Genomic DNA, 57671 nt, shown 5'->3' on the forward strand with positions numbered 1-57671 from the left:
CAAAAGCCCATATGCTCCGCCTAAATTGCGGAATGAGAAGGCCACAGGCATGACTGACGAACCCCTCGTTGTGTTTACCCCCTCCGGCAAGCGCGGGCGTTTCCCCGTGGGCACGCCGATCCTGACAGCCGCGCGGCAGCTTGGGGTCGATCTCGACTCGGTCTGCGGCGGCCGCGGCATCTGCTCCAAGTGCCAGATCACCCCCTCCTACGGCGAATTCCCCAAACACGGCGTGACCGTGGCGGAGGGCGCGCTGAGCGAGTGGAATAAGGTCGAGCAGCGCTACAAGGACAAGCGCGGCCTGATCGACGGCCGCCGCCTGGGCTGCCAGGCCATTGTGCAGGGCGACATCGTGATTGACGTGCCGCCGGAAAGCCAGGTCCACCGCCAGGTGGTGCGCAAACGCGCAGAGGCCCGCGACATCACCATGAACCCTTCCACCCGGCTGTATTATGTCGAGGTGGAAGAGCCCGACATGCACAAGCCCACCGGCGACATGGAGCGTCTGATCGAGGCTCTGGACGCCCAGTGGAACGTGAAAGGTGTAAAGACCGATCTGCACATCCTGCACGTGCTGCAGCCCGCCCTGCGCAAAGGCGGCTGGAAGGTGACCGTCGCCGTCCATCTGGGTGACGAAAACCACCCGCCCAAGATTATGCACATCTGGCCTGGCTTCTATGAGGGCTCGATCTACGGCCTGGCGGTCGACCTTGGCTCCACCACCATCGCTGCACACCTCTGCGATCTGAAAACCGGTGAGGTCGTTGCCTCCTCCGGCATCATGAACCCGCAGATCCGCTTTGGCGAAGACCTGATGAGCCGGGTGTCCTATTCGATGATGAACAAAGGCGGCGACCAGGAGATGACCCGCGCCGTGCGCGAGGGCATGAATGCGCTGTTCACCCAGATCGCGGCAGAAGCGGAGATCGACAAAGCGCTGATCGTGGACGCAGTCTTTGTCTGCAACCCGGTGATGCACCACCTGTTCCTGGGCATCGACCCGTTTGAGCTGGGCCAGGCACCGTTTGCCCTGGCGACCTCCAATGCACTGGCGCTGCGCGCAGTGGAACTGGACCTGAACATCCATCCCGCCGCCCGCGTCTACCTGCTGCCCTGTATCGCCGGCCATGTGGGCGCCGACGCTGCTGCGGTGGCGCTGTCGGAAGCGCCCGACAAATCCGAAGACCTGGTGCTGGTCGTGGATGTGGGCACCAACGCCGAGATCCTGCTTGGAAACAAAGAGAAGGTCCTCGCCTGCTCCTCCCCCACCGGTCCGGCGTTTGAAGGCGCACAGATCTCCAGCGGCCAGCGCGCGGCCCCCGGCGCAATTGAACGTGTCGAAATCAACCCGGAAACCAAGGAACCCCGCTTCCGCGTGATCGGCTCCGACGTCTGGTCGGACGAGGACGGTTTTGCCGAATCCATTGCCACCACCGGCATCACCGGCATTTGCGGCTCCGGCATCATCGAGGCGATTGCCGAAATGCGCCTGGCAGGCGTGCTGGATGCCTCCGGCCTGATCGGCTCGGCGGAGCAGACCGGCTCCGCCCGCTGCATCCAGGACGGGCGCACCAATGCCTACTTGCTGTGGGACGGCTCTGCCGAGGGCGGCCCGACCATCACCGTCACCAACCCGGACATCCGCGCCATCCAGATGGCCAAGGCGGCGCTCTACTCCGGTGCGCGCCTCCTGATGGACAAATTCGGCGTCGACACCGTGGACCGCGTGGTTTTGGCCGGTGCCTTTGGCGCGCATATCTCTGCCAAACACGCGATGGTGCTGGGCATGATCCCTGATTGCGTGTTGGAGAAGGTCACCTCGGCCGGCAACGCTGCAGGCACCGGCGCCCGCATCGCGTTGCTGAACACTGAGGCGCGCGGCGAGATTGAGGAAACCGTCCGCCGGATCGAGAAGATCGAAACCGCCGTCGAACCCCGCTTCCAGGAGCATTTCGTGAACGCCTCGGCGATCCCGAACTCGGCGGAACCCTTCCCGATCCTGGAAACCGTTGTGACCCTGCCGCAGGTGAATTTCAACACCGGCGGCGGTGATGGCGAAGGCGCTGGCGGCGGCCGCCGGCGGCGCCGCCGCGGCTAAGCCGGAACCGGAAATAATTTCGCGGCGGCGCCCTTGACCTTGGCGCCGCCGCGTCATACTCCTGCCCTCACAAGCGGGTATGGTGAAATGGTATCATGCGAGCTTCCCAAGCTTAAGGCGCGGGTTCGATTCCCGCTACCCGCTCCAGCCTCCCATGTTTTCAGACACTTGCCGCGCGTATTGCCGCTGCATCCGCTTGAGCGTTCCAGCCGCGCTTGCGCCGGCGGTTTGTGTTAAACTGTATGGGCACGCCCGCTGTTTTTGGGCTGTTAGTTTGGGAGGGTACCAGTATGACACGCCACTATTTCACCGCCGCACTCCTGTGCGCCTTCAGCGCCGGAACCGCGATTGCAGGCACAACCTGGGAACAGGGCGGCACCGGGACCGGCACCGCAAGCAACTCACCCACTGAAATTGCCGACGGCCACATGGTGATCCAAACCAGCAGTTCCTACGAGAACGTCGAGATGGAAGACGCCGGACACCCTATGAACGGTGCCGCAGGACCGTGTTTTGGCGCGGTTGAGGCCGCTCCGTCCGGGGTCACTGGCGGCGGCATCTGCGCCTTTACCGACAAGGCCGGAGATAAAGTGGTGCTGCACTGGCACGCAGAAGGCATGGATGCCACGGGGGCCCTGACCGGCAGCTGGAAGCTGAGCGGCGGAACAGGCCCCTGGGCCGGAGCGGAAGGCGGCGGTACATTCTCGTCGCTGACGGACCCGGCAAGCGGAAATTTCGTCAACACAATCACCAGCAGCGTCACGCTGCCCTGAACAGACACGCGGGGCGCAATCCCGCCCCGCCGCTTTCGAAGCCGGGTTCAGCCGCCAGCCCCGCGCACGAAATCCAGCAAGGCGCGGGTGGAACCATCCTTGCCCTCTGCGCTTTTCTCACCTGCCAGCAAAGGTGCCAGCGTGTTGGCCAGTTCCTTGCCCAGTTCCACGCCCCATTGGTCAAAGGAGTTAATCCCCAGGATCACGCCCTCAACAAACACCCGGTGTTCATAAAGGGCGATGATCTGCCCCAGCACATGCGGTGTCAGCTTCGGATAAACCAGTGTGGTCGAAGGCCGGTTGCCCGGGAACACACGGTGCCGCGCCTGACGCTCCAGTTCGGCACCCTCAAACCCCTTGGCCCGCATCAGCGCGCAGGCTTCCTCCAGGCTGCGGCCAAGCATCAATGCCTCGGACTGGGCCAGACAGTTTGCCACCAGCAGCTTGTGGTGATGCGCCAGGTCCGGCTCATGTCCCTGGGCAGCCACCAGAAACTCGGCCGGAATGACCGACGTGCCCTGGTGCAGCAGCTGATAGAACGCGTGCTGGCCATTGGTTCCGGGCTCACCCCAGACCACCGGACCCGACGGATACGGCAGCGCCGAGCCATCCATCGCCACTGACTTGCCGTTTGATTCCATTTCCAGCTGCTGCAGGTAGGCCGGCAGCCGCCGCAGCCGCTGGTCATAGGGCAGCACCGCCCGGGTCGGATAGCCGCAGACCTGATTGTGCCAGATGCCGGTCAGCGCCAGCATCACCGGCATGTTCTGCTCCCACGGTGCACTGCGGAAATGGTCATCCATCGCCTTGCCGCCCGCCAGAAAGGCACGGAAATCTTCCGGCCCCACAGCCAGCATCAGGCTCAGCCCGATTGGCCCCCAGACCGAATAGCGCCCGCCAACCCAGTCCTCAAAGCCGAACACATGCTTGTGCGGAATACCAAAAGCCGCCGTTTCCTCCTCGGAGGTCGACAGGGCCAGAAACTGCTGCGCCGGATCGCCGCCGCCTGCCTCGACCCAGCTCCTCGCGGTTGCCGCGTTTGTCATGGTTTCAATGGTGGTGAAGGTCTTGGACGCGACAATCACCAAGGTCGTCTTCGGGTCGAGCCGTTGCAAGATGTCGTGAATATGCGCGCCATCCACGTTGGACACAAAATGGCAGCGCGGCCCGTCGTGATAAGGCGCCAGCGCGAGGGTCGCCATCACCGGCCCGAGATCCGACCCGCCTATGCCGATATTGACCACATCAGTAAAGGCGCCGCCCGGCCCCTGCATTTCAGCTGAGCGGACCCGGCGCGCCAGATCCTCCATCCGCTCCAGCGTCTTGCGCATCGGTCCGCGGATATCCTCGCCATCGACCAGCAACTCCGGCCCGTCCGGGTCGCGCAGGGCAGTGTGCAGAACTGCCCGCTGTTCCGTTTCGTTGATCCGTCCGCCCTCGAACATCGCCTCACGTTTGGCGCCGACATTCCGTTCACCGCACAAAGCCGTCAGAGCGTCCCGGACCTCACCGGTTATCAGGGTTTTGGAGTAATCAAACAGAAGGTCCCCGAACCGGGCGCTGAAAGCGTCTGCGCGGCCCGGATCCTTATCAAACAGACTGATAATGTCTTCGCTGCAAACTTCGGATTGCAGCGTCTTCAAAGCAGTAAACATTTCTACCTTTCCAGTATTCAAGGCGCCCAATGGACTGACGCCTCGGACAGAACAGCTTGAATCGGGGCATCTTCAGGCGGCAGCGACATCGCCTGCTCCAGGGCCTTTCGCTTGGCTTCGCCGAAGATCACCAGATGCTTGGCGATCGCCTCATCCAGCACTCTGGCTGTCAGGCTGATCCGCGCCTCAGGCTGGCTGTCAGGCCGCATCACCGCCAGCGGCGGCGCGTCTGATGCCAGCGCCGCCTCGATGCCGGCCGCGCCGGGAAACAGCGAGGCCGTGTGCATATCCTCACCCATGCCCAGGAGCAGCACAGACAACGGCAACTCCGGCACCACCCGGCTTTCAAGCTCCGCCAGCACGTCCTCGGGTTCCCGCTCCGGCACATGGAACGACAGGAACTGCGCGCTCGCAGCGCGGTTCTGCAGCAGCCGCTTGCGGATCATCGCCGCGTTGGAGCGGGCATGCTCCTGCGGCACCCAGCGTTCGTCCGTCGCCATGACGTGCACCCGGTCCCATTCGATGTCCGCGGCGCAGAGATCGTCAAAGATCAGCCCCGGCGAGGTGCCGCCCGCAACCGCAAAGGACACCGTATCGTGATGCAGCAGATGGGTTTTCAGATCCCCGGCGATTTCGTTTGCGACTTCGATCGCCAGCATGTCCTGATCAGGGTATTCGTTGAATTTCATGGGTTGATCCCCCTCCATTCACGCCCGTCGCGGCGCATCAGCAAATTGGCATCCTCCGGACCGGTGGTACCGCTAACGTAGGGTTTAGGCACATCGCCGCGGGATTTCCAGCCCTCAATTACCGGATCGGTCCAGGCCCAGGCCGCTTCCACCTCATCGCCCCTCATAAACAACGTCTGGTTGCCGCGCACAACATCCATAATCAACCGCTCATAGGCATCCGGCGGATCGCCGCCCTCCGGCCCCAATGCCTCGGCAAAACTCATGTCCAGCGGCACGTCAATCAGCCGCATCCCGCCCTGCCCTGGCTCCTTGATGGTCACGCTGAGCGTTATGCCTTCATTCGGCTGCAGGCGGATCTTCAGGTGGTTGGCGTGACGTCCGGCTTCCGCCCCGAAGATCGAATGCGGCGCATCCTTGAACATCACGTTGATGACGGAGGACCGGTTCACCAGCCGCTTGCCCGTGCGCAGATAAAACGGCGTGCCCGCCCACCGCCAATTGCTGATATGCGCCTTCAGCGCGACATAGCTCTCCGTGGTGCTGCGCGGGTTGCCGACCAGCCCGCGGTAGGACGGATGCGGCGCCTCCGGGTCCAGGCTGGCCTGGTACTGGCCGCGCACGATATGGTGCGGCTCTACCGGCTCCATCGCCCGGATCACCTTCAGCTTCTCATCCCGCACGGCATCAGGGTCGAATTTGGCCGGCGGCTCCATCGCAATCAGGCACAGAAGCTGCATCAGGTGGTTCTGCATCATGTCGCGCATGGCGCCCGCGCGCTCGTAATATTCCTCGCGCCCCTCAACGCCGACAGTTTCCGCCACGGTGATCTGGATGTGATCCACGTACTGGCTGTTCCACAAGGGCTCAAACAGCATGTTGCCGAACCGGACCGCCATCAGATTCTGCACCGTCTCCTTGCCCAGGTAATGGTCGATGCGGTAAATCTGGCCTTCGTCGAAATGGCTCGCCAGCGTCCGGTTCAGCTCTCTGGCTGTCTCCAGATCGTGGCCAAAGGGTTTTTCCACCACGATCCGCGTATCCGCATTGGCCAGCCCGTGCCGGTGCAGGCGCTCTGCCAGCGGCCCGAACAGGCCCGGTCCGACCGAGAAATAGAAAACACGAACCGGCACATCGGCCGCCGGGCGCAGCTGGCGGCTCAGCTCCGGCCAGCCCTCTTCGCCCAGGGCATCCAGCGCCACATAGCTCACCCGTTCCAGAAACGCCTCCAGCGCGCCGCCGCCGCAAGCCTTGGGCCCTGCGTGGGCGCGCAGCGCTTCGGCCACAACGGTCCGGTACTCTTCGCTGCTCAGGCTGGTGCGCGCAGCACCGATGATCCGCTCATCGCCGGACAGCTGGCCGGCGCAATGACGCCGGAACAGCGCCGGCAGGATCTTGCGCTGCGCCAGATCGCCCGTGCCGCCGAAAATCACCAGGTCAAACGGATCGACCGGTATTACACGCGAAACCATGTTGTTCTTCCTGTCTCCGCCGGTGCAGGCGCGGCACACCGCCGCTCACATCCCTGTCATGTGCCTGCCCGGCCGCTTTCATTTCCCGCCCAGTATAAGGTAGCTTCCGGCGAAAGGAACTGCCCCGAAGGACATCCGCATGAAAGACCTGCAAAAATCTGCCGCCAACCTAGGCAAGTTCCAAGACGCCTTTGTGACGGCAGACGGTCAAAAGCGCGCCTCTGTGCCGCTCAGCCATCCGGAAACCCTTTGGTTCAATACCGGCACCCTGTGCAACATCGAATGCAGCAACTGCTACATCCTCAGTTCGCCCACAAATGACGCGCTGGTTTACCTGACCGAGGGTGAAGTGCAGGACTATCTGAACCAGATTGCCGACCGCAACTGGCCGATCCGGGAAATCGGTTTCACCGGCGGTGAGCCGTTCATGAACCCAGAGATGATCGCTATGGCCCGCGCCGCGCTGGAACGGGGTTTCGAGGTGCTGATCCTCACCAACGCCATGCGCCCGATGATGCGCAAGACGGTCAAGGCGGGCCTGATGGCCCTGCTGGAAGACTTCGGGGACAAACTGACTCTGCGCATATCGGTCGACCACCACAGCGCCGATCTGCACGACAAGGAACGCGGCGCAGGCAGCTTTGCCAAGACCTTCGAAGGCATGGAATGGCTGCGCGACAACGGCTTTGCAATGACCGTCGCAGGCCGCACCGTCTGGGGCGAGAGCGAAGCCGAGGCCCGTGCGGGATATGCCGCCCTGTTTGCAAAACACGGCTTTGCCATCGACGCCCAGAACCCGGGCCAGACCGTTCTGTTCCCGGAGATGGACGAGACTGTCGAAGTCCCGGAAATCACAACCGCGTGCTGGGGCATCTTGAACAAGTCGCCCGATAGCGTGATGTGCTCCTCCTCCCGCATGGTGGTCAAGCGAAAGGGCGCGGACAATCCCGCAGTTCTGGCCTGCACCCTGCTGCCCTACGCGCCGGAGTTCGAGATGGGTGCCACATTGGCTGAGGCTGAGCGCCCTGTGCAGCTGAACCACCCCCATTGCGCCAAATTCTGCGTCCTCGGCGGCGCCAGCTGTTCGGCCTGAGCGCTCAAGACGCTTTGACCTGTGCGCGGCAGGATGGCACCATGGGCCATATTGTCTGCCAGGTGTTGTGTCATGCGTTTTCTGATTGCTCTGCTTTTGTGTCTTATCCCTATCGCTGCAGCCGCGCAGAACCGGATGGCTCTGGTTATTGGCAACAACAGCTATTCCGAAGTCCCGGTTCTCGCAAAAGCCCGTGCAGACGCGCAGTCCATCGGCACCAAGCTGAATGAGCTGGGATTCACCGTCACCACAGCGCTGGATCAGGACCGCCGCGGGCTGAACAAGAAAATCTCAGAATTCACCGCCCGGCTGGAACCCGGCGATGCGGCCTTTGTCTTCTTTGCCGGCCATGGCGTGGAAATCGGCGGTGAAAACTACCTGCTGCCCACTGACATCGCCGCACCCAGCGCGGGCGGCAGCGACTTTGTGAAGTCCGAGTCCATCGCCCTGTCGGATCTTCTGGACCGCGTCCGCAAGACCGGCGCCCGCTCTGCCGTGGTGGTGATCGACGCCTGCCGCAACAACCCGTTCGAACTGGTCGAGGGCCGCAGCATCGGCACCACCCGCGGCCTTGGCCGGATTGCAGCTCCTCAAGGCACGTTCGTGATCTTCTCCGCCGGTGCAGGCCAGCTGGCATTGGACCGGCTGAACGAGGACGACACGGCTGAAAACTCCGTCTTCACCCGCGCGCTGCTGCCGCTGTTGTCCGAACCGGGGCTGGAGTTGCGCACGCTGGTTGCGGGCCTCCGGCGCGAGGTGCGCGACCTGGCGCTGACAGTGCAGCACCGCCAGGTGCCCGCCTATTATGATGAAATGCTTGGCGATTTCTATTTCACCCAGGCCGCCCTGCCCGCTGAACCTGCTCCCTTGCCTATAAGCACAATGCAGACGGATTTTGAGGTCGCCCGCTCGATAGGAACCCCGCAGGCCCTCGATACCTTTCTGGAGCGCTACACGGGCCGCGAGGATGAATATACCTACACAGTTGCTTTGCAGCTAAGGCAGGGGCTGGAAACCGAACAGGCGCTGGTGGAGCCACCTGCCCCGCAAACACCCGAAACACCTGACATTCCGGTCATCCCGGACTCCAAGTCGGTGATGCGCGACACACAGGCAGCGCTGAACGAAATCGGCTGCCAGGCCGGCCGGACGGACGGGATTGCCGGCCCGCGCACCCGCAGCGCCTTTGCGGCCTATCTGGCGGCGTCGGACAGCAATCTCGGCGCTGATGATCTGGGCACCGCTCACGCGCTGGAAGAACTGCGCCAAAAGTCGGGGGAAATCTGCAAACCTGCGCCCAGAACTGCCTCCGCACCGGCCCCGGCAAGCTCAGCGGCAGCGGCTCCGCTGGCAGGCGCCTGGAAGTTCAAGGCCACCTGCGCCCTGGTGGTCAAGGTCACTGGAAACGTCCATTACACCCATGCGGGCGGCAACAAATACCATGGGCGGCTCAGCGACTCCCTGGGCCAGAATGCCAACACAGAGGTCTATCTGAACGGCCAGCAGATCAGCGGCACGGATTACTTTCCCGGCATCACCGTCACCTGGCGCGGCCGCCTGGCTGCGGACGGGCGCAGTTTCACCTCCAGCGGCTCCACCGGTTGCGCGGTCTATGCTTGGCGCTGACCCGTTTCAGTGGATCTGGAACTCTCCAACCACATTGCGCCACTCGCCGGGGCCGATCATCTTGCGGTGATTGAACCGCACAGAATGCAGCGGCCCCTCAATCTCGCGCTGCCAGAATTCAATGAACTCGAACAGCCGCGGGTGGTCCGGTGCAAGGTCGTACTGCTGCCAGACAAAGGTGTTCAAAACATGGATATGATCCGGCATGTGATAGGTGAATTCTGCCGTGGTCAGCCCGTATCCCTTGAGCATCAGCTCGGTTTCGCTGGTCTCCATCTCTAGCCTCCAATTCTTACCCCCTCTGTTTGATGCTAGGGTGCAATTGGTTAATTTCCTCAAAAACAGTGCGTTACCGATGCGTGAACGGCTGGTTTCCGGCTTTCGGGGGCTGTGTGCTTGCGCCCCATATACGGTCTCTGATAGGGTGCGAACACAATATATAGACCCAGAAGAAAGAGCGGGCAGCCAACGTGAGCGATACGCCGGAAACTCCTGAAAACATGGACGAAAACCTGCCGGAACGCCCGGCCTATGACGGGCCGACCGTTTCCATCGAAGCCGAGATGCGCAATTCGTATCTCGACTATGCGATGTCGGTCATCGTCAGCCGTGCAATTCCGGACCTGCGGGACGGTCTGAAACCGGTTCACCGCCGCATTCTCTATGCGATGCACGAATCCGGCAACACCCACGACAAGGCCTACCGCAAGTCGGCCCGCCCGGTCGGCGACGTGATGGGTAAATACCACCCGCACGGCGACAGCGCGATCTATGACGCGCTGGTGCGGATGGCGCAGGACTTCTCGATGTCGCTTCCGCTGCTGGACGGCCAGGGCAACTTCGGTTCGATGGACGGCGACAACCCGGCGGCCATGCGTTACACCGAGGTCCGCATGGACAAGCCCGCCGCGGCAATCCTGGCGGATATCGAGAAAGAGACCGTCGATTTCCAGGACAACTACGACGGCAAGGACCGCGAACCGACCGTGCTCCCGGCCCGCTTCCCGAACATGCTGGTCAACGGCGCCGGCGGTATTGCGGTCGGCATGGCCACCAACATCCCGCCGCACAACCTGGGCGAAGTGGTCGACGCAACGCTGGCGCTTATCGAGGATCCGGACCTGACCAGCGAACAGCTGATCGACTACATCCCCGGCCCCGACTTCCCGACCGGCGGCGTGATGCTGGGCCGCTCCGGCGCCCGTAAGGCATACCTCGAGGGCCGCGGCAGCGTGATCATCCGCTCGAAAACCCGCGTCGAGGAGATCCGCAAGGACCGCTATGCCATTGTCGTGGACGAGATTCCCTATCAGGTGAACAAGGCCGCGATGATCGAGAAGATCGCCGAACAGGTCCGCGAAAAGCGGATCGAGGGCGTTGCCCATGTTCAGGACGAATCCGACCGCAACGGCGTGCGGGTGGTGGTCGAGCTGAAACGAGACGCAACGCCCGAGGTGGTGCTGAACCAGCTGTTCCGCTTCACCCCGATGCAGACCTCCTTCGGCTGCAACATGTTGGCGCTGAACGGCGGCCGTCCGGAACAGCTGACCCTGCGCCGGTTCCTGACCTCCTTCATCGACTTCCGCGAGGACGTCGTCGCCCGCCGCACAGCTTACGAACTGCGCAAGGCCCGCGAACGCAGCCATATCCTCTGCGGTCTGGCCGTGGCCGTCTCCAACGTCGATGAAATCGTCGCCACCATCCGCTCCTCTGCGGACGCGGCTGAAGCGCGCGAGAAGCTGATGACCCGCCGCTGGCCGGCCGCCGACATCGCGGATTATATCCGCCTGATCGACGACCCGACCCACACCATGAACGACGACGGGACCTATAACCTTTCGGAGACCCAGGCCCGCGCCATCCTGGAGCTGCGCCTGCAGCGTCTGACCCAGATCGGCGTGAAAGAGGTCACCGACGAGCTGGAAGAACTGGCCCGCAAGATCAAGGAATACCTTGAGATCCTGTCCTCGCGCGAGCGCATCATGGGCATCATCGGCGACGAGCTGCGCGAAGTGCGCGACAATTTCGCCGTGCCGCGCCGCACCGAGATCGTCGACTGGTCCGGCGACATGGAGGACGAGGATCTGATCGAGCGCGAGGACATGGTGGTGACCGTGACCTCCGGCGGCTACATCAAGCGCACGCCGCTGGCCGACTTCCGTGCCCAGAAGCGCGGCGGCAAGGGCCTCAGCGGCATGCAGACCAAGGAAGAGGATGTGGTGACCACGCTGTTTGTGGCCAACACCCACACCCAGCTTCTGTTCTTCACCACCGACGGCATGGTCTACAAGCTCAAGACCTGGCGCCTGCCGCAATCGGGGCGCACCGGCAAGGGCAAAGCGATAGTCAACATCCTGCCGATCCCGACCGGCGTTTCCATCGCTGCCATCATGCCGGTCGATGTGCCGGATGAGGAATGGGAAAACCTGCAGGTGGTATTTGCGACCTCCGGCGGCGACGTGCGCCGCAACCGTCTGTCGGACTTCACCAACGTCCGCCGCAACGGCAAGATCGCGATGAAACTGCCGGAGGACGGTTCCGTAAAACTGGTGAACGTGCGCATCTGCTCTGAAGATGACGACGTGATGCTGTTCACCAATTCGGGCCGCGCCATCCGCTTCCGCTCCACCGATGTGCGCGTGTTCAACTCGCGCGAGTCCACCGGCGTCCGCGGCATCAAGCTGACCGGCGAGGACGATGTCGTCTCGATGTCGGTGATCCGCCACTCCAAATACACACCGGAGCAGCGCACCGCCTACCTCAAGATGCGCCGGGCCATGGCCGGGCTGACGGACGATGCCGATGCCTCGGATGAGGACGCGCCGGAGGATCCGAACTTCTCCACCGAGCTTTATGCAGAGATGTCGGCAGCGGAGAACCTGATCCTGACCATCACCACCGGCGGCTCCGGCAAACTGTCGTCCTCGCACGACTACCCGGTGCGCGGCCGAGGCGGCATGGGTGTCACCGCCATGGACAAGGCGATGCGCGGCGGCGAGATTGTGGCCTCCTTCCCGGTGGAAATGGACGACCAGATCATGCTGGCGACCTCCAAGGGCCAGTCGATCCGGGTTCCGGTGGACGGCATCTCCTTCCGGTCGCGTTCGGCCGGCGGGGTGCGGGTGTTCAACACCGGCAAGGGTGAAGAAGTGGTCTCCGTCGCCTGGATTGCCGAGAACGGCGAAGAGGAGGACGGCGGCGAGGAATAAGAGCCCTTGCGCCCCATCCCGTTGAAAACACTGAACGCCGTCCCGTTGCCGGGGCGGCGTTCGCAGTGTTAACGGCCCCCTAACGGATCTTAGGTATTGTTACGGCAAGTTCTGATTTCTCATGAAGGGAAGACCCAAATGAACTTGTACCACTGCTCCATCGACCTGCATCACGAGGCCAAGGCGCTGAGTTTTGCCAGCGCGGTCGATCAATGGATGGGCTATCTTCAGGAACGCGGTGTGGTCCAGGGCTGGCGGCTGTTGCGCCGCAAACTGGACATGGCCAGCGACACTTGCCGCGACTTTCTCCTGGAAATCGAATTCAAGGACATGACCCAGCTTGATCAGGCCTTCCGGGTTCTGGGCGAACATGACGAGGAAGTGGAGAAACTCTACTCCCACGTCAGGGCTTTGATCGCCACGGCCGACATCGGCCTCTACCGGCCCTTCCCGGATCCGGAACGGGCGGAACGGATGGCGCTGATCTGACGGGCATATGCCTCAGACCAGAGTGGCTCCCAGCACATAACTGGCAAAAATCAGGTAGGCGACGGCTGTATGCATCAGATTACTCACTTACTTCACACCCCCAAGGATTAAGAGAATACTGTTAAAATGCGGCATTTCCGGGGCAGCGGGTTTTCCGCTGCCGTCAGAAGGGCTTAGCCGTGATGCACTGCCGACTCAGAGATCGTAAAGCAGGCTGAACTTCTCTTCGAGATAGGCCAGCAGCGGCGCGTGGCTTGGCTCCATGCCCGACGCGTGCACGATGGTGTCGCGCGGGCTGCGCAGGCCGCCGTGCTGCTGCAGGTTCTCCTTCAGCCACCCGGTCGCGCCTTCTGTGTTGCCCTCGGCCAGTTCTGCATCCAGCCCCGGAACATCCCGGCGCAGCGCCTGATACAGGCAGCCGGCATAGACATTACCCAGCGTGTAGGTCGGGAAATAGCCGAACAGGCCCACCGACCAATGCACATCCTGCAAACAGCCGTTCGACGGTTTGTCCACGGCATAACCGAAGTCCGCCTCGAACCTCTCGTTCCAGGCCGCTTCCAGATCCTTCACCGCCAGATCGCCGCTCATCAGCGCGCGCTCCAGGCCGAACCGCATCATGATATGGAGGTTGTATTGCAGCTCATCCGCTTCTGTCCGGATATAGCCCTTATGCACCGCATTCACGGCAGCATAGAAAGCATCCGCATCAGCAACACCGAAATCGCCAAAGGCGTCTTTCATCTCCTCAAACAGCCAGCCGGTAAAGGCGCGGCTGCGGCCGATCTGGTTCTCATAGATCCGGCTCTGGCTTTCATGCACCCCCATCGAAACACCGCTGCCCAGCGGCGTCAGCAGGTAATCGCGGCTGATATTCTGCTCATAGGCGGCGTGGCCGACCTCGTGAATGGTGGAATAGAAGCAGTTGAACGGGTCAGCCTCGCTGGTCCGCGTGGTGATCCGCACATCCAGGCCAGCACCGGAGCAGAAGGGGTGCACCGCCTTGTCGACACGGCCATGGGCCATGTCATAACCGAACTGCTTGGCCAGCTTGCGGGTCAGCTTCATCTGCGCGGCTTCGTCAAAAGTGCCGGTCAGCCCCTTCGGCGCAGGCTTCTCCAGCACCTTGGCGCGCAGCTCCACCAGTCCGGGGCGCATGGCATCAAAGATACCGGCGATCTCCGCACCGGTCATACCATGCTCATAGTCCTCGACCATGGCGTCATAGACGTCACCGCCCGCGGCCAGCGCCAGGCCTTCCTCGCGTTTCAGAGCGACAACTTCCTCCAGCACCGGCACAAAAACCGCCACATCCTCGTCCGCCCGCGCCGCGGCCCATTGGCCCTGCGCCACGGAAGTGACCTGGGCGATCTTCTTGGCAAGATCTGCGGGCACCTTGACGGTGCGCTCATAGCTGCGGCGGATTTCGCGCAGCTGGGATTCACCCGCCTCATTCGGGGCAACCGCCTGCTCCAGCCACTCTGCGACCCGCGGGTCGCTGCGGCGGGCGTGCAGCACTGCCTCCATCGCGGCCATTTCCTCGCCCCGCTGCGGCGCCGCCCCGCGCGGCATCATGGTTTCCTGATCCCAGCCCAGACGGCCTGCAATCTGCCCCAGCGCCTGGGTTTCGCGCTGGAAGGCCATCAATTCGTCAAATGCGCTCATAATTCAATGATCCTTGATCGAGGTTGCAATGGGATAGGCAGACAGGAAGCGGGCGCGCAGGATCAGCACCCAGACGCCAATTGCCACCAGCTGATGGGTGATCGCCGCATGCAGCGGCGCCGCGTAAACCACGGTGATGATCCCCAGCAGCACCTGCACAGACAGCGCCGCGAAAACGGCGTTAAAGGCAAAGCGGGTGCGCCCATGGGCAGAGCTGCGCCCGCGCAGCCAGGCCACCACGGCAAAGGCAAACAGCAGGTAGCCCGCCACCCGGTGGATGAACTGCACCAGCCCCGGGTTTTCAAAGAAGTTCTTCCAGACCGGCTCAATCATGAAGGGATTGGGCGGGATCACCTGCCCGCCCATCAGCGGCCAGTCGGTGTAGGAGCGGCCCGCATCAATGCCCGCCACCAGCGCGCCCAGCAGGATCTGCAAAAAGGCGAAATGCATCAGGCCGGTGGACAGGCTGAACAGCTTCGCCTCCTTGGCGCGGCGCGCCTGCATCAGCTCGCGTTCCTCGCGGCCCAGCATCAGCACATACCAGGCGATGAAGCCGAGGATCACAAATGCCAGCCCCAGATGGGTGGCCAGCCGGTAAGAGGCAACGGCGGTCATCCCTTCGCCCTGGGTCACGCCAGAGGCCACCATCCACCAGCCGATGGCACCCTGCACGCCGCCGAGGATGCCGGGCAGCGCCAAACGGCCCGCCCAGCCGGCCGGGATCTTGCGCGAGGCCAGAAAGCCCAGGAACCCAAGCGCCCAGACCACGCCGATGAACCGGCCCAGCTGGCGGTGGCCCCATTCCCACCAGTAGATCGATTTGAAATCAGACAGTTCCATCCATTGGTTCTGGATGCGCCACTGGTCAATTTCCTTGTATTTGTCGAACTCGGCCTGCCATTCGGCCTCCGACATCGGCGGGATCGCCCCGGTCACGGGCCGCCATTCTGTGATCGACAGGCCGCTGTCGGTCAGGCGTGTCAGCCCGCCCACAACGATCATCGCAACCACCAGCGCAAACAGCACCATCAGCCAGGCGCGGATCGCCTTGCGGGCACCGCCGCGGCCGCGGTCGATCAGACCCGGCTGCACCGCGGGGGCGTCTTTCTTCTCGCCCTCAACCTCTTCGAAAATGCTGCGCTTGCACATGCTTGCCTCTTTGTCTGTGGTGCCAAGCTAGGGGCGGGTAATCTAAAGGTCCAGAGCGGCTTACTCGCCGCCGCGTTCTTTCCAGCGGACCATCTGGCGCATAATGCCGTGCAGCATCTGCACGTCCGAACGCGTCATCCGCATCCGGCTCCACAGATTGCGCAGGTTGGTCTTCATGCCCTCGGCCTTTTCTGGCGGGAAGAAGAAGCCGGCCTCATCCAGGCGGTCCTCGTAGTGCTCCACCAGTTTCTCGACCTCGACACCGGTGGCCCATTCGCCCTTGCGACCGAGATCAGTGGTTTCATGCAGCACTTCGCCGGATTGGCGCATCCATTCATAGCCCGTGAGCAGCACGCACTGGCCCAGGTTCAACGAGGCATAGAGCGGGTTCACCGGCACCGAGATGATGGCGTTGGCCTTGGCGATATCCTCATTCTCAAGGCCCGCCCTTTCCGGTCCGAACATCACCGCGACCTTTTCCCCCGCCGCGATCTTCTCTGCCGCGATCTGCATTGCGCGTTCGGGGCTGTAGACCGGCTTGGTCAGCCCGCGCTGGCGGGCAGTGGTGGCAAACACATAAGTGCAGTCGCCCAGCGCCTCCGGCACGTCGGCGCACAGCTGCGCCTCATCCAGCAGGCGGCCCGCGCCCGAGGACATTGCCACCGCCTTGGGGTTGGGCCAGCCGTCGCGCGGCGCCACGATGCGCATCCGGTCGAGACCGAAGTTCCACATTGCCCGCGCCGCGGCACCGATATTCTCGCCCATCTGCGGGCGGACAAGGACAAAGGCAGGCTGGGGCGTATCGGTGGGCATCGTGTTCTCCGGTAAAATCGGCACTGCTGTACTGCCCGCGCGGCGGCGGGGCAAGGTCCAGCGCAGGTTCGGGCTGCATTTACCGGGGCTTCACCGCCGCAAATCCTTGCGTCCTGCCGGAAATCGGCTAAACACCGTCAAACCGCCTGAATAATGGAGCACCGCCATGGGAAGCCCCTCTGACGCACCGGAGCAGCCGCAGATCTATTTGATCACCCCGCCGAGTTTCGAGCTGGGCAAATTCCCCGCTCAGCTGGCACGGGTGCTGGATGAGGTGGACGTGGCCTGTGTGCGCCTGGACATGGCGAGCCGCGATCAGGACACCCTGAGCCGCGCAGGCGATGCGCTGCGCGAGGTGACCATGGCGCGCGACGTGGCGCTGGTGATCTCTGACCATCAGATCCTGGCGGAGCGTCTGGGCCTGGACGGCGTGCATCTGACCGATGCGTCGAAATCCATCCGCACCGCGCGCAAGGCGCTGGGGCCGGATGCGATTGTCGGCTGTTTCTGCGGTGCCTCGCAGCATGACGGCATGGTGGCAGGCGAGGCAGGCGCGGATTACGTGAGCTTTGGCCCCGTGGGCACCTCCGGCCTGGGGGATGGCGCGCAAGCGGAGGCGGACCTGTTCCAGTGGTGGTCGCAGATGATCGAGGTTCCGGTTGTTGCCGAAGGTGGCCTTACTGAGGATCTGGTGCGCGGCATCGCGCCCTTCACCGACTTCTTTGGCATCGGTGATGAGATCTGGCACGCGGAAGACCCGCTGGCCGCGCTCAAGGTGCTGATGCGGGCGATGGGCTGAGGCGTTGAACGCTCACAGGAAGACCCGCTCCACAAACCAGTAGCCGCCAATCATCGCGATAGTGACCGAAGCCGGGATCGCCACCCGGCCGCGGTATTTCGGATGCCGCCCGAACCACAGGCGCACGCCGAGGTAGGCGGCGGCAATCACCGCCAGCTGACCCAGCTCCACACCGACGTTGAAACCGATCAGCGCTGGCAGGAACTGATTTGCAGGCAGGCCGAACTCCCCCAGTACAGAGGCAAAACCCAGCCCGTGCAAGAGCCCGAAGCCGAAGATCACAAAGCTGCGCCAGGTATGCAGCTTGCGGGCAAAGATGTTTTCCACCGCGACAAAGACAATCGACAGCGCAATCAGCGGCTCGACAATGGCGGGGTTCACATTGACCATGCCCAGCGCGCCCAGCGCCAGCGTGATGGTATGGGCCACGGTGAACAGGCTCACCTGCAGCAGCAGCGGCTTCACCCGCGGGCTGAGGAAAAACAGCCCCAGCACAAACAGGATATGATCCAGCCCCTTGGGCAGGATATGGGTAAAGCCGACGGGGAGGTATTCCACAAAGGCTTCGACCGGGGTCTTGGCAGCGCCGCCGCCCAATGGGATCGGCGGTGAGGTCTCCCCGCCCTGCAGGTAACCCGTATAAGGCTCCTCTACCCCGTTCTGCCGCAGCACCACGCCGCCGGACCCTTTGGGCCAGGTGATGCGCAGGCTGCCTGTTCCCGGCGGTATGTCTCCGGCCAGTTCAAGGTAAGACGCCCGCGGCAGGCTGGCGTCGCCGACCTCGGGGATGGTGATCCTTGTAACAGCCAGATCAACGGGGGCCGCTGCCTGGATGGAGACCGTCTCCAGCCACTCCTCCGCAAAGAGCTTGACCATTGGGGTCAGTTCTTCAGGCGTCAGCGCCCGCAGTTCGTCATAATCAGCAGCTTGGGCGGTCTGGTTGGTATCCGAGAGCCCATCGAGGTTGATGCCCGCAACAAAGGCCTCCACGTTCAAACGCAGCTCCAGCGTGATCTGCCCGTCCTTGACGGTGAAATCGGCAATCGCCGGTGTGACCTCATGCGCTCGGGTGGAAGCGGGAGCTATTGCAACCACACAGAACAGCAGCGCAAATAGGCTTTGAAGCCATGCTAAGCCGCGCCTGACAGCCAAGGACATTTCCATGCAATACCGCCTGTTCTGCTCAATTCTCTGTGCCGGGCTGATCCTTGAGGCCGCGCCGGTGTTATCCCACGAGTTTTGGATTGAGCCGGAGAAATATCAAGTGAATTCCGGGGAAACGGTGGTGGCTAAGCTGCGCAACGGTCAGGAGTTCTACGGGGCGGAGCAGCCTTACCTGGATCACCGCATCGCCCGGTTCGAAGTTTTGCAAGGCGGTACCACCCTGCCCTACATTGGCCGCATGGGGGATATGCCAGCCTTCAGCGGTGATCCGATGCCAGACGGGCTTGCCGTGCTGATCCACCAGACCCGGCCGCAGACCATCACCTATGACAGCTGGGAGGAGTTTCAGGCCTTCGTTGATCACAAGGCCTTTGGCGACATCCAGACGCAGCACCGGACGCGCGGACTGGCGGATTCGGGCTTTGTTGAACAGTACACCCGCTATGCCAAGGCCCTGGTGGCAATTGGCGATGGGACTGGCTTGGATCAGGCCGCCGGGCTGGAGACGGAGATTGTAGCCCTCGCTAATCCCTATACGGATGACATGACGGGCGGGCTTCCTATCCGTGTTCTCTATCAGGGCAATCCCCGGCCCAATGCGCAGGTCGAGGTTTTTGCTAAGGCGCCGGATGGCTCCGTCACTATCACCACCCGGCTGACGGACTCGCAGGGTAAGGCCATTGTTCCCCTAGCCCCCGGTCATATCTACCTTCTGGATGCCGTGGTTCTGCGCCCTGCCCCGGATGGTGCGGATTACGTTTGGGAAAGCCTGTGGGCTGCGCTGACATTCGCGGTGCCTGCCCGGTGATGCCGCTTGCAGAGGCCTGCCAAAGGCGGCAATAGGTCTTTATGACACAAGCCCCTACCCCCCAAACACCCGCCATCCTGTGCATCGGGTCGGTCCTGTGGGACATCATCGGACGCTGCACCAGTGAAATGCAGCGCGGATCGGACATGCCCGGGCGCATCACCCGGCTGCCCGGCGGCGTTGCCATGAACATCGCCATGACCCTGTCGCGCTTTGGCATGAAGCCGGCGCTGCTGACCGCCGTCGGCCGCGACGCCGAAGGCGACGAGCTGATCCACGCCTGCGGCCACTTCGGCCTGATCACCGATCACATCTACCGCTCCGAGGATCTGCCCACCGACCGCTACATGGCCGTAGAGGGCGCCAACGGTTTGATTGCTGCGATTGCCGATGCGCATTCGCTGGAGGCTGCGGGCGACAAGATCCTTCGGCCGCTGTCCGATGGATCGCTCGGCACCGCAGACGCACCCTATCAGGGCCAGGTGGCGCTGGACGGCAACCTGACCCTGTCGCTGCTGGATGACATCGTTGCCAGCCCCGCTTTTGCCAAGGCTGACCTGCGCGTGGCGCCTGCGTCGCCGGGCAAGGCGGAACGGTTGCGCCCCTTCCTGACCCGCACCCGCGGCACGCTTTATGTGAACCTGGAAGAGGCCGGCATCCTGTGCCAGGCGGAATTCACCGACAGCGAAACCGCCGCCACGGCGATGCTGGACCGCGGCGCCGCGCGGGTTCTGGTAACCGATGGCGGTTCATCCGCCACTGTGGCGGATGCCGAGGGCACCATCACCCTTGTGCCGCCCCGCGTCACCGTCGCCCGGGTCACCGGCGCAGGCGATACTTTCATGGCCGCCCATATCGTTGCCGAGGCACGGGGCGAAGACCGCAAGGCCGCTTTGGCCTCAGCCCTCAAGGCTGCGGCAACTTACGTTTCAGGAGAACCCCCGCTTTGATCGACATTCAGTATTCGTCCGAAGTTCTGGCTGCAAAGGCCGATGGACAGGCCATCGTTGCGTTGGAAAGCACCATTATTACCCACGGCATGCCCTATCCGCAGAATGTCGAGGTCGCCGCACAGGTGGAGCAGGACATCCGCGATGCCGGCGCCGTGCCTGCCACCATGGCGGTGATCGACGGCGTGCTGCATGTGGGGCTGGAGCCCGAACAGCTGCAGGCGCTGGGACAGGCCAAGGGTGTAGCAAAAATCTCGCGCGCCGATATGCCCGCCTGCATCGCAACTGGCGGCACCGGTGCGACCACCGTAGCAGCCACCATGATTGCGGCGCGGCTGGCAGGGATTTCCGTCTTTGCCACCGGCGGCATCGGCGGCGTGCACAAAGGGGCTGAGACCTCTTTCGACATTTCCGCCGACCTGATGGAGCTGGCGCAGACCCCGGTCACCGTTGTCGCTGCAGGCGCCAAGGCGATCCTGGACCTGCCGAAGACCCTGGAAGTGCTGGAAACCCAGGGTGTGCCGGTGATTGCCTACGGGCAGGACAGCTTCCCCGCGTTCTGGTCGGCCCAGTCGGATCTGAAGGCACCGCTGCGCATGGACACCCCTGCTGATATCGCCCGTGCCCACGCCACCCGTCAGGCCATGGACCTGCCCGGCGGCCAGCTGGTGGCCAACCCTATCCCGGCAGACGCCCAGATCGCGGCAGAAGACCTGGCCCCGGTCATCGCCCAGGCCCAGTCCGAAGCAGATGCACAGGGCGTTGCGGGCAAAGATGTGACCCCCTTCCTGCTGAGCCGTATTTTTGAGCTGACTGAAGGCCGCTCACTCACCGCGAACATCGCACTGGTGCGCAACAACGCGCGGCTGGCGGCAAAGATCGCACAGGAACTCAACAATCTCGCACAATGAGTTGATTTTTGGGGCGGAAACCATTGCTCCGCCCCAAAACAGTGCCTAGGTTCCACGCGGAATTCCTGGAAAACTGATCTATGACCACGCCATTCGACGAAGAACCCCAACGCCGCCGCGGCCTGTTCGCCAGCCTGCGGGCCTCCTTCTTTACAGGCATCGTCGTGATCGCGCCGGTGGGGCTGACCATCTGGCTGCTTTGGTCGGTGATGGGCTGGATCGACAGTGTTGTGCTGCCGCTGGTGCCGCACACCTTCCGCCCTGAGCAGTATATCGGCATCAACCTGCGCGGCGTCGGGCTGATCATCTTCCTGCTGTTCACCATTATCGTCGGCTGGATTGCCAAGGGCATCATCGGCCGCTCTCTGATCACTTTTGCCGAAAGCCTGGTGGACCGGATGCCGGTGGTGCGGACGGTCTATTCCGGCATCAAGCAGATTTCCGAGACGGTTTTTGCCCAGTCCGAGCGCAGCTTTGAAAAGGCCTGCCTGGTGCAATATCCGCGCAAGGGCATCTGGGCGATCGGCTTTATTTCCACCTATGCCAAGGGTGAGATCGCCAAGCGGGCCGAAACCAGCGGCGGGCTGGTCAGCGTCTTCCTTCCGACCACGCCCAACCCCACGTCCGGTTTCCTGCTGTTTGTGCCAGAGGAGGATGTGATTGAGCTGGACATGACCGTTGAGGACTCCGCCAAGCTGGTTATCTCTGCAGGTCTGGTCTACCCGAACCCCAAGGACCCCACCAAGCCGGTGGAAAACGGCAAGAAACCGAAAGTCCTGGAAAAGGAAGACGCTTAACCGAACATCGCCGGCAGATCGGCAGAGGACCGCACGCCGAGGTTCTCACGGTCCCGCGCCAGGAACCCCTCGGCCGCGTCCCGTCCTGCCTGTTTCAGCCGCGCCAGGATCTGCGGCACCGGAAACAGCTTGGTGGTGACCGACAGCTGCGTCATCAGATCATCATCAGCGATCATGTGCACCCGTACCTCTTTCATCCGCCCCTGCTGAATGGTGCCGTCGGCCAGCAGCCGCTGCACGAAATTGATCGCCCGCAGTTCCCGCAGCAGCGAGGAGTTGAAGCTGATCTCGTTCACCCGGTTGCGGATCTGCTGCGGCGTCTTCGGGATCTCGCTGCGCTCCAGCGGGTTGATGTTGACGATCACCACATCGCCGGGCAGCGCGTCGCGGAACAGAGGAAACAGCGCCGGGTTGCCAGTGTAGCCGCCGTCCCAATAGGCCTCCATCCGGCCGGTTTCCGGGTCCTCGATCTCCACCGCCTGGAACAAGTCCGGCAGGCAGGCAGAGGCCAGAACGGCGTCGGTGCTGATCTCTTCCCCCTCGAAGATACGGATCTTGCCGGTCCGCACGCAGGTTGCGCAGATGAACAGCTCCGGGCCTCCGCCGGCGCAGACCTCGGCAAAATTGAACTGCTCCACCACCTCGCGCAGCGGGTTTTTGTAGAACGGCCCGTAGTGATAGGGGGAGATCACCTGGCTGAGGCTTTCCAGCGGCGAAAACGGCATCGCGGCCTCCAGCGCGCCCGCCCATGCCACCGCGTCAAACCGCGTGAGCCAATGATTGAACCGCATGTCGCCCACGGCGCCCATCCGCGCCCAGAGCGCGTCCAGCGCGGCCTTAGCGCCTGCGCGCCCTTCCTGCACCATCCCGGCCTTGAAGGCGGCCCCGTTCAGCGCCCCGGCGGAGGTTCCGGTGATACCCGCGACCTCGATCTTCTCGTCCTCCAGCAGCCGGTCGAGCACACCCCAAGTGAACGCCCCATGCGCGCCGCCGCCCTGCAGGGCCAGATTAATCCGTACCGTCAAACGCCACCTGCCTCTTTCACCTTTGTGAAAATACTCCGGGGGTGAATTGCCCCGTCGGGGCAAGAGGGGGCGGCCCCCCTCCCGCCGTCACCGCACGCGTTTACAGCGCGGTCCAGCCGCCATCGACGCTGAGGGTAGTACCGGTGATCTGCGCCGCTGCGTCCGAACACAGGAACACTGCGGTGCCTCCCAACTGCTCCACCGTGGCGAACTCTCGGCTTGGCTGGCGTTCCAGCATCACCTTCTTGATCACCTCTTCCCGGCCCATGCCGTATTTCTCCATGGTGTCGGGGATCTGCGCCTCCACCAGCGGCGTCAGCACATAACCGGGGCAGATTGCATTGCAGGTGATCGGCTCCTCGGCGGTTTCCAGTGCCACCGTTTTGGTCATGCCCACCACCCCGTGCTTGGCAGCCACATAGGCGGCTTTGTAGGGCGACGCGGTCAACCCGTGCGCTGACGCAATGTTTACGATCCGGCCCCAGCCTGCGGCACGCATCCTGGGCAGTGCTGCCGCCATGGTGTGGAAGTTGGAGTTCATGTTGATGGCGATGATCGCATCCCATTTTTCCTGCGGAAACTCGTCGATCGGCGACACATGCTGGATGCCCGCGTTGTTCACCAGGATATCGCAGGCCCCGGCCTTCTCGATCAGCGCGCGGCAGTCGGCGCCCTTGGACATATCGGCCTGGACGTATTGGGCCTTGACGCTGAACTCACGGGCGAGTTCTGCTGCCAGCGCGTGATCCTCTTCCCGGTCGGTAAAGGAGTTCAGCACAACATTGGCCCCTGCCCGTGCCAACTCGCGGGCCACCCCCAGGCCGATGCCTGAATTCGATCCGGTGATTACGGCAGTCTTTCCTTGCAAGGTCATCGCTCCCTACCTCATGGCTGATTGAAACTGCCGCCACTGTGCCATGCTGCAGATGCAAAAGAAACGCGTAAGACTACGGATGCCGCGGAGGTCATTCCTGCCAATTTCACCGCTTGCTAAAAGAGAAAACGGGCAGAAAAAAACGCCCGCACAAGGCGGGCGTTAGTTATTGAGGCAGGTTTCATACAGGCAAGAAACCTATCGAGCAGTGATCCCTTTATAAGCAATTTCCGGCTTTCGTCCAAGCTAAAAGTTTGAAAAGACGAAAAAGCGCACGTAGCGTGCGGAGGCAAGAAAATAAGGGCAGAGCGGGATTGTTGTGAATCAGCGAAAAGAAAATTTCCGGACTCTTCGCGCGGCACTGGCTGGAATCACCCTGGCAATTACCGCGAATTATGCGCAGGCAGAATCGGCCCATGGCATAGCTATGTACGGCGACCCCGCGCTGCCACCGGATTTTGTGTCTTTACCCTATGCGAACCCGGATGCACTGAAGGGCGGCAAGGTTGTGTTCGGCAATACCGGAGGTTTTGACAGCCTCAATCCGTTCACCCTTAAGGGGACCACTCCATGGCAGCTGAGGTTCTGGGGATACGAGAGTCTGATGGGCCGGTCGTGGGACGAGCCGTTCACCCTTTACGGTCTTCTGGCCGAATCGATTGAGGTGCCTGAGGACCGCTCCTGGGTCGAATTCACCCTGCGCGAGGAAGCCCGATTCTCTGACGGCAGCCCGGTCACTGTCGATGATGTGATCTGGTCCTACGAGACCTTGGGCACCAAGGGCCATCCGCGCTACCGCGGTTTCTGGACCAAGGTGGAAGCCATCGAACAGACCGGGCCTCGCAGCCTGCGGCTGACATTCAACGTAGAGGACCGCGAGCTTGCACTGATCGCCGGCCTGCGCCCGATCCTGCAGAAGGCGCAGTGGGAGGGACTGGAGTTCGGCACGGATGAAGTTAAGGGCGCGCCTGTTGGCACTGGCGCCTATGTCGTCAGTGCCTATGAGCCCGGCCGCTTTGTCATCCTCACCCGCAACCCGGACTATTGGGCCAAGGATCTGCCCCTGCGCCGCGGCACGGGGAACTTTGACGAGCTTCGCATCGACTTCTTTGGTGACGAGACTGTTCTGTTCGAGGCCTTCAAGGCGGGCGAGTTGAGCGCATTGCGCGAGTTCAACGCCGATAAATGGGACAGTGTTTACAGCTTCCCGGCAATCACCCGCGGCGATGTGGTCAAAAGCGAGATCCCGCATCAGCGGCCCTCCGGCATGACCGGGCTGGTAATGAACACCCGCCGCGCGCCGCTGGATGACTGGCGCGTGCGCGAGGCGCTGCTGCTGGCCTTCAACTTCGAGTACATCAACGGCACCGTGACCGGCGGCACCCAGCAGCGCATCACCTCCTATTTCTCCGGCTCCGAACTGGGCATGCGGCCCGGCCCGGCAGAGGGCAAGGTACGCGCGTTGCTGGAGCCTTTTGCGGAAGAGCTGCTGCCCGGCACGCTGGAGGGCTATACCCTGCCCCAGGGTGACGGCAGCAAGCGCAACCGCAGCAACCTGCGCAAGGCAATGAAACTGCTGGATGAGGCCGGCTGGACCGTCACTGATGGCGTGCTGCGCAATGCGGCGGGCACCGCGCTGGAGCTCAGTGTGCTGATCCGCCAGGGCGATGGCGAAATGAAGACGGTCACAGAAATCTATGCCCGCGCACTGGAGCGGCTGGGAATCACGCTGACGGCCGAAACAGTAGACAATGCACAGTACGCCGAACGGGAAAACGCCTATGACTTCGACCTCACCCGGTTCCGCCGGGAACTGTCGCTGAGCCCCGGCAACGAGCAGCGCTATTACTGGGGCAGCGACGGTGTGGATCAGCCCGGCAGCCGCAACCTGATGGGCATGGACAGCCCGGCGGCGGAGGCCTTGATCGACGCCATGCTGACCGCAACCGAGCCTGAGGATTTCACCGCTGCGGTGCGGGCGCTGGACCGGGTTCTGACCGCCGGGCGCTATGTCATCCCGTTCTGGAGCTTTGACACCGGCCGTATCGCACACATCAAGGAAATGCGGTTCCCGGACAGGCTGCCGATTTATGGCGACCGGACAGAGTTCATGCCGGACGTCTGGTGGTATCAGGCGGACTGACCTGCTGACGCAGCGCTGCAGCCGGCATTGAGACCTGTTGACAGCGGCTACTTATTTCCGTATTTCGCGAAATATGGAAATAGAGCTTTCTGATAAACTCGCCGCTCTGGCGCACCCGAAGCGGCTGGCGCTGTTCCGGCTGCTGATGCGCCGATACCCGGACGGCGTGCCGGCGGGTGAAATCGCGCAGGCGCTGGAGTTCAAGGCAAACACTGCCTCAGCTTACCTGTCTGCCCTAAAGCAGGCCGGCCTCATCACCCAGCAGCGCACCGGCACCTCGCTGATGTATTCCGCCGACCTGCCGGGCCTGCGCGGCATGTTCGACGGCCTTTTGACCGGCTGCTGCCGGAACCGGCCCGATATCTGTACCCCTGTCACCAGTGAAGTGGAAACCATGCCGACAATCGAACGCCCGTTTAATGTCCTGTTTATCTGTACTGGCAACTCTGCCCGCTCCCTGCTGGCCGAGGCCATTCTGAACAACGAAGGCGGCGGCAGGTTCCGCGCCTTTTCTGCCGGAACCCGCCCCTCGCCAGGGCCACGCCCTGAGGTGACAGCTCTTCTGAAGGCCAAGGAGATTGACACCAGCAGTCTGCGATCGAAGGACCTGGATGAATTTTCTGCGCCGGATGCGCCGCAGATGGATTTCATCTTCACCGTCTGCGACCACGCGGCAAACGAGGAATGCCCGGCCTGGCCCGGCCAGCCGATGAGCGCCCATTGGGGCCTGGCCGATCCGGTCAAGACCGAGGGCACCGATGCCGAACGCCGCCTCGCCTTCCAGCAGGCCTATGGGCTGCTCAGAAACAGGATCAGAGCCTTTGCGGCGCTGCCCTTTGAAACACTCGACCGCATGTCGCTTCAGCATCAGGTTGACGATATCGGCCGCCTGAACTCCCCCGACTGAAAAAATCACGGACACAACACATGAACATTCTGGTCCTTTGCACCGGCAATTCCGCGCGCTCCATCCTGCTGGAGTCGATCTTCAACACGCTGGGCGCAGGCCGCATCCGCGCCTATTCGGCGGGTTCCAACCCCACCGGCAAGGTGCATCCCCAGTCGCTGGTGCTGCTGGGGGAATTGGGCCATGACACCGCCGGCGCCCGTTCCAAGCGCTGGGACGAATTTGCAGGCGCAGAAGCGCCGGAGATGGATATGGTCATCACCGTCTGTGCCTCTGCCGCAGGCGAGACCTGCCCGGTCTGGCCCGGCGCGCCGGTGCGTGCCCATTGGGGGGTCGAGGACCCGGCGGCGGCAGATCAGCCGGAGTGGGACAAGGCCTTCCGCACCGCCTATATCACGCTGGAAAAGCGCGCCAAGGCGCTGCTTGAGCTGCCGATTGAAACCATGTCCTCCACCGAGCTCTCCCAGCAGCTAAAGCGGATCGGAGAGATCGCATGACCGGACAGAAACTGCTGGCCGAAGGGCTGGGCACCGCCATGCTGCTGGTCGGCGTAGTCGGTTCCGGAATCATGGCCGAGACCCTGGCGGACGGCAACGTGGCCCTGGCGCTTCTGGCCAATGCGATTGCCACGGGCTGCATGCTATATGCCATCATCACCACGCTGGGACCCATTTCCGGCGCCCATTTCAACCCGGCGGTGACGCTGGCATTTGCCCTGCGCGGCGAGCATTCCTGGAGCGCTGTCGCCCCTTATGTCCTAGTGCAGATCGGCGGCGGCATCCTCGGCGTATGGGCCTGCCATGTGATGTTCGACCTTGCAATCCTGCAAAGCTCGGCCACCATGCACCGCACCGGCACCGCGCAGTGGTTCTCCGAGATCCTGGCCACATTCGGCCTCTTGTTCGTGATCTTCGGCGGCTTGCGCTCACGCCCCGAAGCGGTGCCTGCACTGGTCGGCCTCTATATCACAGGCGCCTATTGGTTCACCTCCTCGACCAGCTTTGCCAACCCCGCTGTCACCATAGCGCGCGGCTTCAGCGACACCTTTGCGGGCATCTATCCGGGTCACATCCCGATGTTCATCCTGATGCAGCTCGCCGCAGTTGGCATTGGCCACCTGATGCTGCCAAGGCTGTTTGCACCGCGCTGACAACCAGCAGAAATCCGCTTACTGATACCGCCCCAAGCCGGCACCTTGGGGCGGACGTTACAAAATCTCACAAAAAGTGTTACGATAGGGGTCCGAAAACCATAATCCGTTTGTCAGGGAGTGCCCCCCAATGCCTGTACAAGCAGCAGCTGCCAGCTGGATTGACAGGATGCCCCGCATCAAACAGCGCTTTCCTCACCTGAAAGCCAGCAACGCGCCATCCCTATTGGATGACCGGGACAAATTCGTGGCTTATCTGGCCCGCACCCACCACCTCACCTTGAATGAAGCCAAGGAAGAAGTGGACGATTTCCTGTATATCGAAAGCCTTCTGAGAGAGTTGGACGGGCGCAAGCACTAGCCCGGAAAATCAGGCCAGCGACGTCACCCAGAGGATCGTTGCGTCCTCGGGGCTGACGGAAATCACGTTGTGGCCCATCGCCGCGTCATAATAGGCGCTGTCGCCGCGGCGCATCTCCACCGGCTCATAGAATTCCGTATAAAGCTTGACCACGCCGGTCAGCACATAAAGGAATTCCTCGCCGTCATGGCGCACCCACCCGTCAAATTCTTCCATTGACCGTGCCCGCACCCGTGCACGGTACGGCAGCATCTGCTTGCGCGTCAGCCCGTCGGCCAGCAGTTCGTGCTCATAGGTCGCGGTGGCGTGCGCTGAACCGTCGCCGGATTTGGTCACCGTCATCCGGCCGTTCACCTGATCCCGCTGCGGCGGCGTGAACAGCTGCGGGATCGAGATCTCCAAGCCCTCGGCCAGCTTCTTCAACGCCTCATAAGTCGGTGACATCTGGCCGTTTTCGATTTTCGACAGGGTCGAGCGCGCCAGCCCGGCCTGATTGGCCGCATGTTCCAGCGTCCAATCGCGCGCTTTCCGCAACTCGCGCACGCGGGCGCCCAGGTCCAGGGGTTCGGCTTGATCGTCACCGCCGTTGGCGCGGGCGATTGTGATCAGGGATTTCGGATCGCGGCTTTTCATGAGGACTCTATAAGCCGCACCTGCGCGCCTTGCAACGCAGGACAGTGCAGGCTAGCCATTTGCCATGCTGTCGGTTTTTGATCAGGGGCCGTTTGCGCCCTGCCCTTCGCCCTTCAATCTTGCAGCCCATGTGCTGCGCCATGCCGCGCGGCTGGCAGACAAGACCGCGCTGTCGGTGCTTGACGGCGAAGGCTGCGATGATTGGAGCTATGCCCAGCTTGAGGCCGCCGTGCGCGGTACCGGCGCCGGGCTCCTGCAGGCAGGCTTGAAACCCGGCGACGCCGTGCTGATGCGGCTGGGGAACACAGTGGAGTTTCCGATCGCCTATCTCGGCGCCATCGCTGCCGGTCTGGTTCCGGTGCCGACCTCCTCGCAGCTGACCGAAGCCGAAACCGCGCGGATGCTTTCGGATCTTCAGCCCGCGGCCGTGCTGCGGGATCCGGCTGTTGCCTGTGCGAGTCACCCGCGCCAGATCAGCACGGCGGAACTGCTGGCGATGCATGAACTGCCTCCTTGTGAGTACGCCTTTGGCAACCCGGAGCAGCTTGCCTATGTGGTTTACACGTCCGGCACCAGCGGAAATCCGCGTGCCGTAGCACACGCCCACAGGGCTGTCTGGGCACGGCAGATGATGGTGGACGGCTGGTACGGACTGCGCGAGGATGACCGGCTGCTGCATGCCGGCGCTTTCAACTGGACCTACACCCTGGGTACCGGGCTGATGGACCCTTGGGCGGCAGGCGCCACCGCGCTGATCCCGGCCCCCGGCACGCCGCTGGAGGACCTGCCTGCCCTGCTGAAGAAACACCGCGCTACGATTTTTGCCGCGGCCCCTGGCGTCTACCGGAAATTCCTGCGCGGCGGTGCTTTGAACTTGCCGGACTTGCGGCACGGGCTTTGCGCAGGTGAAAAGCTCTCACGCCATCTTCACGAAGCCTGGGAAGCCGCATCCGGCTGCAGCCTTTTTGAGGCTTTCGGAATGTCGGAATGCTCGACCTTTATCTCCTCCTCGCCCGCGCACCCGGCGCAGGATGGCGCTTTGGGGCAGCCGCAGCCGGGCCGCAGGGTTGCGATTGTCGGCACGGAAGGTCCGGTTCCCGTCGATGAGGAAGGCACCATCGCCATCCACCGCTCCGACCCCGGCCTGATGCTGGGCTATCTGGGTGCGCCGGAGGAAACTGCTGCCCGCTATCAGGGCGACTGGTTCCTGACAGGCGATCAGGGAGTGATGTCTGCGGACGGCCAGATCCGCTATCTGGGCCGTAGCGATGACATGATGAATGCCGGCGGCTACCGGGTGTCGCCGATTGAGGTTGAGACCGCCTTGGCCGCCCATCCCGGTATCACCCAGACCGGGGCTGCCGCGGTGGAGGTGAAGGAAGACACTTATATCATCGCCGCCTTCTATACAGGTCCCGAAGAGTTGAAGACCGAAGACCTGCAGGCCTTTGCATCCCAGCGCCTGGCCCGCTACAAGCAGCCCCGCGCATACGTCCACTTGGACGCGCTGCCCACCGGCGCCAATGGAAAACTGCTGCGCCGCGCCCTGCCCGCCCTGTTCAAAGGATGACCCAAATGCCCGCCGTCAAGCTCGACATCCTGTCCGACCCGATCTGCCCCTGGTGCTATATCGGCAAGACCCATCTGGACAAGGCGCTGGCGGAGGTGCCGGACCATCCGTTTGTCATTGAATGGCACCCGTTCCAGCTGAACCCTGACATGCCGCGCGAGGGCATGGACCGGCGCGAATACCTGGAGCGCAAGTTCGGCGGCAAAGAGGGCGCGGTGAAGGCCTATGCGCCAGTGGTGGAGCACGCCGAGAAGGCCGGGCTGACAATCAATTTCGAAGCGATGAAGCGCACCCCGAACACGCTGGACGCACACCGCCTGATCCATTGGGCCGGGGTCGAGGGCAAGCAGACGCAGGTTGTGGATGCGCTGTTCAAAGCCTACTTCGTGGACGCCCGGGACATTGGCGACCACGCCGTCCTGGCGGACGTCGCGCAAGAGGCAGGCATGGAGGCGGATGTTGCCGCCCGCCTGCTGGAAGGCGACAGCGATGTGCAAGCCATCCGCGAACGCGACGCCCATTCCCGCAAGATGGGCGTGAGTTCAGTGCCGACCTTCATCGTTGCAAATCAGCACGCGGTGCCGGGCGCCCAGCCGCCGGAACTGTGGAAGCAGGCGATCGAAGACATCCTGCAGCAGATAAAAGCCGCCGGGACCGAGTAAGCCGCCGCGAACTGCTTAGCATCGCAACTATGCACAGATTCCTGTGCAGCCGGGCGCTGGCCCGGCTGACGCAATTGTGATAGCGGATGCGGACGGCTCCCAGACCGGCCCCGATCCCCGGGGGACCGCCTGCAGTGCCGCCCGAGGTTTCAAATGTCACAATCTCCCGCCCATGGCATGGCCAAGGCTGAGTTCATCGCTCTGATTGCGATGATGTTCGCCACCATCGCGCTGTCGATCGACGCCATGCTGCCTGCCCTGCCGGAAATCGGCCAGACGCTCAGCCCGGACAACATCAACCGGGCGCAGCTGGTGCTGACCTCCTTTGTTCTTGGCATGGGGCTTGGAACTTTCTTCACCGGCCCGCTGTCGGATGCATTCGGCCGCAAGCCGGTCGTGGCCGCGGGCTGCGCCCTTTATGTCCTCGCCGCGCTGACCGCCTGGCTGTCACCGTCGCTGGAGGTATTGCTGATCTCGCGCGTGCTGATGGGGATTGGTGCTGCAGGCCCGCGGATTGTGGGGGTGGCCGTTGTGCGCGACCTTTATTCAGGCCGTGAAATGGCGCGGCTGATGTCGATTGCCATGATGATCTTCATGATTGTACCGGCCATTGCCCCCTTGATGGGCGCAGGCATCATCGCGCTGTCCGGCTGGCGCGCGATCTTCCTGCTGTTTGCCTTGTTTGCAGCGATCATTGTGCTGTGGACCAGCCTCCGCCTGCCGGAGACGCTGGCCGTAAACGACCGCCGAGCCTTTCGCGCGCCACTGCTGATGGCCGCGGTCAAGGAGATGCTGACCCACCCCACAGTCCGCCTGTCGATCATGGTGCAGACGCTGTGCCTGGGCATGCTGTTCACCATGCTGACCATGGTGCAGCCGGTCTATGACATCATCTTTGGCCGCGCCGAAAGCTTTCCCTTCTGGTTCGGGCTGGTTGCGGTGATCTCCGGCACCGCCAGCCTGCTGAACGCCGCCATCGTGGTCCGCATCGGTATGCGCCGTATCGTCACCGTATCTCTGGCCGCCCAGATTGTGATCACTGGTGGCATGCTGCTGGTCAGCGGCTGGAGCCTGCCGGACCCGTGGATGTTCGGCCTGTTTGTGGCCTGGCAGGCCAGCGTGTTCTTCATGGTCGGCACAACCGTCGGCAACCTCAACGCCATGGCGATGGAGCCGATGGGACATATCGCCGGCATGGCCGCTTCGGTCATCGGCGCGATCTCGACCGTTCTGGCAGCAGCTATCGCTGCACCTGTCGGGCTGCTGTTTGACGGCTCGCTGGTGCCGCTGGCAGCAGGCCTGCTGATCATGGCCTGCATCGCCTTCCTGCTGATGCTGCAAATGGCCAAAGCCGAGGCACGGCTGCCCGCCGAATAACGGCCTTGTCCGGATAACGCCCCCTGCCTAACCTTCCCCTGCAAAGGGGGAGGTTCTTCATGGGCTACGACTACGATCTTGGCAGCTACTCCTGCCCGGTGACCACGGCTTCGTCTGAGGCCCAGCTCTGGTTCGACCGGGGACTGGTCTGGACCTATGGCTACAATCACGAGGAAGCCATCGCCTGCTTCCGCCGCGCGCTGGAACACGACCCGGACTGCGCCATGGCCCATTGGGGCGTCGCCTATGCGGCGGGTCCGAATTACAACCTGCCTTGGGACCTGCGCGACGCCAAGAGCCGCGCCGAAGCGCTGGCGGAGGCCTATGACGCGGCGCAATCCGCCCTAGACTGCGCCGAAGGCTGCACGGAAGCTGAACAACTCCTGATCCGCGCCATCCAGACCCGGTATCCGCAGCGCGAACCTGGTGAGGACATGCATGCCTGGGACTATGATTTTGCCGAGGCGATGCGCGCGGCCTTTGCCGCCTGCCCGGATCATCTGGACCTGCGCACAGTTTATGCCGAGAGCCTGCTGAACCTGACGCCCTGGAAAATGTGGGACCTGAAAACCGGTGAACCCGCCGAGGGGGCAGCCACGCTGGAAGCACAAGAAGTGCTTGAAGAAGCGATGGAGAGTGACAAGGGCGCCATGCAACATCCCGGCCTGCTTCATCTTTATGTGCACCTGATGGAGATGTCGCCGGTGCCCGAAAAGGCGCTGAAGGCTGCGGATGCCCTGCGCACATTGGTGCCGGATGCGGGCCACCTGGTGCATATGCCGACCCATATCGACATGCTTTGCGGCGACTACCGCAGTGTTGTTCACTGGAACCAGAAGGCGATCGAGGCGGACCTGAAATTCTATGCGCGCGAAGGCGCCTTCAACATTTACACGGGCTACCGCCAGCATAACTACCATTTCGTCATCTACGGGGCGATGTTCCTGGGCCAGTTTGAACCGGCGCTGGCGGCCAATCAGGGCATTCTGGACACCACCCCGCCGGAAATGCTGCTGGTCGAAAGCCCGCCCATTGCGGACTTCTTTGAAAGCTACCTGGCAATGCACCCGCATATTCTGGTCCGCTTCGGGTGCTGGGATGAGGCGATGGCGCTGGAGCTGCCCGAGGATCAGCAGCTTTACTGCACGCTGACCGCCAATACCCATTACGCCCGCGCCATTGCCTTTGCCGCAACCGGTCGCGTGGCAGAGGCCGAGGCAGAGGAGCAAGAGTTCCTGGCCGCCAAGGCGCGGGTGCCGATTTCCCGGCGGCTGCACAACAACAAGGTCGTTGACCTGCTTGAAATTGCGACGGAAATGCTGCGCGGAGAGATCGAATACCGCAAAGAAAATTATGACGCGGCCTTTACCCATCTGCGCCGCTCGGCAGAGCTGGACGACAATCTGCCTTATGATGAGCCTTGGGGCTGGATGCAGCCAACCCGCCACGCGCTGGGGGCGCTGCTGTTCGAACAGGGGCACGCTGAAGAAGCCGAGGCCGTCTACCGCGCTGACCTCGGGCTGGACGGCACCCTGTCGCGCGCCTCAATCCATCCCGGCAATATCTGGAGCCTGAAAGGGCTGCACGACTGCCTGAAGGCACGCGGCGAAACTGTTGAAATCAGGCATATTAAACAGCAACTGGACCTGGCGCTGGCGCGTGCGGACCGCACCGTCGGCGCGTCCTGCTTCTGCGCTCAGGCGGCAATGCCATCAAGCCCCTGCTGCGGCTGACTCTGAAGTGACGCGGTAAACTACTGCTGGCGCGGGCTGGCACCATTCAGTACCGTGAATGTTATGGATGCCTATCAGACATTCCGGAGGCTGGCCGCAATCATGGCGGTTGATGTCGTTGGCTATTCCCGGCTCATGGCCGAAGATGAAACCGCGACACTTGAAGCCTTGAAAGTTCATCGTGAGACCCTCTTGGCGCCAGCACTGGCACAGCACGGCGGACGGCTGGTGAAACTGATGGGAGACGGCGCACTGGCAGAGTTCCCAAGTGTGGTTGATGCTGTCAATTGCGCCGTGGAAATACAGCAGAGCTGCAATCAGGCACCTGCAGCAGATCCAGCCATCGTCCTTCGCATCGGCATCAACCTGGGTGATATTATTCTCCAGGAAGACGATATCTACGGCGATGGCGTCAACATCGCCGCCCGGCTGGAGCCCCTGGCGGAACCGGGCGGTATTTGCGTGTCTTCCATCGTCAAGGAAAGCCTCGGCAGCCGGATTGAAATCCCCTTTGCCGATGGCGGGCAGGTTCAGGTCAAGAACATAAAGCAGCCGCTGCATATATGGCACTGGCATCCTGATGCGGTGCGTGTCAGCCCACCAATCCAATCATTGCCGGCTCCGGCCAAGTCGGTGGCGGTCCTGCCCTTCGACAACATGTCCGGAGATACGGAGCAGGAGTTTTTCTCCGACGGGATCAGCGAAGACATCATCACCGACCTCTCCAAGGTCTCAGGCCTGACCGTCATCGCCCGCAATTCCAGCTTTGCTTACAAGGGCAAGGCCGTGGACGTGCGCAGCGTCGGACGGGATTTGGGGGTCGGCGCTGTTCTGGAGGGCAGCGTGCGGCGCGCCGGAAACCGGGTGCGGATCAATGCCCAGCTGATCGAGACCGAAACCGGCGGGCACCTCTGGGCGGACCGCTACGACCGTGAACTCACCGACATTTTTGACGTTCAGGATGAGGTGACGCTGCGCATCGTCGAAGCGCTCAAGGTTAAGCTAACCCCTGCGGAAACTGCACAGATCACCGCCACCGCTCCCCGCAGCGCAGAAGCGCACGATCTGGTCTTGCGGGCACGCAGCCTGGTCCTGTCGCCGAATCTGACCGCGGAAAAATGCCAGCATGCCGAAAACTACTGCGACCAGGCACTTGCGCTCGACCCGCTGTCCGGGCGCGCCTTTGCGACCAAGGCCTTTGCCCGAATGCTGTCCTATTTCAACCGCTGGTCCAGTGAGACCAGCGAGGATCTGCGCTTGGCCGAAGATTACTCCCGGCGCGCCCTGGCTCTCTCGCCGGAAGCAGCAGATTGCCACCAGTCGGCAGCCCTGCTGGCACGCATCCGCAAGGATGTGGCAGGGGTGATGGAAGCAACCGGCAGGGCGTTGGAGATCAACCCGAATTACGCCTCTGCGATTTTCACCCGCGGCGACGTGAAACTGTTCTCGGGCCAGCCAGAGGAAAGCCTGCCTTTTATTGAACGGGCAATGCGGCTGGACCCTGCGTTTTCCCAGCAATACCTGCATTTTCTAGGCATGGCCCACCTGCTGCTAGGACATTTCGAGACTGCGGAGCTGATGTTCCGCGAACGGATCATGCTGGCTTCGCAAAGCGACGTCAGCCGCTGCATGCTGGCGGCGGCACTGGGACATCTTGGGAAGCACGAGGAAGCGCGCTCAATTTGGCAGGAACTGCTGCAGATCAACCCTGCCTACTCTCTTGATGAGCATCTGGCGCGGCTGCCGCTGACCCAAGACTGCGACATGAGTCCGGTCCGGGACGGGCTGGCCAAGGCCGGATTGCCGGCCTAGGCCTTGGCCTTCTTCTTCTCGGCCACGACCTTCTCTGCCAGGTCGCGGGCGATGGCAAAGGCGCCCTTGATCTTGTCGGCATCCTTTTTCCAGTCGCGGCGCACGACGATCTTGTTGTCCTTCACCTTGGCCAGACCGTTCTGACCCTGGATGAATTCCACCAGCCCCTGCGGCGAGGCGAATTTGTCGTTGTGGAATTGGATCGTCGCACCTTTCGGGCCGCCGTCCATCTTGGCGATACCTGCGCGTTTGCACATCGCCTTGATGCGCACCACCAGCATCAGCGTGTTCACTTCCTTGGGCAGCTTGCCGAAGCGGTCGATCAGCTCCGCGGCAAAGCCCTCCAGCTCCACCTTGGTCGACAGCGACGACAGGCGGCGGTAGAGGCCCAGGCGCACATCCAGATCCGGCACGTAATCCTCGGGGATCAGCACCGGAACGCCCAGGTTGATCTGCGGCGCCCATTGCTCGTCGGCGTCCGACAGGCCTTCCATCTCGCCCGCCTTGATCTTGGCAATCGCCTCTTCCAGCATCGACTGGTACAGCTCATAGCCGACATCGCGCATCTGGCCCGATTGCTCCTCGCCCAGAAGGTTGCCGGCGCCCCGGATGTCAAGGTCTTGCGAGGCAAGCGTAAAGCCTGCGCCGAGGGTGTCGAGTGAGCCCAGAACCCGCAGCCGCTTCTCTGCCGCCGGGGTCAGCCGCTGGCGCGGTTTGGTGGTAAGGTAGGCATAGGCGCGGGTCTTGGAGCGGCCCACCCGGCCCCGGATCTGGTAGAGCTGCGAAAGGCCGAACATGTCGGCGCGGTGCACCACCATCGTGTTGGCGGTCGGAATGTCCAAGCCGCTTTCCACAATTGTCGTTGCCAGCAGCACATCGTATTTGCCGTCATAGAAGGCATTCATCCGGTCGTCGAGTTCCCCCGCCGCCATCTGCCCGTGTGCCACCACGTAAGAGAGCTCCGGCAACTGCGCCTTCAGGAACTCCTCGACATCCGGCAGATCAGTGATGCGCGGCACCACATAAAAACTCTGGCCGCCGCGGTAGTGCTCGCGCAACAGAGCCTCGCGGATGGTGACGCTGTCGAATTCGCTTACATAGGTGCGGATCGCCAGCCGGTCCACAGGGGGCGTTCCGATGATCGAGAGGTCGCGTACCCCGGTCAGGCTGAGCTGCAAGGTGCGCGGGATCGGCGTGGCCGTCAGGGTCAGCACATGAATGTCACTGCGCAACTGTTTCAGCCGCTCCTTATGTGCAACGCCGAAGTGCTGTTCCTCGTCGATGATCAAGAGGCCAAGGTTCTGGAACTTGATGTTCTTGGCCAGTACAGCATGGGTGCCGACCACGATGTCGACAGTGCCCTTGGCCAGTCCTTCGCGGGTCTGGCTGGCTTCCTTCGTGCTAACAAAGCGCGACAACTGCCTGACTTGCAGGGGAAACCCGCGGAAACGCTCAGCAAAGGACGCGGCATGCTGGCGGGCCAGCAGCGTGGTTGGCGCAACCACCGCCACCTGCAGGCCGGACATCGCCGCGACAAAGGCCGCGCGCATCGCCACCTCTGTTTTGCCAAAGCCGACGTCGCCGCAGATCAGCCGGTCCATCGGCTGGCCGGAATGCAGATCCTCCATCACGTCCTCGATTGCGCGCAGCTGATCGTCGGTCTCCTGATAGGGGAAACGGGCGGAGAACTCCTCCCAGGCGTGCGGCGGCGGGTCCATCACCGGTGCCTTGCGCAGGGCGCGCTCCGCCGCGATGCGGATCAGCTTGTCCGCCATCTCGCGGATGCGTTCCTTGAGCTTGGCCTTCTTGGCCTGCCAGGCACCGCCGCCAAGCCGGTCCAAGAGCCCCTCCTCATGGCCGTATTTCGACAGAAGCTCGATGTTCTCGACCGGCAGGTACAGCTTGGACTGTTCGGCGTATTCCAGCAGGATGCATTCATGCGCCGCACCCGCCGCGGTAACCACTTCCAGCCCCTTGTAGCGGCCGATGCCGTGGTCCACATGCACCACCAGGTCGCCGGGGCTGAGCGACTGGGTTTCGGTCAGGAAGTTCTCTGCCTTGCGGCGTTTCTTCGGCGCCCGGATCAGCCGGTCACCCAGCACGTCCTGCTCAGCGATCACCGTCATATCCGGGGCTTCAAACCCGTGCTCCAGCGCCCAGACCGCCAGGTGCAGGCCGGATTTACCGATGCGGGTGCCGTCCATCACCGGGATGGCTTCGGCCAGGCCTTCATCCTCGATCAGCCCGGTCAGACGTTCCCGCGCGCCTTCAGAGTAGGAGGCAATAAGGACCGGACCCTCTTGCATCCGCACCTTTATGTGCGCCGCCAAGGCTCCGAAAAGGCTGATGTTTTCCTGCTGTCGCTCCGGTGCAAAATTGCGCCCGATGCGCCCGCCAGCATCCGCCACGCCGGGGCCGGAGGCCTGCGGCAGCGGATGGAACTGCACGACGCGCATATCCGCAACCGCCGCCTCCCAAGCCGCATCGTCCAGATACAGCAAGCCCGGCGGCGTCGGTTTATAGACGGTATCGATCCGCCCTTTTTGCTCCAGCGCGTGCTTGCGGGTGCCGTACTGGTCCTCGATGCTGTCCCAGCGTGCCAGCCGTGCGGGCGTCAGCTGGTCGTCCAGCGTGACGGTCGCCTGCGGCAGGTAATCGAACAGTGTCTCCAGTTTTTCATGGAAGAACGGCAGCCAATGCTCGATCCCCTGGTGCTTGCGGCCCGCACTGACCGCTTCATAGAGCGGGTCATCGGTGCCCGCCGCGCCGAACTCAATCCGGTAATTCTGGCGGAACCGGGTGATCGCCGCCTCATCTAGGATCACCTCGGATACCGGTGCCAGCTCAACCACTTCCAGTTTCTCGGTGGTGCGCTGGGTGGCCGGATCAAACCGGCGGGCGCCGTCCAGCACATCGCCGAACAGGTCCAGCCGCACCGGGCCGCTTTCGCCGGGCGGGAAGATGTCGATGATGCCGCCGCGAATGGCATAGTCGCCCGGCTCCATCACCGTCGAGCTTTGGGAAAAGCCCATACGGACCAGGAAGTTGCGCAGCGCCTCTTCATCCACGCGCTGATCGACGCATGCGGTAAAAGCCGCCTCGCGCAGCACCTCCCGCGCAGGCACCCGCTGGCTGGCGGCATTGAGCGTGGTCAGCAGCACAAACTGGCTGGGCATCTGATGCACCAGCGCCGCCAGCGTGGCCATCCGCGCCGCGGAGATGTCCGCATTCGGCGACACCCGGTCATACGGCAGACAGTCCCAGCCCGGAAACACGAACACCGGCATGTCCGGCGCAAAGAAGGCCAATGCCGCCCGCATCGCCTCCATCCGCTTGTCATCGCGCGCCACATGCAGCACCGGCGCGCCGGATTTCTGCACTTCCTTGAGGATCAGCCGGGCATCATACCCTTCAGGGGCGCCGCCCATGGTGATTGCGCGCTGTGCCATGCGGTTTCCTTTCCGGGTTCGCTGAAACCCTGCCCCTCAGCCCAAGGCGCCGATCGAGAGGTTCTGGTACATCCCCCAGAAGGCGGTCACAAGAATTGAGATTGACCCCACAAACTGGATGCAGAGCCGGCACATGGCCAGCCGCTTGCACAGGTCCTCGCCCAAAGCCCCGTCCCGTGCAATCCGGCGTGCCGTGAAATAGCTGATGACACCGACAAAGGACATCGGGAAGGCGAGCAGGAATACAGCCTGGGCGAATTCCATCAGGAAGACAAAGCCCAGCGTCGCCAGGGCAGACAGCAGGAAGCAGGCCAGCGCCACCAGCCAGGGGCCGGATACTTCGGCAATATAGAGGAGCCGGTTCACGTTGACGCGGACCATGTCCTCCAGGTCCTGTTCCGCCTGTCCCCCGCGGCGGCGTGCCCGCTGAACCATATCAAACGGAACACCCAGAACCCTGTGGCTGGCAGAGGACCACATCACTGCCAGTGCAATCCAGTACCAGAGATTGGAAAACGACCGAAGGTCAATCATCTCATAGAGGATTTGAAACAGATCCACTCCAGCCCCCATCTTGCCGCTGCCGGCCCTTTGGGCCTGTTTTATGTAACTGGCCCTATATCAACCGGGAAACGCCCGCAGGCAAGCCCGCAGAGCGCACAAGTTTCCGGGCGCGGCGAATGTGCCTCTTGTTCCCGGGGCAGCTTCCATGCCACCCATGGGCGAGCCAAAACGAGAGACCGCCATGAAGCCCACCGTCGCGCCCTTTCCCGCCGCCCGCCTGCGCCGCACCCGTGCCAGCCAGGCAATCCGCAATCTGGTGCAGGAAAACACTCTGACACCATCCGATTTCATCTGGCCGGTGTTTGTCCGCGACGGCGAAGGCGTGGAAGAGCCCATTGCCTCGATGCCCGGCGTGATGCGCCGCTCGGTGGACAAGATTACCGAGGCCGCAGTTGAAGCCCAGGCGCTGGGTATTCCGGCGATCTGCCTGTTTCCCTACACCGATGCCTCGCTCAAGACCCAGGACTGTGCCGAGGCCTGGAACCCGGACAACCTGACCAACCGTGCCATCCGCGCCATCAAGGATGCAGCGCCTGATATCGCCGTGATGACCGACGTGGCGCTGGATCCCTACAATATCAACGGCCACGACGGCTATGTGGTGGATGGCGAGATCGTCAATGACGCCACTGTCGAGGCGCTGGTCAAGATGACCCTGGCCCAGGCAGACGCCGGCGCTGACATCATCGGCCCCTCCGACATGATGGACGGCCGCGTTGGTGCCATGCGGACGGCCTTGGAACAGGCAGGCCACCACAATGTGGCGATCCTGTCATACTCGGCCAAATACGCCTCAGCCTATTACGGGCCGTTCCGCGACGCAGTCGGGGCTTCCGGCGCGCTGAAAGGCGACAAGAAAACTTATCAGATGGACCCGGCCAACAGCGACGAAGCCCTGCGGCTGATCGAACGCGACCTGATGGAAGGCGCCGATATGGTCATGGTGAAGCCCGGCATCGCCTATCTGGACATCTGTCACCGGGTGAAATCCGCCTTCGGCGTACCGACCTACGCCTATCAGGTCTCCGGCGAATACGCGATGATCCAGGCCGCGGCGCAGAATGGCTGGGTCGACGGCGAAAAGGTGATGATGGAAAGCCTGATGGCCTTCAAACGCGCGGGCTGCAACGGCATCCTCACTTATTTCGCCCCCGCCGCAGCGCGCCTGCTGAACGGCTGATACCGCCGCCCCGGGCCACGCTGGATCACTTCAGCGGGAAGCCGCCAATATCTGCCTTTGCAGCGGATGACAGGCAGCGGTTTTCCGCGTATAACCCTGGCCAGAGCCGGATCGAACCGGCCTTGGAGCAATTCATTACAGGCACCTGAAAAATGAGCGATAATTCCTCTACCCGCATGACCCGCCGCGGTTTTGCCCTGACCGCTTTGGCCGGTGCAGGCGTGACTGCCGCCTGCGGCAACGGCGTCGGCAACACCAACGCCGCAACCATCGACGCCCGTGTCGATGCCACGCTGAACCATATGTACAACCAGTACCCGAACACCCGCACCCTGGCGGACAAGGCAGCCGGCATGCTGGTGATGCCGCTGGTGACTGAGGCCGGATTTGTCTTTGGCGGCGCCTACGGCCGCGGCGCCTTGCGGATCAATGATGTGACCGTCGATTACTACGCCACCTACAAGGGCAACGCCGGCTTCCAGATCGGGGCCCAGCAGTACGCCCATGTGCTGTTCTTCATGACCCAGGACGCGCTGGCAGACTTCCGCCGCTCGCAGGGCTGGGCGGCTGGCGCGGATGCCGAGTTTGTCATCATGAACGAAGGCGAGTCGCTGAGAGCCGATACCAACACCCTGACCTCACCTGTTCTGGCCGTGGTCTTTGCTCAGGCAGGCCTGCGTGTCGGCGCCACCCTGGAAGGCACCAAATACACCCGTATCATTCCCTAAGAGAACGGGATGGAGGCGGCAGGATCCGCCTCCTCATCTGGCTGGAAATGTCCCCGCCGGAGACATGGCCTTTCCAATTGGAAAGGCCATTTTCATTTGCCTCAGCCGTCCAGCTTGCGCAGCCTTTTGAACAGCGACGAGGTGTCCCAGCGCCCGCCGCCCATCTTCTGCACGTCCTTGTAGAACTGATCGACCAGCGCCGTCACCGGCAGGCTGGCGCCGGTCTCATCCGCTGCGTCCAGGCAGATGCCCAGGTCCTTGCGCATCCAGTCCACCGCAAAGCCATGCTCGAAATGATCGTCCAGCATGGTCTCGTAGCGGTTCGCCATCTGCCAGCTGCCTGCTGCGCCCTGGCTGATCACCTCCACCACCGCGCGCCCGTCGAGGCCGGCCTTTTCTGCAAAATGCAGCGCCTCGCTCAGGCCCTGCACGAGGCCCGCGATGGCGATCTGGTTGCACATCTTGGTCATCTGGCCGGCGCCGCTGCCGCCGATGCGGCGGCAGATGCGGGCGTAGGCGTCTATCACCGGCTCAGCGCGGGCATAGGCGTCTTCATCACCGCCGCACATGACGGACAGAACGCCATTCTCCGCCCCCGCCTGCCCCCCGGAGATCGGGGCATCGACAAAAGCGATCCCCTGCTCCGCCGCAGCACCGTAAAGCTCGCGCGTGACTTTGGCCGAAACCGTGGTGTGATCGGTAAAGACCGTGCCCTTGGCCATGCCGGCAAACGCCCCGTCAGCGCCCATGCAGACCGAGCGCAGATCGTCGTCATTGCCGACGCAGGCCATCACGAACTCCGCGCCCGATGCCGCCGCACGCGGGGTCGCCGCAAAATGGCCGCCATGCTCCTTGGCCCAGGCCTTGGCCTTGGTTTCGGTGCGGTTGTAGACGGTGACCTCATGGCCTGCGGCCTGCAGGTGCCCGGCCATCGGATAGCCCATGACGCCAAGCCCCAGAAACGCGATTTTTGCCATCTGCTTTTCCCCTGATCTGTCTTCGCATATGTTGGCGCCAACCCTACCACCGCCGCCGCGGGGCGCAATCTGCCATGCGGCTGGAAATGACAAAAACCGAGGGAAAACAACCGCTGATGGGACTTCTTTTCCGCTGGCTTCTGCGCCTTGCTGCGGGCCTGATTCTGCTGAGCATCCTGGCCGCCGCGCTGGTCTATTACCTCGCCTCGCAGTCGCTGCCCGAATACAACAAGGAACTGGCCCTGCCCGGTATCTCTTCGCCTGTGGAGATCGTGCGCGACAACGCCAATGTGCCGCATATTTTCGGCAGCTTCGGCGCCAGCGATGAGGATGTGTATTTCGGCCTCGGCTACGCCCATGCCCAGGACCGTCTGTGGCAGATGGCAGTGATGCGCCGCACAGCGCAGGGCCGCCTGTCGGAGATTTTCGGAACCCGCACGGTGGAGACCGACACCTTCCTGCGCCGCCTCGACCTCTACAACCTGGCACGTCAGTCGGTAGAGGTCCAATCGCCTGAAGCGATGGCAGCGCTCAAGGCCTATGCCGACGGGGTGAACGCCCGGCTGCTGGAAATCAACGAGGACGCATTGGGCCGCGGCGCGCCGGAGATGTTCCTGTTTGAGATGCCGCTTCCCCCCTGGCAGCCCGCCGACAGCATCGCGATCATGAAGCTGATGGCGCTGCAGCTTTCGGGCCATATGAAGGAAGAAATCCTGCGCGCTCGCACCTCGCTGGCGCTGAAGGATGCGGAGCGCATCCGGGACATTCTGCCGGACGCGCCGGGCAAAGGCGTGACCGCCCTGCCCGAATACGCGGAACTGGTGCCAGGTGCCCGGCAGTTTGCATCCGCCGCCCCGATTGAGGAAGACAGCCTCTTGTTTCCGGTCGCCCCGCGCGGCCTCGCTGGCGCCTCCAACGCTTGGGCCGCAGCCCCCAGCCGCTCGGCGGCAGGCGGCACGCTCCTAGCCAACGACCCGCACCTCGGGCTCAGCGCCCCGGGCGTCTGGTATCTGGCCCGGCTGGAACTGGCGACCGGCGGGGTAATCGGCGGCACCATCCCCGGTATTCCGGCGGTTATCACCGGCCGGTCAAATTCCTTGGGCTGGGGGGTCACCTCCTCCTACATGGACGACCAGGACCTGTTCATCGAACGGCTGAACCCGGAAAATCCGCAAGAATACCTGAGCGTTGACGGCTACAAGAAATTCGTCACCCGCCCCTCGATCATCAAGATCAAGGACGAGGCCCCCGTCACTCTTACCCTGCGCTGGACCGACAACGGTCCGGTGCTGCCCGGCTCCATGTTCAATCTGGCGGAAATCACCCCGCCCGGCCATGTGGTCTCGCTGGCCTGGACCGTGCTCAGCCCCAAGGACACCTCAATGAGCGCCACAATCGGCCTGATGCGCAGCGCCTCGGTGCAGGAGGCGATCATTGCAGGCGAGGATTTCGTTGCCCCGGCGCAGAACCTGACGCTGGCAGACGAGGACACCATCGCGTTGAAAACCGTCGGCGCTTTCCCGCTGCGCCAAGCAGACCATCAAAGCAAGGGCCGGATGCCCAGCCAGGGCTGGCGCCCGGAAAACCGCTGGCAGGGCCAGGCGCCTTACGCGGAAAACCCGGAGTTCGTCAGCCCCGCTGGCGGCATCCTGGGCAACACCAACAACAAGATCCTCGACCGCCCTTTCCCCCGGCATGTCTCCTTTGATTGGGGCGATACCCAGCGCATCCACCGCTGGGAAAAGCTGATGCAGAACCGCGAGGTGCACACCCGCGACAGCTTCATCGAGGCGCAGCTCGACACGGTCTCCTACACCGCGCGCACCCTGCTGCCGCTGATCGGCGCAAACCTGTGGTTCACCGGCGAGGCGGCCCCTGCCGGCACCCGTGAACGCCAGCGCGAGATCGCGCTGACCCTGCTGTCAGAGTGGAACGGAGAGATGAACGAGCACCTGCCGGAACCGCTGATCTATGCCGCCTGGCTGCGCGCTCTGCAGGCGCGTCTGATCACCGATGAGCTGGGCCCGGTCGCCAAATCCTACCGCCACGTGGAGCCGCTGTTCATCGAACGCGTCTTCCGCAACGTCGACGGTGCCTCGGCCTGGTGCGACGTGCGCCAGAGCGCCCCGGAGGAAACCTGCACCGACATGGCACGCCTGGCGCTGGATGATGCGCTGATCTGGATTGAGGAACGCTATGGCGACGCGCTGGAATCGCTGCGCTGGGGCGATGCGCATCAGGCGGTGCAGGACCATGCCGTGCTGGGCGATGTGCCGCTGCTGCGCTACTTCGTGAACATCCGCCAATCGACCAGCGGCGGCGACAACACCCTGCAGCGCGGCAAAAGCTCCGGCAAGGACCCCGACCCGTTCCAGAACATCCACGCCGCCGGCTACCGCGGGGTCTATGATTTTGCCGATCCGGACAGCTCCGTCTTCATCACCGCCACCGGCCAGTCCGGCCACCCGCTGTCGCGATACTACGACGACATGGCCCAGCTGTGGCGGCGCGGCGAATACATCCCGATGTCGCTGGACGAAGAACTGGCCCGCGCGGCGGCAGTCGGAGTGACACGCATTTCACCTCGCTAAACCCTTTCACGGGCCGGGCATTTTCGCCCGGCCCGTGAAAACACAGACATCATTTACAGTATGAAACTTTCAACTTATGTATTTCTGCTGCTCCTGGGCGCTGGCATTTTCTATTTCAAACCGGCGCTGTTGCATTCCGTAATTTACAAAACAGAAGCGCTGCAGGCGATGCCCGTCCACCAAGGCGATGTACCCTCAGGAGGTTACGCCCGTGTCACGCGTAACGGTCTCAGTCCCGCTTTGTCGGGATGGGATCATTATTCGCCTTCCGACGAAGTGAAGCAGCTCACTCAAACACACAGAATTTACGGACAAACCTGGCACAGTTATACACCGCCAGGCAGCGAAGCGGCGCCGGTCATCCTCTTGCTGCACGGCGCAGGGCGCTCGGGGCTTTCTATGATCGAGATGTGGCAGAAAACGGCCCAGGAACAGGATCTCATCCTAATTGCTCCGAATGCTTTAGGCTCTCACTGGGAGGTAAGGGACCTCTCGCACACCGCATTGCAGAAAGCTCTAAGCAGCTCGACCCTTGGCCGTCCTGCTGGAAAGGTGTTCCTATTCGGTCACTCGAACGGCGCCGTGTTTGCCTCACAGCTCATCAACCGGGCTCAAGGCCCCTGGAAAGCTGCCGCCATGCATGGGGGCTTTGCGCCCGCGGAAGCTTTTCAACCAGCCGCCGAGGCAAAGCCAGTTCGTTTATACTTGGGCGACCGGGATCACATCTTCAGGACGCCCGAAGCGGAGAGAACAGGGAAATCAATGGCCAAATCCGGCCATCGGTTTACTTTGCAACTAATCCCCGGACATACGCATTGGTTCTATGAAATCGGCCCAGCAATCGCGGAAGACAGCTGGGCATGGTTCCGGTCACTCGGCGAGTGACCGGAGCATTCACAGCCTTTCGAACTTCGCCTTTTGCCGGTCGGTCCACAGCACAGTGATGTCAAACCCGGTCTCGGTTTGCTCTTCGCGCTGCACAAGATCCTCCTTGAACAGCCAGGCGCGCTGCTTGCCCTGCGCGAAGGTAAGCTGCAGCAGTTCCTCATGCCGCACGCCCTGCAGCTTCTCGGCAATGTCAGACAGCAGTCCGTCCAGCCCCTCGCCGGTCAGGGCTGAGATTGCATGGATGCCCTCTTCGCGGGCCGCACGCTGACGGCGGGCTTCGGCTTCTTCCTCAGACAGCTGGTCCAGCTTGTTCCAAACCTCGATCCGGGCGCGGTTTTCATCCACGCCCAGCGAGGCCAGGATTGCCTCCACGTCCTCGGCCTGCTCCTCGCTCTGGTCATGGCTGATGTCGCGCACGTGCAGGATCACATCCGCCGCCAGCACCTCTTCCAGCGTGGCGCGGAAGGCGGCGACCAGCTCGGTCGGCAGGTCGGAGATGAAGCCCACGGTGTCGGACAGGATCACCTCCGGCCCATCGGGGATCTGCACCCGGCGCATGGTCGGATCCAGGGTGGCAAAGAGCATGTCCTTGGCCATCACCTCCGCCCCCGTCAGCCGGTTGAACAGCGTCGACTTGCCGGCGTTGGTATAACCCACCAGCGCCACAATCGGATAGGGCACCTTGGCGCGCGAGGCGCGGTGCAGCGTCCGGGTTTTCACCACCTTGTCCAGCTGCCGGCGCAGCCGCACCAGCTGGTCGTCAATGGCGCGCCGGTCAGCCTCGATCTGGGTTTCGCCGGGTCCGCCGACAAACCCCAGACCGCCGCGCTGACGCTCCAGGTGGGTCCAGGCCCGCACCAGCCGCGTCCGCTGATAGCTGAGCGCTGCCATTTCGACCTGCAGCACGCCTTCACGCGTCGCTGCACGGTCCGAGAAGATCTCCAGGATCAGCCCGGTCCGGTCGAGGATCTTGACCTTCCAGGCCTTCTCCAGGTTGCGCTGCTGCACGGGGGAAACCGGCCCGTCGATCAGGACCAGTTCAATTTCATTCGCATTCAGGACACCCGCCAGTTCTTCGATCTTGCCGGAGCCGAACAGCATCCCCGGATGCGCCTTGGGCAGGCGCACCACGTTTGATCCGATCACGTCAAGATCGGGCAAGGCCGCTGCCAGCGCAACGGCCTCCTCTAGCGCGGGAGCAGCCTCGCGGCGTCCCATGTCTGATTTGATTTCCGGATGCAGGACCCAGGCGCGGGTCTGCTTCCTGTCATGCTCCATCAATTGGAGTCTTCACCCTCATAGAGACTGATCGGCTGGGCCGGCATGATGGTCGAAATCGCGTGTTTGTAGACCAGCTGCGACTGTCCGTCGCGGCGCAGCAGCACACAGAAGTTATCGAACCAGGTGATCACACCCTGCAGCTTGACCCCGTTGATCAGAAAGATTGTAACCGGAACCTTGGTTTTGCGAACGTGATTCAGGAAGGCATCCTGAAGATTCTGTCTGTCCGAAGCCATTTTTTATTATCTCGCCTTTGTTCTTGCCGCGCGCTGCGGACCAGCACGCACGTTAAAATTCAGTATGGAGAAAGAAAAAATAAGTTTCCACCCGAAAAACACTTTTCACCCGCGGGAACAGTCAGCTGCGCCAAAGGTTCGGGGACAGCAGCGCGATGAAGGCCAGCGTCTCCAGCCGGCCCAGCACCATGGCGATGCACAGGATCAGCTTGGCCGGGTCCGTCAACAGGTTCAGAACAATCGGTGCGCTGCTGGCGCTCTCGGTCAGCGGGCCGGTGGTCGAGAGCGCGGCGATTGCCAGAACCAGCGATTGCTCGAAGCTGGACCCGACCGCTGCAAGCGCGGTGCTGACCAGCGCCAGCGACAGCGCAAACAGCATGAAGAAGATCCAGGCGACAAAGGCACCGTTCTTTTGCAGCCGCTTGGTCCGGTCACCCTCGCCGCTGACCGAGCTGGGGTGCACCAGCCGTTCCATTTCCCGAAGACCGTTCAGGTAGAGCGCATAGACCCGCAGCAGTTTGACCCCGCCCGCCGTGGTGGCAACACCGCCGCCGAATACAGCAAGCCCCAACAGGATCATTCCCGGTGTTTCCAGCCCGGACCAGGTCCGCGCGGCCTCCCAGTGCAGGCTTTCGAAACCGGTGGTGGACAGGAAAGACATCACCGTGAACAGCGTGCCCCAGAACGCCCGCAGCGCCTGCAGCAGATCCTCGGCGGCATCCACCTCGAAGGCGGCAAACCAATGGCGCAGGAACAAGAGCAGCGGCACACCGAAGACGATCAGCAGCCCGGTGCGGAACTCCGGATCCTTGTCCAGGCGCCCCTGCCCCACAGTCACCGTATCGCTGGAAAATGTCAGCCGCGACAGCGCGAAAAACATGAACAGGAACATCACCATCTCACCGGCGATTCCGCTGCCAGCATTCTCTACGCCGCCGGTGGCGGAGATGCCCGAGGTCGCCATTACTGACATCGCATGGCTAAGGCCTGTCAGCGCCTGCGCTCCGGTGATCATGAGCAAGAGCCACAAAATCATGGTCAGCCCGGCATAGACCGGCGCCAGCGTCCGGGTGACCAGCAGCAACTGGCGGCGCGGATCCGCGCGCTCCATATGGCCTGGCCCGGCAACGCCGCCGCCCGGTTCCCCCTTGGCGGTGACTTCGAACCCGCCCAGCGACATCGGCGCCAGCACGGCTGAGGCAGCCACCCACATCAAGAGCCCGCCCAGCCAGCCGACCATCGCCCGCCACAGATGCACGCTGGGCGGCAGGCGTCCCGGGTCCGCCCAGATATCGGCACCGGTAGTGGTGATGGCGCTGACCATGTCGAAATATGCGTTCAGGTAGCGCGTGCTGACCAGCGCGTCCTGCACCGGCACCGCCAGGAAAGCCGGCAGAACTGTGAAGGTGGCCAGCAGCGACAAGAGCTGCCCCGGCATCCCGTAGCGCGGCACCCGGTTGCCCATCGACAGCGCAATCAGCACCACCAGGATCAGCCCCGCCAGTCCGGAATAGAAAAAGCTTTGCGATGTGTGATGGTCATCCAGCACCACCGCATGGATGGCCGGCAGCCACATCGCCAAAGACGCGATGCCCCAGATCAGCAGGAACAGCGGCAGGCGCAACACGCCGATGGGGGATTGGACCACGCGGCGCATGCTAGAAGTAGTCGATCGACACCTGCAGGAGCCGCTCCACCTCGGGCACGTCATCGGCCATTGCAAACAGCGCGATCACGTCGCCTTCCTCGATCCGGGTCTCACCTGACGGTCGCAGCATCTCGCCGTTCTTCAGGATGCCGCCGACCAGCACGCCTTCGGGGAAGTCCGTCTCACGGATCATCTGCCCGGCAATAGGCGAGGTCGACAGCACCTCAGCCTCAATCATCTCAGCCTCGGCGTCGCCCAGCGAATAGACCTGCCGCACCCGGCCATAACGGATGTGGCGCAGGATAGAACTGACGGTGGTGGAGCGCGGGTTGATATAGGCGTCGATGCCGAGGTGCGGCAGCAGCGGCACCAGGGTCGGGTCATTGATCAGAGCAATCGCCAGCGGGCAGCCTTCGGCCTTGGCCCTAACGGCGGCCAGCATGTTGACCTTGTCGTCGTCGGTCACGGCCAGAAGAGCGTCCGCCTTGTCGATGCCCGCCTCGATCATCAGTGACCGGTCCAGCCCGTCGCCATTCAGCACAATGGTGCGCTCCAGCTCCTCGGCAGCGCGTTCGGCACAGCGGCGGTCCCGCTCGATCACCTTGGCACGGATCCGGGAGGTGCTGCTTTCCAACGCTTTGGCCACTTCTAGCCCGACGTTGCCGCCGCCAACCACCACTACACGGTCCTGGCGTTTCTCTTTCTTGCCGAAGACCTCGATGGTGCGCGGCACATCGTCCGCGTGGGAAAACACATAGCAGCTGTCGCCGACGAACAGCTGGTCGCCCGGCTCTGGCGCAAACAGGGTGCCATCGCGGCGGACCCCCACCACAATCGCGCGCAAGGTGGAAAACAGGTCCGTCAGCTGGCGCAGCGGCGTGTTCACCACCGGGCACTCCGCATCGATCTGAATCCCCAAAAGCTGCGCCTTGCCGCCCATGAAGGTCTCAGTGTCAAAGGCAGCAGGCGCCGACAACCGCTGCATCGCAGCCGCGGCCACTTCGCGCTCCGGGCTGATCACAACATCGATCGGCAGATGCTCCCGCTGATAGAGGTCGGAATAGATCGCGGTCAGATAGCTTTTGGCCCGCAAGCGGGCGATCTTGCGCTGGATTTTGAACACGGAATGCGCCACCTGGCAGGTCACCATGTTGACCTCGTCCGAGTGGGTGGCGGCGATGATCATATCGGCGTCCCGCGCCCCGGCCCGGTCCAGCACATCCGGATAAGAGGCAAAGCCATGGATGCCCTGCACGTCCAGCGTATCGGTCGCGCGCCGCACCAGTTCCGGATTGCTGTCGACCACCGTGACATCATTGTGCTCACCGGACAGGTGCCGGGCGATCTGCCAGCCGACCTGGCCCGCGCCGCAGATAATGACCTTCATTTACATGTCCCTTGGCGGAATTTCGGGCAAAGTTTTGCCCGATGTGAATGACAGATGCCGCTTTCACGGTCAAATTAATTGTAACTTCCTCAGTTTGCGGCCATTCTTTCGATATGCAACGCAGTTATACAGTTACGTCGGGCGCTGTTTTGCTGGCCTTTACAACGGCCTGCGGGCCCCTGCCCGTCTACTACAAGCAGGGGGCAGAGGTATCGCGGCTGCAAAGCGACGAACTGGTTTGCGCGACCCAAGCGCTGAAGGAGGCGCCCGTCGCCAATGAGATCCGCCAGCACCCGCCGGTATTCTACCCCGGCCGGCAGGTCTGCCATAACGGCAACTGCCACTACTATCCCGGCTACTGGTCGGAAGGCAGCATCTACACCGTTGATGTCAACAAGCCTCTGCGCCAGCGGCTGGAAAAATCCTGCATGGCCTCAAAGGGCTATCAGCAGATCGCACTGAAACGCTGCACCCGGAGCAATGCCGGCACCCCGCTTGGGCCGCGGCTGGCACCGCTGAGCGAAGCATCCTGCGCGCAGCGCAACCGCGATGGCAGTACCGTCATCCGCAGCGGCGGCTAAGCATCCGGTCCTGATCCGCCGTTCAGCGGCAGGACATTTTTGATTTGCGGACTAAGTTCAAGTAAGCTGAACGCCAATTGTTTTTTGACCAGTATTCTCAAGAGAGAAAGGTACCCGATGCGGATACATTTCCTGTTTGCCGCGCTGCCTGTGGCAGCTGTTACCGCAGCCTGTGAACCGACGGCTCCGATTGCTCCGCCGCCGGCGGCAGCACCTGCACCGGCCGCGGCACCTGCCAGCTATAGTGCACCTGAGCCTTCGACTTACAGTACTCCAGCCCGCCCCACGTCCACGGCCGCAACAACTTCCCAGGTGGTCCCTGCGGAGGAAGTAAATGAAGTTGCAGTGCCTGCTAGCCAGCGCGGTGGCGGTGGCGGTGCCGGCGGTGGCGGTGGTGGCGGTGGCTGGAATTGATTGGGTGCCGAAATGAGTTTCCCTTCGCCCGGCCCACGCTCATTACCGGCTGCATTCTTGGCATGCTGCACATTTTTGCATGCAACACCCGCTCTGGCAGCTTTTGAAACCAGCGAAGGCAGCGCCGCTCCCGAAACCGCCATCGTGATCGGCATACAGGACTACGACCACGTTAGCGATCTGACCAACACCCGCAAAGACGCCGAGGCGATGGCAGAGATGCTAAAGACCTTCGGCTATACCGTCTATGAGGGCTATGATCTTGACAAGCGCGGGTTCGAGGCGCTGCTGCGGCAGGCGGCGCTCAACATCCGCGACGGCAGCCAGGTGTTTTTCTACTACGCCGGCCACGGCATTCAACTTGGACGGCGCAACTACCTGCTGACCAGCGATGCTGAGCTTACAGGGATTCACGACCTGCCGTTCCAGTCAGTCACATTGGACCGGGTGTCCGCCATTCTGGGCGGCAAGGCCGGCAGCCAGATCCTGATGCTGGATTCCTGCCGCGACAACCCGGTGCCGCAAGCCAAGCTCAACGCCGAGGTTGGCGCCCAGCTTTATGAGGCGCGCGAAGGCTTTGATGTGTTCCGCCCGCCACTGAACACGCTGGTGGCCTTCTCCACCTCCCCCGGCGCCACCGCGCTGGATGGGGAGCCCGGCAGCAACAGCCCCTATACGGCTTCGGTCGTGCGGCATTTCCCAAACAACCCCGACGAGGACGCGATGACCGTCCTGGCAGCCATCCGCAGCGATGTCTACAGCACCACCGGCAATACGCAGGTGCCTTGGGAAAGCTCCACCCTGATGCAGAAGATCTACCTGCGCCCTGCAGAACGGTCACTGAATGTCGCCTCTGCCAGTACGGGCACGGCAACAGAGACCGTGGCCGCCAGCCTGGACCAGATCCCAGCGGAACTGTCCGTTAAGGTGCCGCTGGGCCGGGCACTGGAACTGGGGCCCGAAATCAGCCCGTATGTTCAGGAAGGCACTACGGTTTCTATCGTTGAAAATTCGTCTTCCGGCGTCACATCGCTGCAATCCGGTGACGGCCGAGCGCTTAGCGTCAGCTATGCGCCCAAGCTGACGGAACTGCCCGCCCGCCAGGACGGCGGACAGGTCCGCAAGGACCGGATGGTGCTGCGGCTGGCACAGGCCGATGCGGTGCGCGACGTGACTGTGAACCTCGAGATGATTGCCCGCCAATGCGACCTGGAGGCTGGCGACCTGCTGGACCTGCAGGGCGTTGGCCTGTTCCGCTATCCCAATGAAATCGACCTCAAGGCAGCGGAAGCCGCTTGCCGGGAGGCTGTTCAGGCCGCGCCGGACCTAGGCCGTCTGCACTATCAGCTGGGCCGGGCTCTGCAGGGACAGGGGCGCCTCATGGAAGCCTATGAAGCCTTTGAAAGGGCTGTCGAACTGGGCCATGTCCGTGCCTATAACGCGGTGGCCTATCTGCATGTCACGCAGAATGTAGACCGCGAGACGGTGCCGATCCCCTACAACCCTGACAAGGCCTTTGCGCTTTGGGACAAGGGCATTGTGGCCGGCGACCCCTTTTCGATGCATGCCCGCGGCAAACGGCTTCTGCGCAAAAGCAGCACTCCCGAGGAAAAACAGCGCGGTTATGATCTGCTGAGCCGTGCAGTCGAGCTTGGCCATACCTATTCGATGAACGAGCTCGGTTACTTTTTTTTGTGGAGCGGCGATGAACTGGCGCAGCCGGAACGCGGGCTGACCTACCTTGAGGCTTCCGCCGGGCGCGGCGACATCTATGGCACAGCCAATCTGGGCTATGTCTACCGCGATGGCGGCGCCGGCAAGGCGGTAGACAAGGAAAAGGCCCGTGCCCTATTCGCCGAGGCTGCCCAGTTAGGTCACCCGCATGCCCCGGGTGAGATCGGACGGATGATCATGAACGGCGACCTGCCCGGCAGCGATGCCGCCGAGGCGCTGGAATGGTACGACATGGGGCTTGCCCGTGGCGACGCCTGGGGAGGCGCCAATGGTGCCTGGGTGGCGCTGAACCGGCTGTCTGACCGCATCCCGGCCCATGCCGCCGCGGCCCGGGCCGGCAAGGCGATGGCCCTGAATGACCCGGATGCGCGGGCCGCCGCGCGGGAGTTGCTGGCCGGCATGACCGGGGCTGACATCGCCGCTGCCACCCAGTCTGTGCTGCGCGGGCTCGGCTCCAGTATTGCCGTTGACGGTCAGTTCGGCCCGGCCTCCCGCCGGGAGCTGGCGGACTGGGCCCGCAAGGCGGGACTGCCCGCAACCGTGCCCGAGGATGCCGTTGACCAGTTGCAGCTTGCAGCACAGGTTCATTTCGCTCTGAACCCGATCCGCCAGGACTTGTTCTGATCAAACACGCGCCCGGGCATTCCGGGCGCGACAGGCCTTGATCAGGCCTCTTCTTCTTCACTCTCCACATGCGCCACCCGGGCGCCTGCCTTGTTGGAGGTCACCACCCCCAGCGACTTCAGCTTGCGGTGCAGCGCCGAACGCTCCATCCCGACAAAGGATGCCGTCCGGCTGATATTGCCGCCAAAGCGGTTGATCTGGGTCAGCAGGTATTCGCGCTCGAACGCCTCCCGCGCCTCGCGCAGCGGCAATGTTGCCAGAGCGCCGGATAGCACCACCCGCCCCTCTTCCTGCGGCTTGTCTTCCTCGCGCGGCAGATCCTTGGCCTCGATCGGACCGCTGCCGTCGCCCAGGATCAGCACCCGCTCCACCAGATTCTTGAGCTGGCGCACGTTGCCCGGCCACAGCATGGTCTGCATCAGCGCCACGGCCTCATCCGTCAGCTCGCGCAGCGGCAGGCCCTGAGCCTCGTTGAACTGGGCGATGAAGTGGCCCGCCAGCAGCGGTATATCCTCACGCCGGTCCGCCAGCGACGGCACCACTACCGGCACCACATTCAGCCGGTGATACAGCTCCTGCCGGAACGTGCCCGCCTCGATCTCCGCCTCCAGATCCTTGTTGGTGGACGACACCACCCGCAGGTCCACCTTGATCTTGTCCGATCCGCCAACCCGCTGGAATTGCTGGTCCACCAGCACCCGCAGGATCTTGGACTGGGTGCCCAGCGGCATGTCCGCGACCTCGTCAAAGAACACCACGCCGCCATGCGCCTGCTCCAGCAGCCCCGGCTCCACCCCGCGCTCCGAGGATTCGCGGCCGAACAGCACTTCCTCCATCCGGTCCGGTTCTATGCTGGCGCAGTTCACCGTGATGAACGGAGCAGAGGCCCGGTTCGAATTGGCGTGGATATAGCGGGCCGCGATTTCCTTGCCGCTGCCGGCCGGGCCGGTCAGCATCACCCGCCCGTTGGATTTGGTCACCTTGTCGAGCTGGCCGGTCAGGGTGCGGAAGGCCGCAGAGGTGCCGATCATCTCTGCCGGACCGGTATCCTTGCGCTTCAGATCGGTATTCTCCCGGCGCAGGCGCGAGGTTTCCATCGCACGCCGGATCACCACCATCAGCTGGTCAATGTTAAAGGGCTTCTCGATGAAATCATAGGCGCCCTGCTTGATCGCAGCGACCGCGATTTCAATGTTGCCGTGGCCGGAAATGATCACCACCGGAATATCCGGGGTGTCCCGCTTCACCGCCTTCAGGATGTCGATCCCGTCCATCTGGCTATCCTTCAACCAGATATCCAGGATCATCAGGGCCGGCTGGGCCGCCTCCAGCTGGGCCATGCATTCATCGGAACTGCCCGCCTTGCGGGTGGCATACCCCTCGTCCTCCAGAATGTCAGAGACCAGTTCGCGGATGTCGCGTTCATCATCTACAATCAGAATGTCACTCATGTCAGACCTGCTTTCACTGTGCTCTTGTTAGGCGCCGCCGCTGATTTGGCTGCGGCGGGCAGGCGGATCACCGCCATTGCGCCGTTATGCGCGTGTCCCTCGAACACCGGGGCGTCTTCCAGCGTCAGCGTGCCCCCGTGCTCTTCGATGATTTTCTTGACGATCGGCAGCCCCAGCCCGGTGCCCGCATCCCGCGTGGTCACATAAGGCTCAAACAGCCGCGCCCGGTCCTCCGGCAGACCGATGCCATTGTCGGCAATCCGGACCTCATAGGCATTGCCTGCCTGTTTCGCAGACACACGGATTTCCGGCACCAGCCCCTCCGGGGCGCCTTTTTGTTGCAGGCTTTCAATGGCCTCGCCTGCGTTCTTGATCAGATTGGTCAATGCCTGGCCAATCATGGTGGCGTCCAGATCCGAGGGCATCTCTGCCTTTGGCAGATCCGCCTTGATCCGGACATCCGGCTGGCCCTGCTGCTGCAGGATCACCGCGTCCCGCACCAGTTTCACCAGATCCTCCTCACGCCGCTCCGGTTCCGGCATGCGGGCGAATTTCGAAAACTCATCGACGATGCGGCGCAGATCATTGGTCTGGCGCACGATTACATCGGTCATGGATTGCAGCTGGTCGCTGTTATCCTCACCCAGCTTGGGTGCGAACTTGCGCTTGATGCGCTCCGCGCTCAGCTGGATCGGGGTCAGCGGGTTCTTGATCTCATGCGCGATGCGGCGGGCCACATCGCCCCACGCCGCCATCCGCTGGGCACTGACCAGATCGGTCACATCGTCAAAGGCCACCACGTAGCCCTCCAGCCCGCCCTCTCCCGAGCGGCGCGGCGACATCCGGACCAGCAGGTTTTCCAGCTGCCCTTGGCGGGTCACCTTGATCTCTTCCTGAACCACCTCAGCGCCGGTTTCGATCAGCTCAGAAAACAGCGGCCCGAATTCCGGCACGGCAACGGCCAGCGCCAGCGACTGCTGATCCTCCTGCCAGTCCAGCAGCCGTTCAGCAGAGCGGTTCACGAAGGTCACCCGCCCGTCGGCATCCAGGCCAACCACGCCTGAGGTCACCGAGGACAGCACCGAGTCGAACAGCCGCCGGCGGCGCTCGATCTGGCGGGTGTTGTCCAAAAGCCGCCCGTGCTGCGCCTTCAGCTCCCGCGTCATCTGGTTGAAATACTCACCCAACTGGGAAATCTCGTCGCCGCCGTCGTCAATCGGCACCTGCACATCCAGATTGCCAGCCCCGACACGCTGCGCCGCTACTGTCAGCCGCCCCACAGGACGCGACAGCCGCTCCGCAAACCACATCCCCAGCCACATAGCTGCCAGGATCAGGATTACTGCGAAGCCGATGTAAAGCAGCGCAAATTCAAACAGCACCCGTCCCCGCTCGCTCTCAAGCTGCTGGTACAGATGCGCGGTCTCCTGGGTGTCATCCAGCAGGTTCAGCAGTTCGCCATCCACATCGCGGCTGATGTACAGGAACCGGTCGACAAAGGCGTCCAGCCGCACCAGCGCGCGGAACTCGC

Annotated in this window: 47 protein-coding genes and 1 tRNA gene (1 of these 48 running past the window's edge); 28 read left to right on the forward strand and 20 right to left on the reverse strand. The window is 62.9% G+C overall.

Going from position 1 to position 57671, the window contains the following annotated elements; genetic code table 11:
- The first annotated feature begins 49 nt into the window (after nucleotides 1–49).
- The 3 genes from A9D60_RS09135 (at nucleotide 50) to A9D60_RS09145 (ending at nucleotide 2871) form a co-directional block, all read left to right on the forward strand.
- Nucleotides 50–2098, forward strand: coding sequence for an ASKHA domain-containing protein (locus A9D60_RS09135; RefSeq protein WP_065267278.1), 2049 nt, complete (start codon nucleotides 50–52; stop codon nucleotides 2096–2098).
- Between the two features lie 73 nt (nucleotides 2099–2171).
- Nucleotides 2172–2245 (forward strand) — tRNA-Gly (locus A9D60_RS09140).
- A gap of 143 nt (nucleotides 2246–2388) precedes the next feature.
- Entirely contained in the window at nucleotides 2389–2871 is a 483-nt protein-coding gene (locus tag A9D60_RS09145) for a hypothetical protein (RefSeq protein ID WP_065267279.1), read from the forward strand.
- Between the two features lie 47 nt (nucleotides 2872–2918).
- Here the strand turns inward: A9D60_RS09145 and pgi are convergent, their stop codons facing one another.
- Genes pgi through zwf form a run of 3 tightly spaced genes read right to left on the reverse strand, consistent with a single transcriptional unit; the run spans nucleotide 2919 to nucleotide 6687 of the window.
- Complete coding sequence (pgi, locus tag A9D60_RS09150; RefSeq protein ID WP_065267280.1) at nucleotides 2919–4526, reverse strand: glucose-6-phosphate isomerase; 1608 nt, start codon at nucleotides 4524–4526, stop codon at nucleotides 2919–2921.
- Nucleotides 4527–4543: 17 nt separating this feature from the next.
- Nucleotides 4544–5215 (reverse strand): 6-phosphogluconolactonase, encoded by a 672-nt coding sequence (gene pgl, locus A9D60_RS09155; RefSeq protein ID WP_065267281.1) that lies wholly within the window; start codon nucleotides 5213–5215, stop codon nucleotides 4544–4546.
- Complete coding sequence (gene zwf / locus A9D60_RS09160) at nucleotides 5212–6687, reverse strand: glucose-6-phosphate dehydrogenase (protein WP_065267282.1); 1476 nt, start codon at nucleotides 6685–6687, stop codon at nucleotides 5212–5214. The genes pgl and zwf overlap by 4 nt, the downstream gene beginning before the upstream one ends.
- A gap of 139 nt (nucleotides 6688–6826) precedes the next feature.
- Here zwf and A9D60_RS09165 point away from each other — a divergent pair, with 139 nt between their 5' ends.
- Nucleotides 6827–7780, forward strand: coding sequence for a radical SAM protein (locus A9D60_RS09165; protein WP_065267283.1), 954 nt, complete (start codon nucleotides 6827–6829; stop codon nucleotides 7778–7780).
- Between the two features lie 135 nt (nucleotides 7781–7915).
- On the forward strand, nucleotides 7916–9406 hold the full coding sequence (locus A9D60_RS09170; protein ID WP_065267284.1) for a caspase family protein: 1491 nt from the start codon (nucleotides 7916–7918) through the stop codon (nucleotides 9404–9406).
- 6 nt (nucleotides 9407–9412) lie between these two features.
- On the opposite strand, the gene A9D60_RS09175 is transcribed toward A9D60_RS09170, so the two are convergent.
- Nucleotides 9413–9682: an usg protein gene (locus tag A9D60_RS09175; RefSeq protein ID WP_065267285.1), complete on the reverse strand. Its 270-nt coding sequence runs from the start codon at nucleotides 9680–9682 to the stop codon at nucleotides 9413–9415.
- Nucleotides 9683–9906: 224 nt separating this feature from the next.
- On the opposite strand from A9D60_RS09175, the gene gyrA reads away from it, so the two are divergent.
- Nucleotides 9907–12615: a DNA gyrase subunit A gene (gene gyrA, locus A9D60_RS09180; protein WP_254656658.1), complete on the forward strand. Its 2709-nt coding sequence runs from the start codon at nucleotides 9907–9909 to the stop codon at nucleotides 12613–12615.
- A gap of 138 nt (nucleotides 12616–12753) precedes the next feature.
- Nucleotides 12754–13104 (forward strand): DUF6614 family protein, encoded by a 351-nt coding sequence (locus A9D60_RS09185; protein ID WP_065267287.1) that lies wholly within the window; start codon nucleotides 12754–12756, stop codon nucleotides 13102–13104.
- 195 nt (nucleotides 13105–13299) lie between these two features.
- Here the strand turns inward: A9D60_RS09185 and A9D60_RS09190 are convergent, their stop codons facing one another.
- From A9D60_RS09190 to A9D60_RS09200, 3 genes are read right to left on the reverse strand one after another with little or no spacing between them, the layout of a single operon-like run.
- The gene (locus tag A9D60_RS09190) at nucleotides 13300–14769 is read right to left on the reverse strand and encodes a carboxypeptidase M32 (RefSeq protein WP_065267288.1); all 1470 of its coding nucleotides are present in this window, start codon (nucleotides 14767–14769) and stop codon (nucleotides 13300–13302) included.
- Between the two features lie 3 nt (nucleotides 14770–14772).
- Nucleotides 14773–15918 carry a heme A synthase gene (ctaA, locus tag A9D60_RS09195; protein WP_065267289.1) on the reverse strand — a complete coding sequence of 382 codons (1146 nt, stop codon included), beginning with the start codon at nucleotides 15916–15918 and terminating at the stop codon, nucleotides 14773–14775.
- Between the two features lie 60 nt (nucleotides 15919–15978).
- Entirely contained in the window at nucleotides 15979–16731 is a 753-nt protein-coding gene (locus A9D60_RS09200; RefSeq protein ID WP_065267290.1) for an RNA methyltransferase, read from the reverse strand.
- Nucleotides 16732–16897: 166 nt separating this feature from the next.
- Here A9D60_RS09200 and A9D60_RS09205 point away from each other — a divergent pair, with 166 nt between their 5' ends.
- Nucleotides 16898–17530 carry a thiamine phosphate synthase gene (locus A9D60_RS09205; RefSeq protein ID WP_065267291.1) on the forward strand — a complete coding sequence of 211 codons (633 nt, stop codon included), beginning with the start codon at nucleotides 16898–16900 and terminating at the stop codon, nucleotides 17528–17530.
- Nucleotides 17531–17542: 12 nt separating this feature from the next.
- On the opposite strand, the gene A9D60_RS09210 is transcribed toward A9D60_RS09205, so the two are convergent.
- Nucleotides 17543–18694 (reverse strand): HupE/UreJ family protein, encoded by a 1152-nt coding sequence (locus A9D60_RS09210; RefSeq protein ID WP_065267292.1) that lies wholly within the window; start codon nucleotides 18692–18694, stop codon nucleotides 17543–17545.
- Here A9D60_RS09210 and A9D60_RS09215 point away from each other — a divergent pair.
- From A9D60_RS09215 to A9D60_RS09230, 4 genes are all read left to right on the forward strand, one after another.
- Nucleotides 18693–19502, forward strand: coding sequence for a DUF4198 domain-containing protein (locus A9D60_RS09215; protein WP_065267293.1), 810 nt, complete (start codon nucleotides 18693–18695; stop codon nucleotides 19500–19502). The genes A9D60_RS09210 and A9D60_RS09215 overlap by 2 nt on opposite strands.
- A gap of 41 nt (nucleotides 19503–19543) precedes the next feature.
- A complete protein-coding gene (locus A9D60_RS09220) occupies nucleotides 19544–20452 on the forward strand; it encodes a PfkB family carbohydrate kinase (RefSeq protein ID WP_065267294.1) in 909 nt (302 codons plus the stop codon).
- The gene (locus A9D60_RS09225) at nucleotides 20449–21363 is read left to right on the forward strand and encodes a pseudouridine-5'-phosphate glycosidase (protein ID WP_065267295.1); all 915 of its coding nucleotides are present in this window, start codon (nucleotides 20449–20451) and stop codon (nucleotides 21361–21363) included. Before A9D60_RS09220 ends, A9D60_RS09225 begins: the two co-directional genes overlap by 4 nt.
- A gap of 80 nt (nucleotides 21364–21443) precedes the next feature.
- Nucleotides 21444–22160 (forward strand): DUF502 domain-containing protein, encoded by a 717-nt coding sequence (locus A9D60_RS09230; protein WP_039183274.1) that lies wholly within the window; start codon nucleotides 21444–21446, stop codon nucleotides 22158–22160.
- On the opposite strand, the gene A9D60_RS09235 is transcribed toward A9D60_RS09230, so the two are convergent.
- Nucleotides 22157–23185, reverse strand: a complete 1029-nt coding sequence (locus A9D60_RS09235; protein ID WP_065267296.1) for a patatin-like phospholipase family protein — start codon at nucleotides 23183–23185, stop codon at nucleotides 22157–22159. The two genes, A9D60_RS09230 and A9D60_RS09235, sit on opposite strands and share 4 nt — an antisense overlap.
- 100 nt (nucleotides 23186–23285) lie before the next feature.
- The gene (locus A9D60_RS09240) at nucleotides 23286–24059 is read right to left on the reverse strand and encodes a 3-hydroxybutyrate dehydrogenase (protein ID WP_065267297.1); all 774 of its coding nucleotides are present in this window, start codon (nucleotides 24057–24059) and stop codon (nucleotides 23286–23288) included.
- Nucleotides 24060–24486: 427 nt separating this feature from the next.
- On the opposite strand from A9D60_RS09240, the gene A9D60_RS09245 reads away from it, so the two are divergent.
- The 5 genes from A9D60_RS09245 to A9D60_RS09265 all read left to right on the forward strand — a co-directional run bounded on the left by A9D60_RS09245 (nucleotide 24487) and on the right by A9D60_RS09265 (nucleotide 28620).
- Nucleotides 24487–26202, forward strand: coding sequence for an extracellular solute-binding protein (locus A9D60_RS09245; RefSeq protein WP_254656656.1), 1716 nt, complete (start codon nucleotides 24487–24489; stop codon nucleotides 26200–26202).
- Between the two features lie 73 nt (nucleotides 26203–26275).
- Entirely contained in the window at nucleotides 26276–27109 is an 834-nt protein-coding gene (locus A9D60_RS09250; RefSeq protein WP_065267299.1) for an arsenate reductase/protein-tyrosine-phosphatase family protein, read from the forward strand.
- A 20-nt stretch (nucleotides 27110–27129) separates the two neighbouring features.
- Nucleotides 27130–27606: an arsenate reductase ArsC gene (locus A9D60_RS09255; protein WP_065267300.1), complete on the forward strand. Its 477-nt coding sequence runs from the start codon at nucleotides 27130–27132 to the stop codon at nucleotides 27604–27606.
- Nucleotides 27603–28259: an aquaporin gene (locus tag A9D60_RS09260; RefSeq protein ID WP_065267301.1), complete on the forward strand. Its 657-nt coding sequence runs from the start codon at nucleotides 27603–27605 to the stop codon at nucleotides 28257–28259. The genes A9D60_RS09255 and A9D60_RS09260 overlap by 4 nt, the downstream gene beginning before the upstream one ends.
- A gap of 130 nt (nucleotides 28260–28389) precedes the next feature.
- On the forward strand, nucleotides 28390–28620 hold the full coding sequence (locus A9D60_RS09265) for a hypothetical protein (RefSeq protein ID WP_039183293.1): 231 nt from the start codon (nucleotides 28390–28392) through the stop codon (nucleotides 28618–28620).
- Between the two features lie 9 nt (nucleotides 28621–28629).
- Here A9D60_RS09265 and A9D60_RS09270 read toward each other — a convergent pair whose 3' ends face one another.
- Nucleotides 28630–29253, reverse strand: coding sequence for a helix-turn-helix domain-containing protein (locus A9D60_RS09270; RefSeq protein ID WP_039145837.1), 624 nt, complete (start codon nucleotides 29251–29253; stop codon nucleotides 28630–28632).
- A gap of 64 nt (nucleotides 29254–29317) precedes the next feature.
- Between A9D60_RS09270 and A9D60_RS09275 the strand changes: the two genes are divergently transcribed.
- The 5 genes from A9D60_RS09275 (at nucleotide 29318) to A9D60_RS09295 (ending at nucleotide 36407) form a co-directional block, all read left to right on the forward strand.
- Nucleotides 29318–30823 carry a class I adenylate-forming enzyme family protein gene (locus A9D60_RS09275; RefSeq protein ID WP_065267302.1) on the forward strand — a complete coding sequence of 502 codons (1506 nt, stop codon included), beginning with the start codon at nucleotides 29318–29320 and terminating at the stop codon, nucleotides 30821–30823.
- Nucleotides 30820–31485, forward strand: a complete 666-nt coding sequence (locus A9D60_RS09280) for a DsbA family oxidoreductase (protein ID WP_065267303.1) — start codon at nucleotides 30820–30822, stop codon at nucleotides 31483–31485. The genes A9D60_RS09275 and A9D60_RS09280 overlap by 4 nt, the downstream gene beginning before the upstream one ends.
- 153 nt (nucleotides 31486–31638) lie before the next feature.
- Nucleotides 31639–32862 carry a multidrug effflux MFS transporter gene (locus tag A9D60_RS09285; RefSeq protein WP_065267304.1) on the forward strand — a complete coding sequence of 408 codons (1224 nt, stop codon included), beginning with the start codon at nucleotides 31639–31641 and terminating at the stop codon, nucleotides 32860–32862.
- A 59-nt stretch (nucleotides 32863–32921) separates the two neighbouring features.
- Nucleotides 32922–34595, forward strand: coding sequence for a tetratricopeptide repeat protein (locus tag A9D60_RS09290; protein ID WP_065267305.1), 1674 nt, complete (start codon nucleotides 32922–32924; stop codon nucleotides 34593–34595).
- Between the two features lie 63 nt (nucleotides 34596–34658).
- Entirely contained in the window at nucleotides 34659–36407 is a 1749-nt protein-coding gene (locus A9D60_RS09295; RefSeq protein WP_065267306.1) for an adenylate/guanylate cyclase domain-containing protein, read from the forward strand.
- Here the strand turns inward: A9D60_RS09295 and mfd are convergent.
- Together mfd and A9D60_RS09305 are read right to left on the reverse strand one after the other, a co-directional pair.
- Entirely contained in the window at nucleotides 36404–39856 is a 3453-nt protein-coding gene (gene mfd / locus A9D60_RS09300; protein ID WP_065267307.1) for a transcription-repair coupling factor, read from the reverse strand. The genes A9D60_RS09295 and mfd overlap by 4 nt on opposite strands.
- 36 nt (nucleotides 39857–39892) lie before the next feature.
- On the reverse strand, nucleotides 39893–40417 hold the full coding sequence (locus tag A9D60_RS09305; protein WP_065267308.1) for a component of SufBCD complex: 525 nt from the start codon (nucleotides 40415–40417) through the stop codon (nucleotides 39893–39895).
- A gap of 184 nt (nucleotides 40418–40601) precedes the next feature.
- On the opposite strand from A9D60_RS09305, the gene hemB reads away from it, so the two are divergent.
- Both hemB and A9D60_RS09315 read left to right on the forward strand, forming a co-directional pair.
- Nucleotides 40602–41600, forward strand: coding sequence for a porphobilinogen synthase (gene hemB, locus A9D60_RS09310; RefSeq protein WP_065267309.1), 999 nt, complete (start codon nucleotides 40602–40604; stop codon nucleotides 41598–41600).
- A 152-nt stretch (nucleotides 41601–41752) separates the two neighbouring features.
- Nucleotides 41753–42328: a YSC84-related protein gene (locus tag A9D60_RS09315; protein ID WP_065267310.1), complete on the forward strand. Its 576-nt coding sequence runs from the start codon at nucleotides 41753–41755 to the stop codon at nucleotides 42326–42328.
- Between the two features lie 101 nt (nucleotides 42329–42429).
- On the opposite strand, the gene A9D60_RS09320 is transcribed toward A9D60_RS09315, so the two are convergent.
- Complete coding sequence (locus tag A9D60_RS09320) at nucleotides 42430–43335, reverse strand: NAD(P)-dependent oxidoreductase (protein WP_302621842.1); 906 nt, start codon at nucleotides 43333–43335, stop codon at nucleotides 42430–42432.
- 86 nt (nucleotides 43336–43421) lie between these two features.
- Between A9D60_RS09320 and A9D60_RS09325 the strand changes: the two genes are divergently transcribed.
- The gene (locus tag A9D60_RS09325; RefSeq protein ID WP_065267372.1) at nucleotides 43422–45896 is read left to right on the forward strand and encodes a penicillin acylase family protein; all 2475 of its coding nucleotides are present in this window, start codon (nucleotides 43422–43424) and stop codon (nucleotides 45894–45896) included.
- A gap of 60 nt (nucleotides 45897–45956) precedes the next feature.
- Nucleotides 45957–46781: an alpha/beta hydrolase gene (locus tag A9D60_RS09330; RefSeq protein ID WP_065267312.1), complete on the forward strand. Its 825-nt coding sequence runs from the start codon at nucleotides 45957–45959 to the stop codon at nucleotides 46779–46781.
- Between the two features lie 9 nt (nucleotides 46782–46790).
- Here the strand turns inward: A9D60_RS09330 and hflX are convergent, their stop codons facing one another.
- The 4 genes from hflX to trkA all read right to left on the reverse strand — a co-directional run bounded on the left by hflX (nucleotide 46791) and on the right by trkA (nucleotide 51336).
- A complete protein-coding gene (hflX, locus tag A9D60_RS09335) occupies nucleotides 46791–48062 on the reverse strand; it encodes a GTPase HflX (RefSeq protein ID WP_065267313.1) in 1272 nt (423 codons plus the stop codon).
- Nucleotides 48062–48301, reverse strand: a complete 240-nt coding sequence (gene hfq, locus A9D60_RS09340) for an RNA chaperone Hfq (protein ID WP_005611588.1) — start codon at nucleotides 48299–48301, stop codon at nucleotides 48062–48064. The genes hflX and hfq overlap by 1 nt, the downstream gene beginning before the upstream one ends.
- Before the next feature lie 121 nt (nucleotides 48302–48422).
- Nucleotides 48423–49958 (reverse strand): TrkH family potassium uptake protein, encoded by a 1536-nt coding sequence (locus A9D60_RS09345; RefSeq protein WP_065267314.1) that lies wholly within the window; start codon nucleotides 49956–49958, stop codon nucleotides 48423–48425.
- 1 nt (nucleotide 49959) lies between these two features.
- Complete coding sequence (gene trkA / locus A9D60_RS09350) at nucleotides 49960–51336, reverse strand: Trk system potassium transporter TrkA (protein ID WP_039183322.1); 1377 nt, start codon at nucleotides 51334–51336, stop codon at nucleotides 49960–49962.
- A 113-nt stretch (nucleotides 51337–51449) separates the two neighbouring features.
- Here trkA and A9D60_RS09355 point away from each other — a divergent pair, with 113 nt between their 5' ends.
- Nucleotides 51450–51917: a hypothetical protein gene (locus tag A9D60_RS09355; RefSeq protein WP_175392926.1), complete on the forward strand. Its 468-nt coding sequence runs from the start codon at nucleotides 51450–51452 to the stop codon at nucleotides 51915–51917.
- Nucleotides 51918–52406: 489 nt separating this feature from the next.
- Nucleotides 52407–54689 (forward strand): caspase family protein, encoded by a 2283-nt coding sequence (locus A9D60_RS09360; protein WP_141117880.1) that lies wholly within the window; start codon nucleotides 52407–52409, stop codon nucleotides 54687–54689.
- A 41-nt stretch (nucleotides 54690–54730) separates the two neighbouring features.
- On the opposite strand, the gene ntrX is transcribed toward A9D60_RS09360, so the two are convergent.
- Together ntrX and A9D60_RS09370 are read right to left on the reverse strand one after the other, a co-directional pair.
- Nucleotides 54731–56140 carry a nitrogen assimilation response regulator NtrX gene (gene ntrX / locus A9D60_RS09365; RefSeq protein ID WP_065267317.1) on the reverse strand — a complete coding sequence of 470 codons (1410 nt, stop codon included), beginning with the start codon at nucleotides 56138–56140 and terminating at the stop codon, nucleotides 54731–54733.
- Nucleotides 56137–57671 carry the 3' portion of a sensor histidine kinase NtrY-like gene (locus tag A9D60_RS09370; RefSeq protein ID WP_065267318.1) on the reverse strand. Its footprint extends 748 nt past the window's final position, so only the last 1535 of its 2283 coding nucleotides appear in the window; its start codon lies off the right edge, out of view — the gene reads right to left on this strand; it ends in the stop codon at nucleotides 56137–56139. The genes ntrX and A9D60_RS09370 overlap by 4 nt, the downstream gene beginning before the upstream one ends.

The sequence above is a fragment of the Leisingera sp. JC1 genome (genome assembly GCF_001679925.1).
Classification (GTDB): domain Bacteria; phylum Pseudomonadota; class Alphaproteobacteria; order Rhodobacterales; family Rhodobacteraceae; genus Leisingera.

Coding starts and splice junctions, on each gene's coding strand:
- A9D60_RS09345 (WP_065267314.1), bottom strand. CDS start 49,958: ATGCGCCGCGTGGTCCAATCCCCCATCGGCGTGTTGCGCCTGCCGCTG.
- A9D60_RS09185 (WP_065267287.1), top strand. CDS start 12,754: ATGAACTTGTACCACTGCTCCATCGACCTGCATCACGAGGCCAAGGCG.
- A9D60_RS09205 (WP_065267291.1), top strand. CDS start 16,898: ATGGGAAGCCCCTCTGACGCACCGGAGCAGCCGCAGATCTATTTGATC.
- A9D60_RS09285 (WP_065267304.1), top strand. CDS start 31,639: ATGTCACAATCTCCCGCCCATGGCATGGCCAAGGCTGAGTTCATCGCT.
- A9D60_RS09210 (WP_065267292.1), bottom strand. CDS start 18,694: ATGGAAATGTCCTTGGCTGTCAGGCGCGGCTTAGCATGGCTTCAAAGC.
- A9D60_RS09265 (WP_039183293.1), top strand. CDS start 28,390: ATGCCTGTACAAGCAGCAGCTGCCAGCTGGATTGACAGGATGCCCCGC.
- A9D60_RS09165 (WP_065267283.1), top strand. CDS start 6,827: ATGAAAGACCTGCAAAAATCTGCCGCCAACCTAGGCAAGTTCCAAGAC.
- mfd (WP_065267307.1), bottom strand. CDS start 39,856: ATGGCACAGCGCGCAATCACCATGGGCGGCGCCCCTGAAGGGTATGAT.
- A9D60_RS09295 (WP_065267306.1), top strand. CDS start 34,659: ATGGATGCCTATCAGACATTCCGGAGGCTGGCCGCAATCATGGCGGTT.
- A9D60_RS09245 (WP_254656656.1), top strand. CDS start 24,487: ATGTACGGCGACCCCGCGCTGCCACCGGATTTTGTGTCTTTACCCTAT.
- A9D60_RS09190 (WP_065267288.1), bottom strand. CDS start 14,769: ATGAGCGCATTTGACGAATTGATGGCCTTCCAGCGCGAAACCCAGGCG.
- A9D60_RS09145 (WP_065267279.1), top strand. CDS start 2,389: ATGACACGCCACTATTTCACCGCCGCACTCCTGTGCGCCTTCAGCGCC.
- A9D60_RS09135 (WP_065267278.1), top strand. CDS start 50: ATGACTGACGAACCCCTCGTTGTGTTTACCCCCTCCGGCAAGCGCGGG.
- A9D60_RS09275 (WP_065267302.1), top strand. CDS start 29,318: ATGCTGTCGGTTTTTGATCAGGGGCCGTTTGCGCCCTGCCCTTCGCCC.
- A9D60_RS09255 (WP_065267300.1), top strand. CDS start 27,130: ATGAACATTCTGGTCCTTTGCACCGGCAATTCCGCGCGCTCCATCCTG.
- A9D60_RS09270 (WP_039145837.1), bottom strand. CDS start 29,253: ATGAAAAGCCGCGATCCGAAATCCCTGATCACAATCGCCCGCGCCAAC.
- ctaA (WP_065267289.1), bottom strand. CDS start 15,918: ATGTGCAAGCGCAGCATTTTCGAAGAGGTTGAGGGCGAGAAGAAAGAC.
- A9D60_RS09240 (WP_065267297.1), bottom strand. CDS start 24,059: ATGACCTTGCAAGGAAAGACTGCCGTAATCACCGGATCGAATTCAGGC.
- A9D60_RS09280 (WP_065267303.1), top strand. CDS start 30,820: ATGACCCAAATGCCCGCCGTCAAGCTCGACATCCTGTCCGACCCGATC.
- A9D60_RS09250 (WP_065267299.1), top strand. CDS start 26,276: ATGGAAATAGAGCTTTCTGATAAACTCGCCGCTCTGGCGCACCCGAAG.
- hflX (WP_065267313.1), bottom strand. CDS start 48,062: ATGGAGCATGACAGGAAGCAGACCCGCGCCTGGGTCCTGCATCCGGAA.
- pgl (WP_065267281.1), bottom strand. CDS start 5,215: ATGAAATTCAACGAATACCCTGATCAGGACATGCTGGCGATCGAAGTC.
- A9D60_RS09175 (WP_065267285.1), bottom strand. CDS start 9,682: ATGGAGACCAGCGAAACCGAGCTGATGCTCAAGGGATACGGGCTGACC.
- A9D60_RS09215 (WP_065267293.1), top strand. CDS start 18,693: ATGCAATACCGCCTGTTCTGCTCAATTCTCTGTGCCGGGCTGATCCTT.
- A9D60_RS09355 (WP_175392926.1), top strand. CDS start 51,450: ATGCAACGCAGTTATACAGTTACGTCGGGCGCTGTTTTGCTGGCCTTT.
- A9D60_RS09290 (WP_065267305.1), top strand. CDS start 32,922: ATGGGCTACGACTACGATCTTGGCAGCTACTCCTGCCCGGTGACCACG.
- A9D60_RS09330 (WP_065267312.1), top strand. CDS start 45,957: ATGAAACTTTCAACTTATGTATTTCTGCTGCTCCTGGGCGCTGGCATT.
- hemB (WP_065267309.1), top strand. CDS start 40,602: ATGAAGCCCACCGTCGCGCCCTTTCCCGCCGCCCGCCTGCGCCGCACC.
- A9D60_RS09315 (WP_065267310.1), top strand. CDS start 41,753: ATGAGCGATAATTCCTCTACCCGCATGACCCGCCGCGGTTTTGCCCTG.
- zwf (WP_065267282.1), bottom strand. CDS start 6,687: ATGGTTTCGCGTGTAATACCGGTCGATCCGTTTGACCTGGTGATTTTC.
- A9D60_RS09170 (WP_065267284.1), top strand. CDS start 7,916: ATGGCTCTGGTTATTGGCAACAACAGCTATTCCGAAGTCCCGGTTCTC.
- A9D60_RS09260 (WP_065267301.1), top strand. CDS start 27,603: ATGACCGGACAGAAACTGCTGGCCGAAGGGCTGGGCACCGCCATGCTG.
- A9D60_RS09200 (WP_065267290.1), bottom strand. CDS start 16,731: ATGCCCACCGATACGCCCCAGCCTGCCTTTGTCCTTGTCCGCCCGCAG.
- ntrX (WP_065267317.1), bottom strand. CDS start 56,140: ATGAGTGACATTCTGATTGTAGATGATGAACGCGACATCCGCGAACTG.
- gyrA (WP_254656658.1), top strand. CDS start 9,907: ATGGACGAAAACCTGCCGGAACGCCCGGCCTATGACGGGCCGACCGTT.
- hfq (WP_005611588.1), bottom strand. CDS start 48,301: ATGGCTTCGGACAGACAGAATCTTCAGGATGCCTTCCTGAATCACGTT.
- A9D60_RS09230 (WP_039183274.1), top strand. CDS start 21,444: ATGACCACGCCATTCGACGAAGAACCCCAACGCCGCCGCGGCCTGTTC.
- trkA (WP_039183322.1), bottom strand. CDS start 51,336: ATGAAGGTCATTATCTGCGGCGCGGGCCAGGTCGGCTGGCAGATCGCC.
- pgi (WP_065267280.1), bottom strand. CDS start 4,526: ATGTTTACTGCTTTGAAGACGCTGCAATCCGAAGTTTGCAGCGAAGAC.
- A9D60_RS09325 (WP_065267372.1), top strand. CDS start 43,422: ATGGGACTTCTTTTCCGCTGGCTTCTGCGCCTTGCTGCGGGCCTGATT.
- A9D60_RS09220 (WP_065267294.1), top strand. CDS start 19,544: ATGACACAAGCCCCTACCCCCCAAACACCCGCCATCCTGTGCATCGGG.